General features: G+C 44.1%; 51 protein-coding genes (1 of these 51 running past the window's edge). 33 read left to right on the top strand and 18 right to left on the bottom strand.

The features are described from left to right. Positions 1 to 264: 264 nt before the first annotated feature. Entirely contained in the window at positions 265 to 462 is a 198-nt protein-coding gene (locus F0261_RS07120; RefSeq protein ID WP_014948811.1) for a hypothetical protein, read from the top strand. A gap of 99 nt (positions 463 to 561) precedes the next feature. Here F0261_RS07120 and F0261_RS07125 read toward each other — a convergent pair whose 3' ends face one another. From F0261_RS07125 to F0261_RS07135, 4 genes are all read right to left on the bottom strand, one after another. After that, positions 562 to 726, bottom strand: a complete 165-nt coding sequence (locus tag F0261_RS07125) for a hypothetical protein (RefSeq protein WP_014948812.1) — start codon at positions 724 to 726, stop codon at positions 562 to 564. A 303-nt stretch (positions 727 to 1,029) separates the two neighbouring features. After that, positions 1,030 to 4,065: an EAL domain-containing protein gene (locus F0261_RS07130; RefSeq protein ID WP_253819256.1), complete on the bottom strand. Its 3,036-nt coding sequence runs from the start codon at positions 4,063 to 4,065 to the stop codon at positions 1,030 to 1,032. Continuing rightward, the gene (locus tag F0261_RS19900; RefSeq protein WP_253819259.1) at positions 4,005 to 5,582 is read right to left on the bottom strand and encodes a two-component regulator propeller domain-containing protein; all 1,578 of its coding nucleotides are present in this window, start codon (positions 5,580 to 5,582) and stop codon (positions 4,005 to 4,007) included. Before F0261_RS19900 ends, F0261_RS07130 begins: the two co-directional genes overlap by 61 nt. A 225-nt stretch (positions 5,583 to 5,807) precedes the next feature. Beyond that, positions 5,808 to 8,555 carry an insulinase family protein gene (locus tag F0261_RS07135; RefSeq protein ID WP_171337570.1) on the bottom strand — a complete coding sequence of 916 codons (2,748 nt, stop codon included), beginning with the start codon at positions 8,553 to 8,555 and terminating at the stop codon, positions 5,808 to 5,810. A 171-nt stretch (positions 8,556 to 8,726) separates the two neighbouring features. Here F0261_RS07135 and sixA point away from each other — a divergent pair, with 171 nt between their 5' ends. Together sixA and F0261_RS07145 are read left to right on the top strand one after the other, a co-directional pair. Continuing rightward, positions 8,727 to 9,242, top strand: a complete 516-nt coding sequence (gene sixA, locus F0261_RS07140) for a phosphohistidine phosphatase SixA (RefSeq protein WP_253819262.1) — start codon at positions 8,727 to 8,729, stop codon at positions 9,240 to 9,242. Positions 9,243 to 9,363: 121 nt separating this feature from the next. Continuing rightward, entirely contained in the window at positions 9,364 to 9,558 is a 195-nt protein-coding gene (locus F0261_RS07145; RefSeq protein WP_014978722.1) for a hypothetical protein, read from the top strand. 37 nt (positions 9,559 to 9,595) lie between these two features. On the opposite strand, the gene F0261_RS07150 is transcribed toward F0261_RS07145, so the two are convergent. Continuing rightward, positions 9,596 to 10,891, bottom strand: a complete 1,296-nt coding sequence (locus F0261_RS07150) for an HlyC/CorC family transporter (RefSeq protein WP_171337572.1) — start codon at positions 10,889 to 10,891, stop codon at positions 9,596 to 9,598. Between the two features lie 176 nt (positions 10,892 to 11,067). After that, a complete protein-coding gene (locus tag F0261_RS07155) occupies positions 11,068 to 11,859 on the bottom strand; it encodes an inner membrane protein YpjD (protein ID WP_171337573.1) in 792 nt (263 codons plus the stop codon). Between the two features lie 298 nt (positions 11,860 to 12,157). Here F0261_RS07155 and ffh point away from each other — a divergent pair, with 298 nt between their 5' ends. The 7 genes from ffh (at position 12,158) to F0261_RS07190 (ending at position 23,922) form a co-directional block, all read left to right on the top strand. Next, complete coding sequence (ffh, locus tag F0261_RS07160) at positions 12,158 to 13,597, top strand: signal recognition particle protein (protein ID WP_171337574.1); 1,440 nt, start codon at positions 12,158 to 12,160, stop codon at positions 13,595 to 13,597. A gap of 187 nt (positions 13,598 to 13,784) precedes the next feature. Continuing rightward, a complete protein-coding gene (locus tag F0261_RS07165) occupies positions 13,785 to 15,851 on the top strand; it encodes a YncE family protein (RefSeq protein WP_171337575.1) in 2,067 nt (688 codons plus the stop codon). Between the two features lie 351 nt (positions 15,852 to 16,202). Then, a complete protein-coding gene (locus tag F0261_RS07170) occupies positions 16,203 to 19,925 on the top strand; it encodes an ATP-binding protein (RefSeq protein ID WP_171337576.1) in 3,723 nt (1,240 codons plus the stop codon). Then, a complete protein-coding gene (locus F0261_RS07175; RefSeq protein WP_014978725.1) occupies positions 19,922 to 20,557 on the top strand; it encodes a hypothetical protein in 636 nt (211 codons plus the stop codon). The genes F0261_RS07170 and F0261_RS07175 overlap by 4 nt, the downstream gene beginning before the upstream one ends. Continuing rightward, positions 20,554 to 21,771, top strand: a complete 1,218-nt coding sequence (locus F0261_RS07180) for a phosphoenolpyruvate carboxylase (RefSeq protein WP_075176223.1) — start codon at positions 20,554 to 20,556, stop codon at positions 21,769 to 21,771. The genes F0261_RS07175 and F0261_RS07180 overlap by 4 nt, the downstream gene beginning before the upstream one ends. Before the next feature lie 467 nt (positions 21,772 to 22,238). After that, positions 22,239 to 22,631 carry a TerB family tellurite resistance protein gene (locus F0261_RS07185; protein ID WP_014976016.1) on the top strand — a complete coding sequence of 131 codons (393 nt, stop codon included), beginning with the start codon at positions 22,239 to 22,241 and terminating at the stop codon, positions 22,629 to 22,631. 34 nt (positions 22,632 to 22,665) lie between these two features. Then, positions 22,666 to 23,922 (top strand): carboxylesterase, encoded by a 1,257-nt coding sequence (locus F0261_RS07190; protein WP_171337577.1) that lies wholly within the window; start codon positions 22,666 to 22,668, stop codon positions 23,920 to 23,922. Positions 23,923 to 24,127: 205 nt separating this feature from the next. On the opposite strand, the gene F0261_RS07195 is transcribed toward F0261_RS07190, so the two are convergent. The 3 genes from F0261_RS07195 to F0261_RS07205 form a co-directional block, all read right to left on the bottom strand. Then, positions 24,128 to 27,244 (bottom strand): efflux RND transporter permease subunit, encoded by a 3,117-nt coding sequence (locus F0261_RS07195; protein WP_014978728.1) that lies wholly within the window; start codon positions 27,242 to 27,244, stop codon positions 24,128 to 24,130. Continuing rightward, complete coding sequence (locus tag F0261_RS07200) at positions 27,237 to 28,295, bottom strand: efflux RND transporter periplasmic adaptor subunit (protein WP_171337578.1); 1,059 nt, start codon at positions 28,293 to 28,295, stop codon at positions 27,237 to 27,239. Before F0261_RS07200 ends, F0261_RS07195 begins: the two co-directional genes overlap by 8 nt. A 131-nt stretch (positions 28,296 to 28,426) precedes the next feature. Next, positions 28,427 to 30,241 carry an ABC transporter transmembrane domain-containing protein gene (locus F0261_RS07205; RefSeq protein ID WP_171337579.1) on the bottom strand — a complete coding sequence of 605 codons (1,815 nt, stop codon included), beginning with the start codon at positions 30,239 to 30,241 and terminating at the stop codon, positions 28,427 to 28,429. 191 nt (positions 30,242 to 30,432) lie between these two features. On the opposite strand from F0261_RS07205, the gene F0261_RS07210 reads away from it, so the two are divergent. Further along, positions 30,433 to 31,107, top strand: coding sequence for a DsbA family protein (locus F0261_RS07210; RefSeq protein ID WP_061485214.1), 675 nt, complete (start codon positions 30,433 to 30,435; stop codon positions 31,105 to 31,107). 25 nt (positions 31,108 to 31,132) lie between these two features. Here the strand turns inward: F0261_RS07210 and F0261_RS07215 are convergent, their stop codons facing one another. Beyond that, on the bottom strand, positions 31,133 to 31,627 hold the full coding sequence (locus tag F0261_RS07215) for a hypothetical protein (protein ID WP_061485216.1): 495 nt from the start codon (positions 31,625 to 31,627) through the stop codon (positions 31,133 to 31,135). A gap of 388 nt (positions 31,628 to 32,015) precedes the next feature. Between F0261_RS07215 and rpsP the strand changes: the two genes are divergently transcribed. Genes rpsP through rplS form a run of 4 tightly spaced genes read left to right on the top strand, consistent with a single transcriptional unit; the run spans position 32,016 to position 33,952 of the window. After that, on the top strand, positions 32,016 to 32,267 hold the full coding sequence (gene rpsP / locus F0261_RS07220) for a 30S ribosomal protein S16 (RefSeq protein WP_014948832.1): 252 nt from the start codon (positions 32,016 to 32,018) through the stop codon (positions 32,265 to 32,267). 23 nt (positions 32,268 to 32,290) lie between these two features. After that, entirely contained in the window at positions 32,291 to 32,812 is a 522-nt protein-coding gene (gene rimM, locus F0261_RS07225) for a ribosome maturation factor RimM (protein WP_014948833.1), read from the top strand. Beyond that, positions 32,813 to 33,574, top strand: a complete 762-nt coding sequence (gene trmD, locus F0261_RS07230; RefSeq protein WP_014948834.1) for a tRNA (guanosine(37)-N1)-methyltransferase TrmD — start codon at positions 32,813 to 32,815, stop codon at positions 33,572 to 33,574. Positions 33,575 to 33,592: 18 nt separating this feature from the next. Further along, positions 33,593 to 33,952: a 50S ribosomal protein L19 gene (gene rplS, locus F0261_RS07235; RefSeq protein WP_024015986.1), complete on the top strand. Its 360-nt coding sequence runs from the start codon at positions 33,593 to 33,595 to the stop codon at positions 33,950 to 33,952. Between the two features lie 72 nt (positions 33,953 to 34,024). Here the strand turns inward: rplS and F0261_RS07240 are convergent, their stop codons facing one another. After that, the gene (locus tag F0261_RS07240; protein WP_171337580.1) at positions 34,025 to 34,264 is read right to left on the bottom strand and encodes a hypothetical protein; all 240 of its coding nucleotides are present in this window, start codon (positions 34,262 to 34,264) and stop codon (positions 34,025 to 34,027) included. Between the two features lie 96 nt (positions 34,265 to 34,360). Next, the gene (locus F0261_RS07245) at positions 34,361 to 34,912 is read right to left on the bottom strand and encodes a hypothetical protein (RefSeq protein ID WP_171337581.1); all 552 of its coding nucleotides are present in this window, start codon (positions 34,910 to 34,912) and stop codon (positions 34,361 to 34,363) included. 155 nt (positions 34,913 to 35,067) lie between these two features. Here F0261_RS07245 and F0261_RS07250 point away from each other — a divergent pair, with 155 nt between their 5' ends. After that, positions 35,068 to 35,697 (top strand): trimeric intracellular cation channel family protein, encoded by a 630-nt coding sequence (locus F0261_RS07250; protein WP_014978734.1) that lies wholly within the window; start codon positions 35,068 to 35,070, stop codon positions 35,695 to 35,697. An 80-nt stretch (positions 35,698 to 35,777) separates the two neighbouring features. On the opposite strand, the gene F0261_RS07255 is transcribed toward F0261_RS07250, so the two are convergent. Beyond that, a complete protein-coding gene (locus tag F0261_RS07255) occupies positions 35,778 to 36,494 on the bottom strand; it encodes an enoyl-CoA hydratase/isomerase family protein (RefSeq protein ID WP_014978735.1) in 717 nt (238 codons plus the stop codon). 218 nt (positions 36,495 to 36,712) lie between these two features. Between F0261_RS07255 and F0261_RS07260 the strand changes: the two genes are divergently transcribed. The 9 genes from F0261_RS07260 to F0261_RS20205 all read left to right on the top strand — a co-directional run bounded on the left by F0261_RS07260 (position 36,713) and on the right by F0261_RS20205 (position 44,636). Beyond that, entirely contained in the window at positions 36,713 to 37,012 is a 300-nt protein-coding gene (locus F0261_RS07260; RefSeq protein WP_014978736.1) for a hypothetical protein, read from the top strand. A gap of 99 nt (positions 37,013 to 37,111) precedes the next feature. Then, positions 37,112 to 37,255 (top strand): hypothetical protein, encoded by a 144-nt coding sequence (locus tag F0261_RS07265; RefSeq protein ID WP_253819264.1) that lies wholly within the window; start codon positions 37,112 to 37,114, stop codon positions 37,253 to 37,255. 259 nt (positions 37,256 to 37,514) lie between these two features. Then, complete coding sequence (locus tag F0261_RS07270; RefSeq protein ID WP_014948838.1) at positions 37,515 to 38,603, top strand: 3-deoxy-7-phosphoheptulonate synthase; 1,089 nt, start codon at positions 37,515 to 37,517, stop codon at positions 38,601 to 38,603. Between the two features lie 76 nt (positions 38,604 to 38,679). Further along, positions 38,680 to 39,834 (top strand): bifunctional chorismate mutase/prephenate dehydrogenase, encoded by a 1,155-nt coding sequence (gene tyrA / locus F0261_RS07275; protein ID WP_171337582.1) that lies wholly within the window; start codon positions 38,680 to 38,682, stop codon positions 39,832 to 39,834. Positions 39,835 to 39,879: 45 nt separating this feature from the next. Further along, the gene (locus tag F0261_RS07280; protein ID WP_171337583.1) at positions 39,880 to 41,172 is read left to right on the top strand and encodes a pepsin-like aspartyl protease; all 1,293 of its coding nucleotides are present in this window, start codon (positions 39,880 to 39,882) and stop codon (positions 41,170 to 41,172) included. 28 nt (positions 41,173 to 41,200) lie between these two features. Then, a complete protein-coding gene (locus tag F0261_RS07285; RefSeq protein WP_014978740.1) occupies positions 41,201 to 41,971 on the top strand; it encodes an SAM-dependent methyltransferase in 771 nt (256 codons plus the stop codon). Then, positions 41,971 to 42,474 (top strand): GNAT family N-acetyltransferase, encoded by a 504-nt coding sequence (locus tag F0261_RS07290; RefSeq protein ID WP_171337584.1) that lies wholly within the window; start codon positions 41,971 to 41,973, stop codon positions 42,472 to 42,474. Before F0261_RS07285 ends, F0261_RS07290 begins: the two co-directional genes overlap by 1 nt. 171 nt (positions 42,475 to 42,645) lie before the next feature. Next, the gene (locus tag F0261_RS07295; protein WP_014978742.1) at positions 42,646 to 42,858 is read left to right on the top strand and encodes a hypothetical protein; all 213 of its coding nucleotides are present in this window, start codon (positions 42,646 to 42,648) and stop codon (positions 42,856 to 42,858) included. 17 nt (positions 42,859 to 42,875) lie between these two features. Next, positions 42,876 to 44,636 (top strand): GGDEF domain-containing protein, encoded by a 1,761-nt coding sequence (locus F0261_RS20205; protein ID WP_014978743.1) that lies wholly within the window; start codon positions 42,876 to 42,878, stop codon positions 44,634 to 44,636. A gap of 42 nt (positions 44,637 to 44,678) precedes the next feature. Here F0261_RS20205 and pheA read toward each other — a convergent pair whose 3' ends face one another. From pheA to yciH, 3 genes are all read right to left on the bottom strand, one after another. Further along, entirely contained in the window at positions 44,679 to 45,860 is a 1,182-nt protein-coding gene (gene pheA / locus F0261_RS07305; RefSeq protein WP_253819266.1) for a prephenate dehydratase, read from the bottom strand. Positions 45,861 to 46,214: 354 nt separating this feature from the next. Continuing rightward, positions 46,215 to 47,015 carry a response regulator gene (locus F0261_RS07310; RefSeq protein WP_014948846.1) on the bottom strand — a complete coding sequence of 267 codons (801 nt, stop codon included), beginning with the start codon at positions 47,013 to 47,015 and terminating at the stop codon, positions 46,215 to 46,217. 63 nt (positions 47,016 to 47,078) lie between these two features. Continuing rightward, positions 47,079 to 47,411: a stress response translation initiation inhibitor YciH gene (gene yciH / locus F0261_RS07315; protein WP_014948847.1), complete on the bottom strand. Its 333-nt coding sequence runs from the start codon at positions 47,409 to 47,411 to the stop codon at positions 47,079 to 47,081. Positions 47,412 to 47,582: 171 nt separating this feature from the next. On the opposite strand from yciH, the gene F0261_RS07320 reads away from it, so the two are divergent. From F0261_RS07320 to F0261_RS07355, 8 genes are all read left to right on the top strand, one after another. After that, positions 47,583 to 47,888 (top strand): STAS domain-containing protein, encoded by a 306-nt coding sequence (locus F0261_RS07320; RefSeq protein ID WP_014978745.1) that lies wholly within the window; start codon positions 47,583 to 47,585, stop codon positions 47,886 to 47,888. A 43-nt stretch (positions 47,889 to 47,931) separates the two neighbouring features. Next, positions 47,932 to 49,608 (top strand): SpoIIE family protein phosphatase, encoded by a 1,677-nt coding sequence (locus F0261_RS07325; RefSeq protein ID WP_171337586.1) that lies wholly within the window; start codon positions 47,932 to 47,934, stop codon positions 49,606 to 49,608. Positions 49,609 to 49,859: 251 nt separating this feature from the next. After that, positions 49,860 to 50,300 (top strand): TerB family tellurite resistance protein, encoded by a 441-nt coding sequence (locus F0261_RS07330; RefSeq protein WP_014948851.1) that lies wholly within the window; start codon positions 49,860 to 49,862, stop codon positions 50,298 to 50,300. A gap of 182 nt (positions 50,301 to 50,482) precedes the next feature. Beyond that, positions 50,483 to 52,555: a bifunctional diguanylate cyclase/phosphodiesterase gene (locus F0261_RS07335; RefSeq protein ID WP_014978747.1), complete on the top strand. Its 2,073-nt coding sequence runs from the start codon at positions 50,483 to 50,485 to the stop codon at positions 52,553 to 52,555. Positions 52,556 to 52,853: 298 nt separating this feature from the next. Further along, complete coding sequence (locus F0261_RS07340; protein WP_223866688.1) at positions 52,854 to 53,135, top strand: calcium-binding protein; 282 nt, start codon at positions 52,854 to 52,856, stop codon at positions 53,133 to 53,135. Between the two features lie 60 nt (positions 53,136 to 53,195). Beyond that, the gene (locus F0261_RS07345; protein ID WP_014978748.1) at positions 53,196 to 54,593 is read left to right on the top strand and encodes a sensor histidine kinase KdpD; all 1,398 of its coding nucleotides are present in this window, start codon (positions 53,196 to 53,198) and stop codon (positions 54,591 to 54,593) included. A 1-nt stretch (position 54,594) separates the two neighbouring features. After that, positions 54,595 to 55,179, top strand: coding sequence for a hypothetical protein (locus F0261_RS07350; protein ID WP_014978749.1), 585 nt, complete (start codon positions 54,595 to 54,597; stop codon positions 55,177 to 55,179). Then, on the top strand, positions 55,176 to 56,516 hold the full coding sequence (locus F0261_RS07355) for a sigma 54-interacting transcriptional regulator (protein WP_014948857.1): 1,341 nt from the start codon (positions 55,176 to 55,178) through the stop codon (positions 56,514 to 56,516). The genes F0261_RS07350 and F0261_RS07355 overlap by 4 nt, the downstream gene beginning before the upstream one ends. Before the next feature lie 86 nt (positions 56,517 to 56,602). On the opposite strand, the gene F0261_RS07360 is transcribed toward F0261_RS07355, so the two are convergent. After that, complete coding sequence (locus F0261_RS07360) at positions 56,603 to 57,088, bottom strand: GAF domain-containing protein (RefSeq protein WP_014978750.1); 486 nt, start codon at positions 57,086 to 57,088, stop codon at positions 56,603 to 56,605. 124 nt (positions 57,089 to 57,212) lie between these two features. Next, positions 57,213 to 57,671, bottom strand: partial view of a DUF72 domain-containing protein gene (locus tag F0261_RS07365; RefSeq protein ID WP_171337587.1) — the 3' portion only. It continues 393 nt past the right edge of the window; only the last 459 of its 852 coding nucleotides appear in the window; its start codon lies beyond the right edge, outside the window; its stop codon occupies positions 57,213 to 57,215.

Genomic DNA, 57,671 nt, shown 5'->3' on the forward strand with positions numbered 1-57,671 from the left:
TTGCGAAAGCACCTAATCAGACTCCGAATACATTAGCGCATAACCAACCCCGTTATCGACATTTATTGTTGCAATAACGAGGCGGACCATACATTTTTATGTCTAATGGGTATTTTTGCTGGTTTATTGTTCTATTTTGGGTAGAATTCCTGCGGTTAAAAAATGAACGTGTCAAATTGTTGGCGTAAATTATCAGTAAGTTAAATTGAATAATTGATGGGGATAAGTAAACCCACGTAACTAGGTCAAACAGGCGGAGGCAGTGTGATTTCACTCGTAGTATTAAGCGTTATATTTTCTCTGTATTTTTATGTAGAAGCGTTTAAATGGGGAATGAGCGCGAAGAAGTGGGCGATAGCGGGTTTTGTGTTAGGTCCAATCTTACTGCCCATGTTCTCAATCTCTCGCCATATACATTGGCGCAATGCAGTAGGGTTTAACAACCTTTATATTTCTGCGTAGTCTTTCCTAGCGGTCTGCTGAAATAAGTAAGTGGGGCGTAAAATACAGGTATAAAAAAAGAGAGCGTTGCTCTCTTTTTTTGAAATACTGTGCTTCAGATTAGAAGCCAACGCCGTAGCCACCACCAGATTGTGGCTTAACATACTCTGGTTGAGAGATGGTTTCTTTTTGCGACTCAGGAGCTTGTTTAGCGCCTTCTTGCTTGTCGGCAGCAACTGGGGTAGCGGTAGAAAGTACTAGTGCAACTGCGTACTCTTTTAACATGTTAATTTCCTCTGATTATTTTGAACGAACAAACAAAACCGATTTTTTATATTTGTCATCGGTACTTAATACTTAGCTAAATGCGTGCCAGAAATAATATTTTTTAAGATTTCCTTTATATTCAATGGGTTATAGTTTGTTTTTGGTGCGGGGATTTATCGACGTTCATAAGCGCCATTTTAATGGCACTAGAGTTTAATAAACTAAGGTTGAATAGAGGCATGACTTTGCCTAAAGCTGCAATGAGTGGCGTCAAGGAGGGGAAAGTAAACGCCCTATACGCGAAGTAAAAGGTAAGGGCGGTTAAAAATTGGAGTGGCCGAGCAGCGTATGAAGCTTTTGATTCTCGGTGAGAAGCTTCTCGAAGCGCTCTGCATTTAATGGTCGGCTGTACAAGAAGCCTTGCAACATCTCACAATCGTAGCGACGTAAAATATCTAGCTGTGCTTCTTCTTCAACGCCCTCCGCTACAACTTTTAAGCCTAAATTGTGGGCAATATTTATAATGGCAGCTGCCATATGACGGTCCACATTACTTTTTGCAATATCGTCAATAAATGCTTTGTCAATTTTTAGTGTGTTTAGTGGGAAACGCTTTAAGTAGGCTAGCGACGAGTAACCTGTACCGAAATCGTCTAGCGCTAGGTGAATACCTCTTTCGCGAAGGCGAGTCATCATTTGAAGGCCGTTTTCAGGGCTTTCCATTAGCGTACCTTCAGTTATTTCGCACTCTAAATGTAGTGGCGACAAACCAATATCGCTTAAGATCTTGTTTATTCTATCGTCTAAGTCAGGTAGCTCGAACTGCTTTGCAGAAATATTAACGGCTACACGACCACTAAACAAACCTTGGCTTACCCAGCGTTTGGTATCTGCACAAGCCTTTCTTAGCACTTGTTCACCAATTTCTATAATTTGACCCGTTTGTTCTGCCAGAGGGATAAATTGCCCAGGGCTTACTATGCCCTTTTGGGGGTGCTCAAAGCGCACTAAAGCTTCCATGCTGACTAGCTTACCTGAGGCTATATCAACTTTCGGCTGGTAGTAAACCGTAAACAAGTCATCTTTAATACCTTGTCTTATAAGGTTTTCAATTTGCAGTTGCCTAACGGCGTTTTGATTCATCTCTCCGCTAAAGAACTGATAGCTGTTACCGCCATTGTTTTTAGCGAAATACATGGCTGTGTCGGCGTTTTTCAGCATTTCTTGGGGAGAAGTGCCGTCGTCAGGGAAGAACGCGATGCCAATACTGGCACCCAATACAAACTCTTGCTTATTAATGATAAAGGGGCGAGATAAAGTGTCTAATAGGTTCTGTGCGTAATGCGTTACCGTGTGGATATCGGCATTGTCTTCCATTAACACGCTAAATTCATCACCACCTAAACGATAGCAAGTCGCACTCTTACCCGTAATTCTCTGTAAGCGCTTTGCTATTTGTTTAATTAATATATCGCCCGTTTGGTGACCTAAGGAATCGTTTATTTTCTTAAAGTTATCCATATCCAAACAGAGCAGAGTATGTTGTGCTCCTTTCCGCACCAAGTTCTGGTGGCTAGCTTGGAAGAACGAACGATTCGGAAGCTCTGTGAGCGGGTCAGTATTAGCTAGTTTCAATAGCTCTTTTTCAGTACTTTTTCTTGACGTGATATCACTAAATACGCCTACAAAATGGCTTATTTTTCCGTCATCGTCATGGACGGCGTCTATATTTAATTCCATTTCATAGCGCTCGCCGTTCACTCGCACACTTTCTACTTCACCTGACCAGTTACCTTTCGCTTTTAGCGTTTTCTTAATTTCTTCGGTAAACGCGTCTGGATATAGATGGAAATGCATATAGCTTGCTAATGCTTGATCACGGGTTTCGCCGGTGTAACCGCAATATGCATTGTTTACACTTATGAATTTAAATTGGGTATTAGTTATAAATACACCTTCAGAAATATTCTCAATTGAACGTTTAAATAGATTCAGCTGCTCTTCAGCTTCTTTTAAGTGATGAATATTCTTAAGTGTACCAGTCATTCTTACCGGCTGAGAATTGTGGTCTCTTTCAACCACTTTTCCGCGGTCAAGTATCCAAATCCACTGATTCTTAAATGTCTTTGCGCGGTATGCGAGCTCGTAGAAGTCGCTATTACCTTCAAGATGGTCTCTTAGAGCAGTTTTAACACGGCTTACGTCGTTAGGGTGTATGTTTGCATCGTAAGCGCCTGTGGTGCGTATATCATCTTGAGGGAAGTCGAGTGTGCCCCACGTATTTGCACGGTAAACTTGGCCTCTGTATACGTCCCAGTCCCACAACTCATCACCTGAACTCCATAGCGTCAGTTTAAGGCGTTCTTCCGACTCTTTGATGGCAAGCTGATTGGCTTTTCTTATTTGATATTGGCGAACGATGAACGCAAATATCGCGAAAGCTATTAAACAATAAAATACCAAAGCGACGGTATGGAGCCATGGAGGACGTTCAATAATTATCTGCAAGTTTTTACTTTCAGACCATGATTTCCCGGGCTCTTTTGCTTGAACTGAAAAAGTGTAGCTTCCAAAGGATATATTGTTGAATTGTGCAGACCTTTCATCGTCAACATATATCCAATCATTTTCAAAATTAGAGAGCTTATAACGGTAAGTAACTTGATTAGGGTAAACAGGGTTTACTGAGCCGAATGAAATACTGAACCTGGTTTCATCGTGCTTAAGCGTTAACTGACTTACGTAGGTTATTATTTCCTTGGAAGAGAACGAATGAGTTGAATCATCTCCTTCCATTGAGTTTCTTTTGGATTTAGCGACTGAACCAAAGATGTTGATCTGATATAACTGAGGAGCTAGGGTTTGTAGGATGCCTTCAGCATCAGAGTTTGCGTTTTTGGATATTCTTATAAAGCCTTTGTTGCCACCAAAGTAAATAATGTTGTTTCTAGTAGCAATTACAGCGCCTTCACCCAGTGAGTTAAAGTCTAGTTGCTGATTTGGTATACTCTCAGCTTCTCTGAGTGAAGGAAGAAGCACTTTGTGGACACCCTTAGCGTCAGAGTACCAAATATTGTTGTTTATAGATGTTGTAGACGTGATAAATCCACTTTGGTTATCTCGCTTTTGTTTTTTGACCAAAACAAGGCTTTCTTCGTCTAGTTGGATGACACCGTCGGAACGAGTAGTTAGCCAAAGCCCATCACTTGTTTGGTGAATTCCATATACAAGAGAGTTAATGCCATTGGTTGAATCCAATACCTTTGTGATTTGCTGCTTTTCAACTGAATAAACAATTAGTTTTTCTCCAGCTCTAAACCAAACCCTCTTTTTGTCATCGGCATAGATAGCAAACATTTTTCCGTATTCTTGAGAAAGGTTTTTTTGAGGAGTTGCCGGTCACTCTCATTAGGCACATCATCAAAATCTATTGAATGAACATCTTCATTAGGAAGTTGGAACCATATTGCAGATTCACTTTTAAAGATGTGATCAATGAATGAACCTTCGAAGTATTTTCGTAGTGTTACTAGTCCATTATCTGTTTCTGCAAGTACAATCAATCCTACCGACGAAGCAAGCCAAATATTGTTGTTGTTATCTATCTCAATGTCCCAGAATGAGCTATTGACATCTATATCTTGAGGCAAATTGAAAAACGATACATTACCGGTTTCTTTCGAAATTTTCCCCACGCCTTTTTGCTGAGAAACAAGAAACAGTTCGTTTGAGCTGTTTTCTGCGAAGCCCCAAATAGTTGAATAATTGTCTTCAGTATGCCGTTCCGAATTAAACACGGGTTGGAAGTGAACACTGGCAAAATCGGGGTGATATTTAAAAGCTCCCCGATGAAAGGTTGCAGCCCAAACAACACCCGTTCTATCTTCTATAACCTTAATTATGATTTCTGGTGGGATTCCTGTTGTGTTGTACGTTTCGGCGTTTAAATGTATAACTTCAGGGTTATAAGCTTCAGTTACTGGAACTGCTGCGCCGTCAGAAAGCAAAAACAACCCTATAAAAGTACCAATCCAAATATCGTCATCAACAACCGATATTGAAAATGAATTTACCTCTTCTTCAACACCTAAATCTTTACTTTCAATTTTCTTTAGAATTTTCCCATTTGACGCAATTACTATAAGTCCATTATTAGTCGCCAACCAATAGTTGCCGTTAATCACTGATATGTCATGGAGCGCTCGAATATCAAGTGAAACACCCCAAGGATTCACTTTTTTTACGTCATGAACCTCTAAGGTCTCTGTATCTATAAGTTTTGCGCCAAACTTATTTGAGCCCACCCAGATACGATTGGCTTCTTCGAAGATAACTTTAATGAAGCTTTCTTCATTGAAAACCTGAGTCAGAACACTTATTTGCGATCGTTGTTTGGAGTATCTATACAAGAATTTGCGATCCGCGAAGAGAATATCGCCATTTTTGGACTCTGTAATTGCTGTTATTAAATCAGTTTTTATTACCGAGTTTTCTTTATTGAAAACTTTGAAACTGTCGGTTTCAGGCTGATAAAGCGCTAGTCCCGAGTGTGTGCCTACCCATAATTGCCCCTCCGAATCCACAAACAAGGATTGAATGTACCCTGAAGGTAACGAATTCGGGTCTACATCTGAGGGATGGTATTGTTTTACATCATAACCAGAGTATCGGTTAAGGCCGTTTGACGTTGCAAGCCAAATGAAACCCATGTCATCTTCCACAATGTCTAATACTGCGGTATCCGATAGACCATGCTGCTTATTTAGCTCTGTAAAATGAAGATCAGAAACCTCTATCGCCTTTGCAGAAGAAAAAAGAATTCCTGACAAAGCCAACAAAAGAAGAGAAATTGAATAAATTAGGGTTGAGCGCACCTACACACCTTTGGCATACGCCATTTATTATTTTTTTATTTTACTGGCGGCATCCCTAACAGCCAGAATAATAAATATGCCGAATTAACTAAGCCTCTACAAGGACTTTTTAGTAATAACAAGAATGATGGTTTACTTATTAACCAACCTTGTCTGCGAATACCACTGGGTATCGGCAGATTGGTTAAAATCTTAACGACCGTGGCACGTGCCTACAATGCAGCTTTAGTAGTAAGGAATTTCTTTTTTGAATTCAGAAATACTGTTAATCGTTCGTTTTTCTTGCGTGGGAATACTCTCAAATTTTCCTCGAGAGAAAAGCACCAATTCCCCGCAGCGCTCTCGTTTAGCGAGTTGATGCGCGAAGTCTTGAATCTCTTCGAAACTCAAGCCTTTGATTCTTTCAGCAAGCTTTGCATTTCTATTAAACTCTAAATCTTGCGTACCCAAACTTACCCATAAACGCTGTGACTTCATCGAAAGTGTAAGGTCTCTCTCTTCTAACTGCTTAATAAGGTTTTGTTGGATAGTCGGCCAATAAAAACGATAGAACTCTATTTCATTGAGTTGCTGGAATAAAAAGGCGGTCATTGCATCTAGCAACTGCTTTGGACTGCATTGCGGGCTTTGTATGTAAAATGCCATTCCGGGGTGTTGATTATGTGGTACATAGCCTGTACCGACTATGTATCCCAATTGCTGTTCTGTTCTTAACGAATTGAAGAACGGTGCTGCCAGCATCTGTTCAAGAACCATACACAATGCGGTGTCGGTGAGGCTCGGAGAAGGCGCTTGTAAATAAAGTACGACCGCTGAGTCATCGTGATTACACAACACTTCGTGATAAAGAGTTCCGCCCACAGGCAGCTTAGATACGGCACGAGAAAGGGGAGCTCCCCCTGCATTTTTACAATGGCTATGAAGCGATGTCGAAAACGCCTTTGCTTCTTCGCTTGCCCAGTTGCCATGCATAAATGCCTCTACAAAATAATGCTCAAAGGCTGCACTGCGACAGCTTAGCATCTCGTTATAAGAGATGTTTTCTATCACGTCTAACAATTCAACTGGCGCTTGCGTGTTGCGTTGAATAAGAACACTTAAGCGAGAGAATAAACGGTTAGTCGGCTTATTTAACAGTGAATTATGAAGGCTTTGAATTTGAAGTGCTTTGTGATGTTCAAAGGCTCTTTCGTCAGGAATAAAACTGAGAACGGCGTCAAGAAGTTGACTTGCTAACAATGTCTGCTGATTCGTGAAACCACGGGTGTGTAGGGTAAATCCAGCTTGATGCCCATAAATCCGATAGTGAAGTCCCGCTATTTCAGCTCGGTAGTATCTAGCTTGGAGATGATCGTTGAGTGCGCCGAGCCAAATTCGCTTGGCCGCAACAGAGGTCAAAGAGTCTGAAAACTGAGCGGCGTCGAAAGAGATGTAAATATCGCCTTTGGGACTATGGAATTGCTGGTCCTGAGCGAACCAAAATCGATAGCCACCATTATCTACCAACCTGTTTGGAACGTTAAATCCCGTTTCAGGGAGGATAAGCGTGTATTCACTCGCCAAATAAGGATTGGGTGGTGGAAGGCGCAATTCTGGAATTTTCTTTGCGCTTTCAAGTGAATGTATTAGTGCATCGTCGATGTCTTCAACGCTATATTCAGCCTCATAAAATGCGCAAACCTGAGTGGTCTTAACATCTTTTGATATAACCTTTAAACGAAGGTTCTTGGGCGTGAAAAAGGACAGAGCATGCTCAATTATGCTTCTGTCATAACTACCAATAGTAGAGCGAAGTCTATTTAATTCGTCAGGTTCGAATATAAATTGATGCTGTGCATACTCAGTTATGATCCCAAGCGGCTTCACATTTTCTTCGTACTCTAAGGCCAGCGCGTTTAGCTGCGACTTTTCGTGAAAGCGCCACTCTTCAGTCGATGCTTCTCTAATTAATTCGATGTAGCTAAATAGTGCCTCTAACACCTGCGCTTTGTGTTTAAGGCCTTCTTGGGTAAGCTGAAAGCTCACGTTAAAATCTTTAAATTTATCGCCTTCTATGCCAGAGCCCGCTATCAGGTTTAACGCCCAATCTTTTTCTTTTAAATAGGCAAGTAGGCTTCCTTCACCTTCGTCACCAATCAAATGGCTGATGTAGTTCAGCGGTTTGGTTTTGTAGTCGTTCTGTAAGGCGGGGAGGGCAAATGTCACTATCATACGTCTAGCAGATTGCAGCGGATGAATGTTGATTTGAATGCCCAGTTCATTTTCTGTGTAAAGCGAAGGCCAGTCGTCAGAGGCTAGCTGTCCACTTGGCAATGTCCCAAAACACTGATTCACTAACGCCTCGAGTTGACGTATTGGCATAGGACTGGCTATGCACAAGCGCATATTAAGCGCACAGTAATACGATTGGTGCAGTGACTTCAGGCGACGTTTAAGCTCTGTACATTCGTGTTGAGAAAAGGTATCGCAATTGCCTACAGAAAATTTTGCAAAAGGATGCTCTGGGTTACATGTCTCTTTATGAATTTGATAAAGGCGGCGAAGGTCATCTTTTTTCTTAAACTCAAATTCAGCATGAATGTTCTTTATTTCGTTGGTTAGCGCGTCTTCTTCAAATAAGGGTTGCCTAAGCATATCTGCAAATGCAGGCAATGTTTGCGCAATAGCATCACCGCTGCAATTGAAATGGTAATTTGTGTACTCGGTACCTGTCCACGCATTGATTGTGCCGCCGTGTTGCTCAATGAATCCATTTATAGCATTGGGTTTGGGCAAATGACGGCTACCCATAAAAAGCATGTGTTCAAGAAGGTGGGCTAACCCTTGGCAATCGTTTGGGTCATAAAAGTGTCCGGCTCTTACCGCCATTGAAACAAAAGATTCACTCGCTTCTGGCGTGTGACATAACATGGCACGCAACCCATTAGGTAAAGTAACGTGATGTGCGTTTTCTAAATTTATGGTGTTGTTCACATTGTCTCGTTTTTGGTCAAGAGCACCTTACTGCTGGAGCGTCTATAAAGAGAAACTTCACAAAACGTTAAATAATGTACGAAAATTCTCACTATTCGCGGTTTAGCGCTAGGCGTAGTATCAGCTCTCTGATATCGTTAGCATACTTTCATTAATACTATGCGCAATGTTATGTCAGGTCAAAGTAGCAACGACGACATTTATCTTTTCATTATGCGTCACGGTGAAGCAGAAGCGCCCAGACTCGATGATAAAAGCAGGCAACTTACACCATTAGGTAGAGAGCAAGCCAAAACAGCAGCTTTATGGTTAAAAGACCAATATTGCCAGAAAGGCATTGTGGACTTAGCGCTTGTGAGCCCTTATCGTCGAGCCAAACAGACCCATGATATGGTATCGCTTGATATCATTGTGAACAAAGTTGAAAATAATGAAGATATTGTTCCGGAAGGCTCGCCAAGACTGGTGAGTGATTATATTGATGGACTTCTTCACGCCGCGGTCAATTCCAAAAAACCAATCAAAAAACTTCTTGTTGTTAGTCACATGCCGCTAGTTAGCTATCTCGTTGATGAACTGTGCCAGTCTTACACCACAAGTTTGTTTTCTACGGCCTCAATTGCTGTTATCAAGTATTCTTTAAAAGAGCACAAAGGCACGCTGGTAACGCATTATCAAGGACTGTAAACGCCTTGCTCCTTCTTAGCGATTAATTTCGGATATTGAACAATTAATCGTTAAGTAAATTCCCACATGGTCGATAGACTCTTTGAGAGTGTCAAAGTTTATTCTATTGAAGGGTTGGGAAATGGACAGCAAATCTATTCCTGAGCTCCTTAAACGTTCATTGCAATCGCATATGGCGGAGGCTGATTTACGTGAAGATAAGGAGACGCAGGATATTATTGCCAAATTATCTGAATTGTCAGATAAGGTCGCTGCTGCGAAAGCTAGAGCGCTGGCAAATAGAGCACAGCGTCTAGCTGACGAATCAAAAGGTTAGCTGATAAGGCCGAAAGGCAGGTTAACCACCAAAACGCTTAGTGGTCATTATTCGACTCTTTAGGTGCAACATAGTATTCCGGCATGATTCTGACGGTTTTTATCATGCTTTCTGAAATGTCTACAATTTCTAACGGATAACCCGCCAAACGCACGCTTACTTTGTTCTCAGGAATATCTTCAAGATACTCAAGTAATAAACCATTAAGGGTTTTAGGGCCTTCCGTAGGCAGGTTCCAATCCATTTCTCTGTTCAATTCCCGGACGTTGGCACTACCATCAACCAATACTGAACCATCCTGTTGTACGTGTGCTTCCTTACTGTGGTCTGGAACCATACTGGTGGTAAAGTCACCGATAATCTCTTCAAGAATATCTTCAAGAGTGACTAGACCCATAATGTCGCCATACTCATCAACAACCAGAGCAATGCGCTCTTTTTCGGCTTGAAACTTATACATCAGCGTGTGCAGCGGGGTAGATTCAGGCGTGTAGTAAATCTCACGAACTGCGCGAAGCAAGCTTGATTTAGTGAACTGGTCTTTTGATAGAAGGCGCAGGGCGTCACGCACATGCACAAAGCCTACCGCATCGTCGACACTGTCTCGGTATAATAAAACACGGGTATGTTGAGCATGGGTTAACGCTTTTTGAATTTTCTTCCAATCGTCGTTAATGTCGATAGCAAAAATTTCAGCACGTGGCACCATGATATCTTCGGCCGTTACACTTTCTAAGTCCAAAATACTCACCAACATATCTTGGTGTCGCTTAGGGATCATGGCACCAGCTTCAAAAACCACGGTTCTTAACTCTTCTCGACTTAACGAGTCATCACTTCCACTTGAAGGACTAATTCTTAGTAAGGCCAGAATACCGTTTGTGATACCGTTAATGGCTGCTACAAAAGGGTACAGCAAAGTAAGCAGCGGAAGCAGGATAATAGAGCTCGGGAATGCCACTTTTTCTGGATACAGTGCAGCCAAGGTTTTAGGCGTTACTTCTGCAAAAATAAGTAAGACCAGCGTCAAGCCAAATGTCGCAGCAAAAAGCCCCCAATAATCACCGAATAAACGAATACAGAGTATTGTTGCGAGCGAGGATGCCGCAATGTTTACTAAGTTGTTACCGATGAGAATAAGGCCTATAAGGCGATCAGGTCGATCTAGAAGTTTAGCAACGCGTATAGCTGAGCGGTTGCCTTCTCCTTGCAAGTGCTTGAGTCGATAACGGTTTATCGACATCATGCCAGTTTCTGAACTTGAAAAATACGCAGATAGTAATATGAGTACGCCGAGCGCGATAAACAGCGTACTCGTTGATATGTCGTCCAATTAATGGGTTCCTGTCTTAACTTAGGCTTCAAATGTATTGATTTGAGGTCCGAGTTTCAAGGGGAAATTGTCGATATGCCCCTAATTAACTAGATAACACCGAAAAGTGACAAGCGCCGCCGGGCCGCGTATAAAGCAACCCCCGGCAGCGAGCTCAGCAATAAATACAGGGAGTCTTAAAGAAGAAACTCGCGAACTAGCTTGCTACCAAAATACGCAAGGGACAATAAAGTCACGCCCAACACTGTCATGACAATGACCTGTCGTCCGCGCCACCCTCGAAGCTTTTGGCCTATAAGAAGGATAAGAAATACCACAAGCGCTGCAGCGGAAAGTACTGTTTTGTGCGCATAGGTTTTATTAAACATATCTTCTAAGAAAACAAACCCGCTAATTAGTGAGACGGTTAGTAAACAAGTTCCCGCAAGCAACAGCTTGAACAAAATGTTTTCTACAAGCATTAAAGGCGGTAGTGATGAATGTAGTAGCGCAGCACCTTTTTGCTTTAACCGGTAGGTAATGTAGGACATTTGCAGTGCGTATAAGAATGCAATGACCAAAGTGCAGTAAGCAAACAATGACAAACTAATATGGATAACTAAGCCCGGCTGCAGCTCTATGTGCATGATGTACGACACGGGAATAAACTGTGAGGCGAGTACCGTAAGACTTGCAAAGCCGAAAACAACAGGAAGTAAAATAAGATTAGGAATGGCGCGGGCAAATATAAGCATGGATACTGTGATTATCCACGACACTAATGAAAGTACGTTGGTTACACTCATGTCTTGCCCAGGCGCGACAATAATAACGTTGGTGAGAAAAGCGATATGTGCAATTGCCCCAACACTAGCGATGGCTAGCCCCAATCGCTTATTCGGGCCGTCTTGGTGTACGAATTTGCCAATAAGTACTGCCGCAGCTAATGCGTAGAGTAAAGCAGCAGAAATGGCGAAAAGGGTGTTCATGATGCGTCCTGTAATAGGTAGGTGACGTCTTCACCGACTGAGTCGGTATTGATACTGCAACTTGCAAGTAAATTCAACCATCTCCTTGATTTTGTTTGTTTCACACCCACTTTTAGTGTGGGTATAGGATCATGGAAGGACAATTTTTACTCCATATCGACTTCGAAATTCGTACATCAAATTTCGACAACCCTTGACGCAAAAGTTTAAAAATTTAACCGCAATTGTGGGTACGTTACCGTTCGCTTTTACGTTACAATGCGGGCATTACGTCTGAAATAAAAAGAAGTTTCATACTATGTTTGAGAATTTATCAGAACGCTTAGGCCAGACATTACGAAATGTCAGTGGTAAAGGGCGTCTTACTGAAGACAATATTAAAGAAACGCTACGCGAAGTGCGTATGGCGCTACTTGAAGCCGACGTTGCGCTACCCGTAGTAAAAGCGTTTGTTGCACAGGTAAAAGAGCGTGCAGTTGGTACCGAAGTAACCAAAAGCCTCAAGCCTGGCCAAGTATTTATTAAAATCGTTCAGTCTGAACTAGAGTCGGTGATGGGGGAAGCGAACGAAAAGCTTAACCTCGCAACTCAACCTCCGGCTGTTGTGCTTATGGCGGGCTTACAAGGTGCGGGTAAAACTACGTCTGTAGGTAAACTTGCGAAATACCTAACTGAGCGCGAGAAAAAGAAAGTGATGGTAGTGAGTGCCGACGTTTATCGTCCGGCCGCTATCAAGCAGCTTGAAACCCTTGCCGGTGAAGTGAATGTAGCTTTTCACCCGTCAACGATTTTACAAAAGCCCATTGATATCGTTAACGATGCCATTGTTGAAGCGAAGAAGAATTTCTTCGATGTACTACTAGTGGATACAGCAGGTCGTTTGCATGTCGACAGTGACATGATGGACGAAATTAAAGAGCTTCACGCTGCTGTTAAGCCAATTGAAACTCTGTTCGTGGTTGATGCCATGACCGGTCAGGATGCTGCGAATACGGCAAAGGCGTTTAACGACGCGCTACCGCTAACCGGTGTAATACTGACCAAAGCAGATGGTGATGCACGAGGTGGTGCTGCACTGTCGGTTCGTCACATCACGGGTAAACCTATCAAGTTTATCGGTATGGGCGAAAAGGTTGATGCACTTGAGCCTTTCCACCCTGAGCGTATTGCGTCTCGTATCTTGGGCATGGGCGACGTACTTAGCCTTATCGAAGAGGTTGAGCGTAAAGTCGATAAGTCGAAAGCGGAAAAGCTGGCCAAGAAGGTACAGAAAGGAAAAGGCTTCGACCTGCAAGACTTTAAAGATCAGCTTGAGCAAATGAAGAACATGGGCGGCATGATGGGAATGCTTGATAAGCTTCCTGGCATGGGCGGTATGTCTGACAAAATTAAAGATCAGGCAAACGACAAGCAGTTCAACCAAATGGAAGCCATCATTAATTCAATGACCCCGGCTGAACGTGCACGTCCAGATATGATTAAAGGGTCGCGTAAGCGCCGTATTGCGGCAGGCTCAGGTACGCAAATTCAAGACGTAAACCGTTTGCTTAAACAGTTTACGCAAATGCAGAAAATGATGAAGAAAATGTCTGGCGGCGGCATGAAGAAGATGATGCGTCAGATGAAAGGCATGATGCCTCCGGGTGGCGGTTTTGGAGGCCCTGGTGGCCCAGGCGGCCCGGGTGGATTCGGCGGTCCTGGCGGGTTTGGCGGAGGCGGTGGCTTCCCACCTCGTTAAAAGGCTGTCGCATTACTTAACAATGCTTAAAAACCTCAATCGCAGCAATGCATTGAGGTTTTTTTATTTTTTTTTGCATCCAGTTTCACTCATCAATCGTTTGGCTTGTTGAACAGGACGTGAGCAGTACTTATCGCATCGCGTTTAAGTGACGTCTCTTCACGAATCAACAAGTACGGAGATGAAGATGGAATTTAATAAAACATCACAGCAAAAATTAAAACTGTCACTGTTGGCGACGGCAATGGTTCTCGCGCTAAGTGCCTGCGACGGTGACGACGGAACAAATGGTGTCGATGGGACTGATGGCGCGCCTGGCCAAGATGGTGCACCCGGTCAGGATGGAACCCCAGGCTTTGCGTCAGCGACTTTCTTGGTCGCAAACAATGGCGATGACAACCGCAATACTGTTACCTCGATTGACCAAAACGCGAACGTCTTATCCACGGTAACCACAGGAGCCAATGAGGGGATTGTATTCACGCAAAGCGGAAGCTTGGTACAAGCTGGCGACAGTGATTTACCGTTATTAAGAACGCTTTGTAATTTTGAAGCTCAAGCCGACTACATGATGAGTACTGGGCATGAGATAACGGGCGCAACTACGGGCCTTGTTAATCCGAAAGGTATTGCCTTTGCTGAAAATGCAGGTTTAGTTATGGTGGCTGACTTTAACGGTCAAAAGGTTAGCGTATTCGGTGGCCAAGCAGCAGGCAATGTTGCACCGATTGCAGAAATAATGACCTCAGCAAAACCATGGGATGTGGCCTATGACGAACAAAGCGATAGATTGTTTGTTGCACTGACCGATGGGACACTCGCGGTTTACGATAATGTCGCTGGTTCTGATTTTGCGCCCACAGTTATGCGTTCAGTGGTGCCTTCAGATGCAGACGGAAATCAAATATCGATTAATCTGCACGGTATCGCTTACGAGCCTATGTCTAATCGTATGGTATTGTCAGACGTTGGCGATGCTGCAATTGCTGATGATGGTCAAATTTTTGTTTTAGAAAATGCCTCTACGGCTGATGGGGCTGCTGTACCAAGCAGAGTGATTGGCGGCGCATCTACCCAGCTTGGTAATCCAGTAGACATTGTTTTAACCGGTTCTGATCTTCGCGTGGCGGAAAAATCCAATGACGCCATTTTGGTGTTCTCAAACATATTCAACGGTGCTAGTGGCGACGTTGCACCAACGCTATCAACGCCTTCAGTAAAACCAGAGTCGTTGGCCGAGTTAACTCAGCTGAACGAGATGAAAGACGCATCGGACGATGGCATAACTACCATGCCTATTATGGGCCTTTCGGTATCAAGTAACCCTGCAAGCGAAGGTGCAACCACGGGGCAAGTAGCGCAATACAGCGCTGTACTTTCCAGTGAGCTAAGCACTTTTGACGCTGGTATGAGCATTGAGAGTGCCGCTTTCACGGCTAGCGGTGATGGCGTCATTACCTTCGATGATGTTGAAACCTCAACGGGTGGTTTACTCGTGATTAATCGCCTCAAAACCATGCGAGACGGTATGATGTATAGCGATAGTTTCGACCACATGATTGCGGGTAGCGATACAGGCTTGATTGCACCTAAAGGGTTAGACATTGCCTCAGAAGCAGGTGTGGTATTTGTGGCAGATGTTAACGAAGCTACTCCTGCCGTTCGCGTATTTTCGCCTTGTGCATCAGGCAATGTTGCGCCTCTATTAACACTTGAAGCTGCCAACGGGGCGCGCCCTTGGGATGTGGATTACGACCCATCGACTGATAGCGCGTATCTGGCGTTAACTAACGGTTCGGTTGCCGTGTTTGAAGAGGTGATGCGCAAAATGGAAAGCGGTGAAACCGTAATTACGGGTGAAGACAGGCTGATTGTCCCTGCAAGTGGTGGGACAGCATTTGCCGCGCCAACCAACATCCATGGCATAGACTATGATAGCCAAAGCGATAGTTTGGTCATTTCTGATGTAGGCAGCGCAGCGGATGCTACTGACGGTAAATTGTACGTGATTCCTGGCGCAGGCAGTGCCGATGGTATAACGGATGTATCCGTCAATATTGCAGGACCGAACTCAATGTTGGGTAATCCGGTAGACTTGATGCTCAGCAATGGTCATGTATATGTTGCTGAAAAATCAAATGGCATGATCCTGCGCTTTGACAATATTCTAAATGCAGCCTCGGGTGATATTACGCCCAGCTTTAGCATCATGTATCCCGCACCAGAGTCGGTAAATGTATTGTCAGTGAAGTAAAACAACTGATGAACAGCCTTGTAGAAACAGTGCATTTCATCGCTGTTCTATGAAAGCTCAATGCTTTCGCTAAAGCGGCACGTACCTAATCAGTACGTGCCGCTTTATATTTATTTGGCGTTATTGGGATATTCAAAAGCTTTGCCACTTAACTTTTAAACAATAGCATGCTTTATAACCAACAAATCACCGCGCATCTGTGCAAATTCGTGAATTCATAATACACTGACGGGCTACATCGTGCGCATGTGCTCGCTTTCTTTCAGGTATGCAACTTTTACCCTATCAAAGCAGGTACAGTTTTGTGCTGTGTGAGCGTTCACGCGGCAGAGTTATTGATACAGGAACACTATGGCAGGCTTAAAACGTATTATTCTTATCGACACGCATTTACCAGGCGTGGTCGAGCTAAAGCTTGATGGACACACCAATATTTGTGGTACCAATGCGTCGGGTAAAACCACGCTTCAACGACTTATTCCCGTGTTTTACGGCGAGTACCCAAGTCGCGTGGTACCGGCAACCCGTGACAGCTTTGAACGCTGGTATTTGCCTCGTTTATCTAGCTTTATTATTTATGAATACACGCGTGCTGAAGGTGACCTGTGCCAAGCAGTGTTAAGCTCTAATGGTACGGGCGTCAATTATCGTTTAATTGGCAAACCATTTGAAATCAGTGACTACTTAATAGAGCAAAAGAACGGCAAACACGCCAGTGTAAGCAGCGCCGAGCTTGCACGTGCCATGAAGCGTAACAACATTCTGGTAACCAGTCTGTTAAATACCAAAGACTTCCGCGCCATCATTCAAAACGACCACGGGGTGCTTAACCAGAGTAACAATGCCCGTGAGCTATTAGGCTACGCTAAAATCTTTAGCCTTTGCGAACCGTCGAAACACATGCGCCACATTGAGAAGTTGGCTAAAGCGGTTCACTCTAAAGAAGGCAAGATGGAAACTATCAAGGCCATGATTGCCGCCATTTTAGAAGAGGATGGCGTTACGCCACCTACTTCAGGCCTAAGCCGCCACCGCGTCGATGACTGGATTAAAGAATGTCACTTAATTAAACAATTCGACAAAATTCGCCCTGAGTTTTCTAAACTCGAACAAGCTGACATGGCGCTAACCACAACAGAGCAAGTGCTTGCTAACCTTAAGCATAGCTTCGAGCTTGATAAGACCTACTTGGCTGCGCGCGTTGAAACAACAAAGAATGAACTGGATGAGAATAGCTTCCAGCGCAAACAAACTGACAGCGAGTGGGGTGATACCCGCGATCACCTAAATCAGGTTATTTCATCTGCTCGTGCCGATGTTGAGAAGTTCACCAGTGAGCTTGATACGGTAGAGCGTGAATTCGATAAGTGGCAAGACCAAAATATTGAGCAGCTTAAAGAAGACGTCGCAAATTTGTCGCAGTGGCAAAATGAAAAGGCCATGGCCGATAGTCGCTATGTACTGCTTACTGAAAAACACCAAGATATTGAGTCGGCCTACAACAAGCGCTTGGCTGAGCTAGGTGAAAAGCTGTCAATTACTCTAGAAGAAATGTCAGCCGCACGCCAAGAAGCCGCAGAGAATAAAGCTGAGCAGCAGCAGAGCGAGCGTGAAGCATTAAGTCGCATTCAGAGCGACTACAATAGCCAGCTAAGCGCGCTTCAGAACGATTACCAAAATAGTTTGAATGAGCTAAAAGTTGCTGAAGCTGAACTAAAAGCTTCACTAAGTAACGCAGGCTACAACGAGTTTGAACAATCTCAGCTAGATATTCTTGATGCGGCCATTAAAGAAGCATCGATTAATGAAGATGCAGCGCGCGGTGAGCTGCGACAAGCGCAGCAGGCGCACAGTAAATCAGTTGAGTTTCGCAAAGAATGTTCAAATGCGTTAGATAAAGCGCGCAACGCCTTTCAACAAGAAGAAAAAGCGGTTAACAAAATTAATGCACTTCTTTACCCCGGAGAAGGCTCGCTACTTGAGTTCTTGCGCGCCAATGTCGATGACTGGGAGTTATCCTTAGGTAAAGTTGTGCGCCCTGAGCTACTAGAGCGCACTGATTTAGCGCCTGCTATGGCAAAGGATGCACAAGGCGACAGCCATACCTTTATGGGCGTTAAGTTAGCACTTACTGAACTTGATACCCCAGACTATGCCTTTACCGAGCAAGCGCTTAAGCAGCAACTGCAAGAAGCTGAAATTCGTCAAGCCGCTGCCCTTGCTGCGCAAAACGAATGCGAACAGCGCTTGGCGAAAGCGAACGAAGATGTGCGCAACGCCGAGCTTGTGGTTACCCAAAAAGACAACGCCGTTAAAAGTGCCGAAGCCAGCCGTAAACGTGCACAGCAAGACCGCGATACGGTACTTAGCGAATATCAGCAGGCGCTTTCTGCACGTAAGCAAAAAGCCAAAACTAAGCTTGAAGCGAATCAGCAGTCGCAAAAGCAAGCGAAGGCGCAGTTTGAGCTTAGTCGTGATGAAATCAAAGATCAGCAGCGCGAAGCGGAAACCGAACACAAATTCCATTGGCAGCAGCTTATCGCTGACAGTGAAGCACGTATATCTCAGCTTGATAGCGACATGCGTAAGGCGAAAGACAATGCTGCCCAAGACCGCAAAGATATGCAGGATTGGCTAGAAAGCGAATTGAGCAATCGCGGCGTGGATGTTGATGAAATAGGTCAGCTTAAAAAGCAAATCAATAAGCTTAAAGAAGACATTACTCGCACTGAAACCCATCGTCATAAAGTGGCCGACTACGAACGTTGGTACACTAACGTGTTTACTAAGCAAAAAGTGGTATGGCAGGAAGGCTTGTCTAAGTCGCGTAAGTTATTGGGCGAATCTGAGCGTAATTTAGCCAGTAAACAAGCAACCTATAAAGCTAACCGCGAACAGCTTCAAGAGCAGCACGGTCAGCTTGAAACAACGCTTAAAACTGCCAGTGAGCACCTGGAACAGGTTAAAACCTTAAGTAAATCTCTCGCCAAGCTTACGCTTCAAGCAGGGGATGAAACGGCTGAAATTAAGCATGACGATGTAAGTATTGGTCAGCGTATCTCAGAAGTGCAAAGCCAGCTTCAAGAGCGCGAAAACTTACTAAGCGATATTCGCGCCTATGTAGAAAGATTCGATCAGCTTATTGCCGCGCAAGCGGGCACAGGTTTGTCGGATACGTGGGAGCGCGCCCGTGAAGAGTGCGCGACGTTGAACGCTCACGGCGTGAAGAGCTTTGATCACCGCCGTATGGTGTCGCATTTGGCACAGCTTCTGAACGTGATTGTTCCGCAGAAGCTACAGGGCTTGCGTGAGCAAGGCCGTATCTTTGGTGCCGATCTTTCGCAATACTACTTTGTACTTGCCGATATCGACAAACGAATTGTGTCGCAAAGCCGCCGTATTACCCAAGAGGTCGACGGCGACCTTTCTCTTGATGGTGTATCAGACTCGGCTGTTAAAATTCGCTCACGTATTAGTGAACTTGAATTCTGGCCCGAACTTGAGCAATTCAGAAAGCTCTATGAGCACTGGATGGAAGAGGGGGCTAACGAGTTACCAGAGGAAGAGTACGGTCAAAGTATGCGCCGGGTTCTTGATATTCTTGGCCGTGCAGCGCTCACGGGCGGCATTAGCAAGCTACTTGATATCGAGCTACACCTTCGTGAGGGTAAAAGTGACCTTGTCATTCGTACTGACCGCCAGCTTAACGAGTCATCAAGCCACGGTATGGCCTACCTTATTCTGTGTAAATTCTTACTCGCTTTCACCCGTCTGCTGCGCGGCGATGCCGACGCCACAGTGCATTGGCCTATCGATGAACTCGGTACACTTCACCAAAACAACGTGAAGAAAATCTTTGAAGCGTGTCAAAACAACAACATTAGTGTAGTCGGCGCATTCCCTAACCCAGAGTCGGAAGTACTGACATTGTTTGAAAACCGCTACTTGATAGATAAGGTAACCCGTCAACTGCAGGTGGTTCAGCCCAAAGCAAGTTCTATAGGTGCTCGCATTAAACAGAAAAAAGAAGCAGAAAAGAACGGTGAAGTAGCAGGTGAGGAGGCATCAGCATGATGACAGAACAAGGCCGTGTACTGAGTGCACTTTTACAAGGCGCGTTTATTTGTCAGGTGACCGATGAAGAGGCATGGCGTTTTCTTAAATCAAGAGACAACGCTGCCCAGTTAGAACCTCATTTAGCGTTATTAAATCGTACATTATCGACCACCGCTGAGGGTGACGTATTCTTTGCCAGTTTCCTCACCATTGGTGAGAACGAGCGCAAAGTGCTTACACAGCAGTTCCAAGATACTGCATCTAACCTAGTGCCTCTGGTAGAGTGGTTGCTGCTGGTTCAGCAAGCTAATGAATCTGACATGCCCATTACCATGGGTAGCGCTATTCGACTAAACGAGCTGCAAACTACTATTGAAGACACCCCCGCCTATGCTGAGCAGTTAGAGAAAATATCGCGCTATCGCATGTTTGGTTCTACCAGTGTGAATTTGGATGGTCAGCTAAAGCAGGTGTTTAAACGCTTAACTGAAATGGGTTATCTGATTAAGCCAAACCCAGATAAACAGATTTATTTGGGCACTGGCAAAATTGAGCACCTTTACGAAATGCTACGTTTCATTGATGAAACCGAAGCGCTGAGTTTATCTGAGCAGGCGGAGGCCGCTATTTCGCAAGGTAGCTTGATATGAGTCAGGTGTTAATTCAGGCAGGAACTAAACTATTAAACGCATTGGGTCGTCACAGCGACCTTATCATGCAGGCGTACATTAATGGTTCAGTAAAAGAGCGCGATCACAGCCCTAAGGTATTAGACCAGCTTGTTCAACTAGGCGTATTGTGGCGCCCGGAAGCGCAAAGCGAACTGCGTTTGAAAAGCGCGGTGAGAACGCTTTTAGAGGGGAGCTTACAAGACGAGCGCAACCGGACTATCAACGCCAATATTGGTGCGTCGCTGGCAAGTCTTAAAACCCTAACTGAGCACTATAAAGAAGCCCTTCACTACAACAAGTATAATGAAGCGGCAGCCCACATGGGCGATTTGACCGAGCATGTCTATCAGCTTTCAGAATCATTGAGTAATAGCGTGCGTGTCATGTTTGGCCGTATTAACAATGAGTTTGGCTACGTGTCTTCGGTTGAAGCTAAAATTCGCGAAAATGAGTTAGCGCAAGGACAGGTAACCGACTTACTTGCCCAGCTTGAGTGTTTCCGCTTCGATGAGTTAAGTGAACTGGCAGGTTCTAACCGTGAACTTCGTCACTTGCTGGTGGTGTCGCTACAACAGCGCTTTGCTAAAGCTGCACAGGAGCTGTCAGTAGTACAAGCACGCTTATTAGACTTGTTAGGCCGGTTTAGAGAGTTCCAAGGTCGAACACGCTTGCTTAAAGGCTTCTTGCTACACATGGAGCAGCAGCCTGATTTTGCGCCAGGCAACTACGCTAACCTGACTAACGTACCTGTGTTGTTTAACCAATCGGACGCGATTATTGCTAACGCCGCCCCAGACGTGAACAACGTTGAGCATGAAGCCGATTACCAAAATATAGTGGCGTCGTTAACCCACGTACACAAACGCCAGACTAAACACGAAGACACAAAACCGGTCGACATTGATGTGACTGAGCAATCGACCTTGTCACTTGAAAAAGATCCATTGCAGCAAGCGGTAGAAGCGTATTTCTGTGAAGTCATCGACTCTGGTCAGCCTAAAACGGCGCTGGATTACTTTGAAGAACAGGCGTTAGACTTTGACCCTGAAGTGTGGATTTATCAGGTGATCGGGGGGTATCAAGCCCTAAACGATGAAGATAAGCAGTTTTTTGCATTAGAATCCCATGGTAATAACGATAAAGTCTATACGGGCAATTTCTATATTAACGATATCACGTTGGGCTTGCGTTAACGTAATTTCCTAATCTTACCCATTGTCTGTAAAGGTAAGTCTGGCCCACGTTTATTAAGGGGGGCCAGATTTTCTTATAACGTCAACGGTTCAAATTTAAACGTAAGTTAACAATGTTGATTAACTTTGTTCTTGTCTTTTTTACGCAAATTTTTGCGATGTGTGACACTTGGAACCTGTCAAAAAACACCTATAATGCAATAGGTGTTTACACTTATTTAACATTGTGAACTAAAAGCTTCATCGCTGCGTAACACTACCGTCAATTCAGCGGTCTACATTATTAGCCCAGTTAAACCTTGGAACCAAGTTAAAGGTTTATAGGTCCTATCGTAGTTCAACAACGACGCGTTATTGATGCTTTGGGTGTTAAATAGCTCGGTGTAGACACAAAAAAATTATCGCTACTGCTAGGACGCAGAGCATGTTGTGGTACTGCCGCGTACAGTACGAAGAGGAAGAGTGTTATGCAATTATCAGAACAACAAAGTTTTAACCAAGCCCTTATCAAGCTTTCAGTATTACTTTATCAAGTCGACGGAATGGTCACATTGTCGGAACAAGACTACCTGAATGCAATGGTTGAGTCTTTAGACTGGCAAAGCCCAATCTGTCGCGAAGCATTTCTAAACGACACGATATACCAAACGCGAAAGGCCATTGACACCGGCGATGCCATGACGTTTTTACGCAGTTTGAAGCACGACCTATCGTTTGATGCCGAGAAAACGTTAGAGGTTGCAATGGCGATCACTGGCGTTGATGGCGAGCGAAGCGAGGAAGAAACCGAACTTCTATCATTACTTACCCATAAATTACTCGCCAAAGCATTAGTTTCGGGTAAAGATACACTGCAATAATCGCTTTTTATTGCCATAAACCTAAACGTTAACAATGCCAAATTTTACCGTTAAAGCAGCACACGCATGTGCTGCTTCTCTCGCGATGTTCTTATTGAGCGGCTGCCATTCGTCGCACAGTTCTCAGTTCAGCGCCAGTGCACAGGCCTTCCCGGTTGGTGTGCAGCCTTTCGATAATTACCTAAATGAAGTTGAACGTTACTTGCTTGAACATAGGGCGTTTATTTCTGACGAAAAAGCACAAGAAATGTCCATGAATATGCCATTTGAATGCGGCACACAATACCGCAATATTGGCGTTTTGTTAGTTCATGGATTAGGTGATTCACCTTACTTTTTTCGTGATGTTGCCAACGCTATGTGTAGTGAGGGCATTCACGTTAGAACCATCTTGTTGCCGGGACACGGCTCAAAACCCGGAGACATGCTAAATGTTAGCTATCAGCAGTGGCAGACAGAAACTAATCATCACATACGACTATTTTCCGAAGAAGTAGACAACCTCTACATTGGTGGCTTTTCGACGGGCGCTAATTTGACCACAATAGCGAGTTTTTCGATGGCTGAAGAGCTTGATATAAAAGGGCTAATGCATTTTTCACCAGCCTTTAAATCACGCTTCTTTGTGTCCCGTTTAGCGCCTTATATTGACTCATTATTTCCCTGGCCTAATGTTGAAGAAGAAGATAACCCAAGCCGCTATAATTCCACTGCAATGCCAGGGTTCGCTGCCTATCAAGAAAGCGTAAATGTGCTTCAAGATTTATTCTCTAAATCGGAAAAAGAAAAGCGTGCGTTGAATTTACCTGTGCTTATGGTGGTGGCAGAAAAAGACAGTGTGGTTGACACAAAAAAGGTAGCTGAACAGTTTAGAGATAATTTTACTCATCCACACAAGTGTTTATTGTGGCAGGGTGAGGACGAACCCGATGTTCCTGAAAATACACTCATCATGCAAACCATGAAGGTCCCGGAGCAGCGTATTAGCGCAGCCTCTCATATGAGTACACTTTTTTCAGATAAGAACCCGCTATATGGTACTACGAGTGACTTTCGCATATGTGATAACGGTCAAGGTAGTGACGCTGAAGCGCGCTGCAAAGCCGGCGAAGAAGTGTGGTATGGGCCGTGGGGATTTGAGCCCGATAACGCTGGTGAAGAGTTAGCAACTAATAAGAAAGACAAGGTGTATGCAAGGCTAACCTACAACCCTTACTTTGATAGGATGGTCGATCAACTACTCGCCTTTACTGGTAAAGCCAAGGTCAAAGCGTTTTGTAGAACCTACTAAAGCAGTAGGTTCTTAGTCCATTTTAAAGCTCTAACATCAGCTGTATTCTAATAAAAAACGCCCAAGCCTTAACGCGGGTAGTAACACTTGTTGTGACAACACACGTAGCTTGGGCGTCTCTCTTATTTCTCAAAGTAAACCTAGCGCACAGTCGCCGTTTAGATGCCGCTTAAATAGGCATAGCGCCCACTTAAGCGGGAAAATCCTAGGAATGCTGTGCGTTGGCTTCTTCCATTTCCTTCTCAAGCTTAGCGCTTTCGTCTGCACGTGGCTTGGTAAATCGGGCAAGTGCAAGATACAAAACCGGTGTCAGGTAAAGGGTAAATACTACGGCAATACCCAATCCACCAAATACGACCCAGCCAATAGCATTACGAGCTTCTGCGCCAGCGCCTGTGGACAGAATGAGCGGCAGGCCACCTAGGATTGTTGAAACCAGCGTCATCATAATAGGGCGTAAACGCACTCTACCAGCCTCGACAATAGCATCGTAAATATCATAACCCTTATCGCGAAGCTGGTCGGCAAATTCAATCAAAAGAATCGCGTTTTTGGCGAGAAGACCTATCAACATTACCAAGCCAATTTGCGAGTAAATATTAATGCTGGTGCCGGTTAAAAACAGGGCATAGACCGCGGCTGCAATACCAAAAGGAACGGTAAGCATAACCACAACCGCACTGTTCACACTTTCAAATTGTGCAGCCAATACAAGCAGTACAATAACAAAAGCCAACACATAGGTAAGCGCTACTTGCTTAGACGTTTCTTCATAAGTTTGTGCTTCGCCAAGAAACACAAGTCCGATACCGTTCGGTAATGATTCTGCTGCTAGATTGCGAATATTTTCCACTACATTACTAAGCGCTACGTCTTCGGGCAATTCCATTTCCAGTTTAATTGCGCGGCGCTGTGCCTGACGCTCTAATTCAGCGGCAACACCTTCTTCACTAATGAAAGCTACGCTAGAAAGAGGCACCAAGTTTCCGTCGGTACTTTTCACATACAAGCTAGTAAGCTCAGATGGATCTAATGTACTGCGATTATTAGTTTGCAGCATGATAGGGATAGATTGGTCGCCCACATTCAAGTCTGCGATATCATCGCCGTTCACTGCGGCGCGCAGGGTACTTGCTATATCGGTAAGCGGCACGCCCAGTTCTTCAGCACGGCGTCTGTCAATATTTACTCTCATCTGAGGTTGGGTAGGGTCGTAGCTTATTCTCGGTCTACCTAGTTCAGGTAGTGCATCTTCAATCTGACGAGAGAATGCTTGTGAAGCTTCGAAAATGTTTTCATAAGTGTCGCCAGTTAAAGCTATTTCAAGCCCGCCGCTTTGACCGCGAAGGTTCAAACTATTGCCGCCGAAGGCACTACCTGGCGCACCAGGAATTTGCTGAAGCTTAGGGCGTATTTCATTTACTACTTCTTGCAGAGATTTGTCTCGGTCATCCCAATGCTTCAAAGGCGCTGTGATAAAGACGATGTTGGGATCCCACGAACCGACTACCGTGTAAATGGAGTCTATGGTGCCGTTATCCACATAAGGAAGCAGCAGTTCTTCCATCTTTTCAGCTTGTCTGTCCATAAAGTTCAGGCCAGCACCGTCTGGACCTCGTGCAAAAATACGAATTGTGCCTCTGTCTTCGCTTGGCAGTAATTCATTATCGATATTTTGCGATAGAATATAAGCGCCACCGCCTGCTGCTAAGCTTAACACACCAACTACCCAGCCATATTTGAGCGCTTTTAATAATGACGCCTGATACAGGCGCAAACAAGCGTTGCCAAAACGGCCAAAGGTCTTGCTAAACAAACCGCTTTCTTTCGCTTCTTTCACCTTAAGTCGGGCGGTAAGTGCGGGAACCAAGGAAAGGGCGACGAAAGATGAGATTATAACAGCGCCAGCTAATACGCCTCCAAACTCCCTGAATAAAAGCCCTGCAGTAGAAGGAAGGAATGCGATGGGAATAAATACTGAGGCGAGTACAGCGGTTGTTGCTACTACTGCAAAGAATACTTCTCGTGTGCCCACCACGGCAGCCGCACGGGCACCTAGACCCATACTTCTACGACGCTGTATATTTTCAGAAACCACAATAGCGTCGTCTACTATCATTCCCGTGGCCAATACAAGAGCGAGGAGGGTAAGAATATTAATGGAAAAGCCCATGCCCCAAATAATAGCCAGTGCACCCGCTAGCGAAACGGGTATCGAAAGGGCTGGGACGATGGTGGCACGCCATGAACCGATAAATACTAACAATGTAACAACAACCAGCGCTACGGTAAGGCTGAGAGAAACGACCACTTCTTTTACTGAGTCGCGGATAAACTCTGCGTCATCTGCGGTGACTACGATGTGCATATCAGTAAAGCGCTTGTCGAGGTCTGCAACCATGGCCAGCACTTCGTCTGAAATTTCTATAGTATTGGAGCTAGCCTGACGGATAACACCAACACCTATTACCGGTGTTCCATCTAAGCGAACTACGCTGGTGGTGTCGGCTGGGCCAAAGTACACGCTTGCGACATCATTAATGCGAATGTCGCCACTAACAACAATGTTGCCCACATCTTCTGCAGATACCGAAGTTGCATCAGCACGTACTATGAGCGCTTGCTCGGCCGACTGAATACTGCCAGCGGGTACATCAAAAGGCGCAAGCGATAGTGCATTCGCAATATCACTCATTGAAAGACCGAAACTGGTTAGTCGCAGAGGGTCTACCGAAACACGTAGCACACGCTCTCTGTCTCCATCTAACGTAACATCGGCAACGCCTGGGATACTTAAGAACAAAGGTGCAACGTCGGTATCGACGCGCTCGGTGAGGGTTTCCATGTCCAAGGTATCGCTTGAAATAGCAAGGCTGACAACAGCCTGAGCGTCGCTGTCGGCTCGGATAATAGAGACTTGTTCGACATCTTCTGGAAGTTGTCGCTGAATTCGACTGACCGACTCTCGCACTTCATTAGCCGCGTCTTCCAGGTTAACGCCGGGACGAAACTCAACGCGAACACGGGCTGAGTTCTCTTCACTTTGCGCGTATATATCTTTTACGCCACTCACGCGTGCAACAGCACCTTCAAGGCGGCCAGTAACTTCCGCATCTACCGTTTCAGGAGACGCGCCTGGAAATTCCGCAGTCACTGTAACGCGAGGAGTGTCTACATCAGGTAATTCACGAACTTCAAGACCACTTAATGCAGCTAAACCGGCTATCGCAATAAGTAGGTTTAATACAACAATCAGTACAGGGCGTCGAATAGATAGAGACGGTAAGTCGCTAACTGACGAAGATAGGTTAGGATCACTCACCTTGAGGCCCTCCGGCCAGTTCGGTAGTAATTTCTTGTCCGGTACGTAAGCGTTGTACACCTTCGGAAATTAGTGTGTCACCCTCTTTAATGTCACCCGAAACAAGAATAGTTCCTCTAAGACGCTGATGAACACTCACGTCAACGCGTTTAGCCTTACCGTCTTCGGCAAGCCATATGTAAGCGCCAGTAGCTCCCCACAAAAGTGCGGCTTCTGGAATGGCAGCAAAGCGATCGCCTTCAATGCTTAAATTAACCCGAAAGCTCATGCCAGGGCGAAATTGATCAGAAGAGTTGTCGAGTAATGCTCTAGCGCGAAGCGTTCTATCTGCCTCATTGATACGAGAATCAACCTGAGCTATCTCGGCTCTTACTAGTTTCTCTCTGTCACTCCATGGCTCAAGCGTTACGTTTGGCGCATTCAGTAAAACGGGCAATGCTGCTTCAGGCGCTCTGAAGTTAATAAAGAGTTTGCTTCTGTTATCCAGTGTAGTGATCACAGTCTGCTCGTTAATGCGATCGCCTACTTCAACGTCAGTTATGCCCACAACCCCGTCGAAAGGCGCAACGATGTGTCTGTCTTGTAAATCGGCTTGAGCTTCTTCCAATGCAACTTCTGCAAGGTCACGTTGAGTGCGTGCTAAGTCCAATTCACTGACCGGCACAGCGCCTTGCTTATAGCTTGATGCTAATCGTTCTACGGTGCGCTGTGCGTCTTCCAAAGTGAGTTTGGCGCGTTTTAATGCCGTTTGCTGACGTCTGTCATCAAGACGAACAAGCACCTTTCCTTTTTCTACTGTTTGCCCAGGGACAAAGTTAATTTCTGTTACTTCATCAGAGACGGCAGGATACAGCACAATTGAACGAACGGCTTCAGCACTACCTACTGCTTCCACTTTTCGCGTTTCGTTCATAAATTCAATGGGCTTAGTTACTACAAGCTTTGCTTGCCTGTCACCCATAAACTGCGCATTTGCAGTTGGCACCATCATTAAAAAAAGAGCGCAAAGACCTGTCCATGTCTTCATTGCACCATAGAATGAATTTTTCATTTTAAACCCGTAGCGTTATTGGAACCTGTGCAGAAAAAGCTGCTGGCCCTTTATTTTTGTATTACCAAAACGTATGTTTTGTAGTCGATTGGTCGACCTCGTTGTTTGTACCGTATGGCACCACAGGCGGTTCAGCTAAGCAATTGCAGTTCGGCGTATTCCCTGTACAGGGTATCGCTTTTCATTAACGATGCATGGTCGCCGCTTCCTACGACCTGACCTTTATCCATAACTAATATGCGATCGGCGTGCTGCACTGTCGCAAGTCGGTGAGCAATCACAATGCTGGTTTTGCCTACCATTAATCTATCTATCGCTTGTTGAACCATACGCTCACTCATCGCATCAAGCGCACTCGTCGCTTCATCGAGGAGTAAAATTGGGCGGTCGGCCAAAATAGCGCGAGCAATAGCAATACGTTGTTTTTGGCCGCCAGAAAGTTTTACGCCTCGTTCGCCTAACTGTGTGTTGTAGCGCTCATCTAGGTTATCGATAAATTCGTGGGCAAATGCCTGTTTCGCTGCATTTATCACGGCGTCGTCACTTGCATATGGGCTGCCGTAGCGAATGTTTTCCAACACGGTATCAGCAAAGACCACGGGCTCTTGGGTAACTATCGCAATATGTTGGCGCAGAACGTCTACAGGCATTTTGTTGATTGGCGCACCATTGAACAGTATTTGCCCGCTACTTGGGTCGTAAAAACGCATTAGCAATTGAAAGAGGGTGGTTTTACCTGCACCACTTGCACCAACTAAAGCAAGACGTTCACCTGCTTGTATATCAATATTCAATTTATCAAACAAAGGTTTACTATCTGGATATGCAAAGCTGACCTTGTCCAACTGAATTCTAGGGACAGCCTTTGAAATTGAAACCTTATTTTCAGCCTCTTTAAGGTTAGATTCTTCTGCGTGCTCAGGCTCGGTAATTTTCTTCGCCTCATCTGATAAAGGTTTGATAGCTGACTCAGTGGTAAATAGTTCGTATAAACGTTCGCTTGCCCCCACACCGCGCTGTACTTCTCCAATGACTTCACTAATCGTGGCGACACTGCCGCCAGCCATTACGGCATAGAAAAGGAAAGCGGAGAGTTCACCTACGGTCATAGTGCCGTCTAATACTTGCCTTGCCCCTACCCAAGCAATAAAGATGATGGCCGTCATACTGATACACATGATGCAGCCAATAAGTAGTGAGCGATAGTGAATACGCTTTTTAGCTACGTCCATGGCAAGCTCTACCTTTTTAGAGAAATGCAGTCGTTCGGCATTTTCAGCGGTATAGGCCTGTACGGTCATAATTTCATGGAGACTTTCATCAATGCGTGCACCCAAGTCTGCCACTTTGTCCTGGCTTTCTTTGGCATAACGGCGCACTTGAGGCGCCAGTACTTTGATAGGAACCAGCACAGCGGGTACTGCAACAATTACACAGAAGGTAAGAAGGGGACTAGAAAACGTCATAAGTGCCAGTGCACCAACGAAAGTCACGACCGAGCGAAGGGTCATCGACAAACTCATTCCCACTACAGTCTGGATAATTGTAGTGTCGCTGGTAAATCGAGAAATGACCTCGCCAGTTCTAAGTTCTGCAAAAAATGAAGGCGGAAGAGACAGCAAGTGCGCATATACCTGGTTTCTGATATCAGCACTAACCCGCTCGCCAAGCCAAGTCATTAAGTAAAAGCGCGCATATGTTGCTAAACAGGCCACGATAGTAATGGCTAGCACTAATACTGTGGCTTTGTTTAACGTATCCGCTGCGTTTTCTATGAAGCCGCTGTCGATAGCGTACTTAATGCCTTGCCCAAGTAAAAGCCATGCAACTGCGGCCGTGAAAAGTGCTATAACTGCACCTACAACGCGCGCTTTGTAGCGAAGTAAATGTGAGCCAATCCACTGTAAGACTTGTTTGGTTGATACACTAGCGAGTGGTGTTGTCAAAATTACCTCTTCATGCGCATAACTAATTCATAGCGTTGATTTCGCTACGCTTATTAAAATTCATTATTTGGATTATACGGCAAAGCATGTACATTGGACGTAGGCAATGCGATTACAGCGGCAGTATTTACGCTGGGATGAAAGTTAACGTCGCAGAAGCAAAGCAAAATAGTTAAAACGGGAAAATAACGATGAGTGAAACACGTACTTTGTATTATGTTCATGATCCAATGTGCAGTTGGTGTTGGGCATTCGTTCCTACTTGGGAGCAAATACAGCGTGAGTTACCCAACGACATTGAGGTTGTCTACTTGCTTGGCGGGCTCGCACCGGATAGTGATTTACCTATGCCGGAACAAATGAAACTTACTATTGCAGGCTATTGGCAAACTATTCAAGATCGTGTGCCTGGAACACAATTCAACTATGATTTTTGGACAAAGTGTCAGCCTCGTCGTTCGACCTATCCTTCGTGTCGAGCAGTTCTTGCAGCAAAAGCGCAGGCTAGAGATAGCGATGAAGCAAAAGCATTAGAGAAGGCAATGATCAAGGCAATTCAAGAAGGGTATTACCTGAATGCGAAAAACCCGTCGGATTTTGATACCTTGATAGCATTTGCTGAAGAAATAGGGCTTGATGTCGAGCGCTTTGAAATAGCACTCAATAGTGAAAGTACAATTGAAAAATTAAACGAAGAAATGCATATGGCGCGTAGTATAGGCGCCCAAGGCTTTCCCAGCTTAATACTCAAGTCAAACAAATTTGCCGGGGCAGAAGAGACAAAATCACAAGCGCTTAAAAAGCCACAGTGGCAAAACGTTCCCTACGACTATAACGACGCAAGTGTAACGCTGCGTCATCTATAATCGTTATTGAAAAAAGCGAGTACTTTTAAACTGTGCCTTCCTTGCATTGTTCAAGGCGTAAATCTCCCACCGACTTTGGGTATTCAACACGGGTTGTAACGATTTCAGAAACAGGGACGCCAGAATCCGTTTCTTGGAGCCATACTTTCATATCGTGATGGTCACGAGATTGGTTGAGCGAGTAACGCTTGCCGCCTTCTAAGTTTACATCTAGCCTAACTATCGCCTCGCGAGTGGTACCATCAGGCAGGTCAGTGTTTACGACACTGGCTTGAACAAATAGAAAATGCTCTCCCGGCTCAACATCCCGAAGAACTAACGCACCGTTAGGGCGTTGGTTAAAACACATCAACTTTACGTACTCTCGCTTATTGTCAAAGGCTTCTCCGCGGTTAGCGAAAAAGTCTATACGAGCTTCATTGGGTTGGACTTCTGCTTGTTGTGTGACCATATCTGTAGCGGATGAACACGCGAAAAGTGGAGCAATTAATGTAGCGAGTATGAGTGATGATAATTTCATTCGAATAATCCTTCTTCGTGATCCATTTACTGAAGCCTTTGATTAACAAATGCGCCAGAGAAAAACTAAAATCCAGTTAACTGCCATCCTTTAAACTGCATATGGGTTAAGTTTTTTATCCACACTAAATCCTAGTGCTACGTTAACAATACACCACCAGATGATATTTTAAAGAAATTTGCGAAAGATCATGCATGTGTATTTGCGTTCTTAGGCTATCACCTACTTACGGGAGCGATATTGAACTAAACAAAGGATAAATCAGGTTTTCACTTGCATTGAGTGGTGATATCCGTATAATTCGGCGGCCTTCTAATTGGTGTCTGATTTTTAGACGTTGGTTGAAGGCTTAAGTTAACGGTAACGCTACAACGAGTTTGAGGCATTTATGGTTACTATTCGTTTACAGCGTGGTGGCGCGAAAAAGCGTCCATTTTATCAACTAGTGGTGGCTGATAGCCGTCGTGCAAGAAACGGTCGTTTCATTGAAAACATCGGTTTCTTCAACCCAACTGCACAAGGTCAAGCGGAACGTCTTCGCGTAGATCTAGAGCGTGTTGAATACTGGGTTGGCGTAGGCGCGAGCTTATCAGATCGCGTTTCTAGCTTGGTAAAAGAAGCGAAAAAATCTGCAGCGTAAGCTGTTATTAACTGGTGGTATAGATGAGTCTAGCGTCTGACAAAGTGATTGTTGGCAAAATTGGCGCACCGTACGGTGTTAAAGGTTGGGTCAAAATCAACAGCTATACAGAAACGCCAGAAGGTATTTTTGATTACGCGCCATGGTTTCTTGGCGATGAAAAGGAATACCAAATTGACCAGTGGCGACCGCACGGTAAAAGCCTCGTTGCAAAAATTGTGGGCGTTGATAGTCGAGATGATGCTGAGCGCATCAAAAACTTGGATATCAACATAAATGCTTCACAGCTGCCTGATTTAGGCGACGAAGGGGTTTATTGGCGTGAGCTCACCGGCATGAAAGTAGTAACAACGCAAGGTTACGACTTGGGTGTGGTGAAAGAAGTGTTTAATACAGGTGCTAACGACGTGATTCACGTTAAAGCGAATGTAGGCGATGCTTTTGGTCAAAAAGAAAGACTATTACCTTTTGTGTTCGACGAAGTCGTACAAGAGGTGGATAAGGAAGCGAAGGTCATTAAAGTTGACTGGGACCCGGGGTTTTAAGTGACACCGGAAAAGTGGTTCGGCGTTGTTAGCCTGTTTCCAGATATGTTTGCCCCTTTTACCCAACAGGGTGTTATAGGTCGAGCAGTTAAGTCTGGAACGTTATCGGTTGACACCTTCAACCCCCGTGACTTTACACATGATCGCCATCGTACAGTAGACGATCGCCCCTACGGAGGCGGACCCGGTATGCTGATGATGGTAAAACCGCTAACCGACGCAATACAAGCTGCCAAGAAAGTTGGTGGCGAAAAAAGTAAGGTGATCTACTTATCACCACAAGGGAAACCCCTTGACCAAGCAGGCGTACAGCGCCTTGCTAACATTGACCGCACAATTTTAATTTGCGGTCGATATGAAGGCATCGACGAGCGAGTAATCGAAAGCCATGTAGATGAAGAAGTCTCTATTGGTGATTACGTGCTAAGCGGCGGTGAACTGCCAGCAATGGTCCTTATGGACGCGGTTGCTCGATTAGTTCCTGGCGTGTTGGGGCATAAAGCCTCAGCAGTTGAAGATTCTTTCACTGACGGTCTTTTGGATTGTCCGCACTATACGCGGCCCGAAATACTCGATGGTCAAAAGGTACCTGATGTGTTGTTAAGTGGGGACCATGAAAAAATTAGGCAGTGGCGATTGATGCAATCATTAGGTAGAACCTGGCAGCGTCGCCCTGAATTGTTAAATCACCTAGCTCTGACTGAGGAGCAGCAGCGTTTGCTTGAATTATTCCAAGCGCAACTGCAGCAAGATGACAGTTAACTAGGACGAGAGGATATGATGAGCAAAGTCAGTCAAGATATCATCAAAAAAATCGAAGAAGCACAGCTAAAGACTGATGTTCCTGCGTTTGGTCCAGGTGACACAGTAGTTGTTAAAGTTCGCGTTACCGAAGGTGACAAAGAGCGTCTTCAGGCTTATGAAGGTGTTGTTATCGCTAAACGTAACCGTGGTCTGCACTCGTCTTTTACCGTGCGTAAAATTTCTAGCGGCGAAGGCGTTGAGCGTGTGTTCCAAACACACAGCCCGGCAGTTTCTTCAATTGAAGTGAAACGTCGCGGTGCGGTTCGTCGTGCTAAGCTTTACTATCTACGTGAGCGTTCAGGTAAGTCTGCACGTATCAAAGAGAAGCTTAACTAAGATTACTAATCCTTGCGTTATTGTTAACTTCGAAAAAGCCCGCTTCAAGCGGGCTTTTTTGTGTTTGGAAAACTAATAAAGTTCAATTATATATTTTGTCATATCGTTCATTGGTGTTGGCATGGCTAACGGGATGTAGTCCCCTAAGTCAGGAAGTTTAGCAACTCGCTTGATAAGCTTCTCAGCTGTTCGACAATGTGCTAACAACTCTTCTGAAATTGTCACGGTTTGTCTAGTAATACCACTTTGGGGATGCGTAAACGACCAACTAATTTCTTCACCCTCTTTAAAAAGTTCACTTTTTAAAATCATTGGTACTGTTGGAAAAGCTGGATACAGCCTTTGTGTGAGACCTTGCATTCCCGTAGAGTCATCAAAAATAATATATTTGAGGCCGAAGCGTTGAGATTATTGAATAATTCTACTGGCTGAGTCAATGTGATCATCAAAGTAGGCTAGAGAGTTACTTGGAAGATTATTGAAGTTTAACTCGGAAAAATCTTTGTCATCAATCAATGTAAACTTTTCATCCTTTGCGAGTGGGAGTTTTAGTTTTGACAAGTCCGGGTCTATCGCTACTACTTTTTTAAGAGATTCATTACCTATAAAAGCATGCAATGAGCTACCTATGAATACACCTGATTCTAGATAAAAATCAGGGTTTAGTACTTTACTTAGGCACCAAAAATTTAAATGGTCCTTTTCTCGAACTCCCCCTTTTTCAAAGAGCTTAAGTTGTATTGCTTCAGAGTAGTAGTAATTATAGGCTTCACATAACTCATGTACATTCAGTGCGCTTTTGTCCACATGAAAAAAATTGGAAAAAAAGCCAATGGCCTCGTTGATTGCTTCATCACGCAATCTTTTAAGCAGAGTTTTACTTAGTTGAGTTTCACCAAATCGACTATCACTTACCTTTGAGATCCAAGGGTTTTTTTCCATCAGAAACTGTTCTTTCATTATTTTTTTTCGCTTTGTAATTTATATTTAGTCTATCGGCAAGTCAGTATTTTCGCTTAACAATTAGTTTGAATTGAGGCTATCTCAAGTTGATCGACATCTTGAACTTCACTGTTACTACTATATTGAATTTAAATTTTCGCATTGAGTAGACTATGAGTTCTGACTACTTTTTATTTTTAAACATCGTTGGCGTCGCATTTTTTGCTGTATCGGGCGCATTGCTGGGGCATGATAAAAGTATCAATGGGTTTGGCATTGTCGTTGTCGGCGTAATGACAGCCCTTGGCGGAGGTACTTTAAGAGACCTCCTATTAGGAAAACCAATTTTCTGGGTAGAAACCTCAGAATATCTACTAGCAACCTATTCAGCTATATTCGCGACAGTCTTATTCATTCGCTATATGCCTTCACCTTCCAATTTTTACTTTATACTTATCGACACCATAGGGCTTGCAATTTTTAATGTCGTAGGCATCGAGAAAGCACTCATTAGTGGAACCGGAATGATTGTCGCTTTAACGATGGGTATGACAACCGGTATCTTCGGGGGCTTGATGCGCGATGTGGTTTGCAGAGAAGTACCTTACGTTATGCGCGGAGATGTTTATGCGAGTGCATGTTTTGCAGGTGGTCTCACTTACGCCGCCTTGTTTGCCCTAGACATCCCTTACATTTGGTGCATTTTAGGCTCTATCTCTGTAACAGTTTTAATGAGAATTGCATCGTTGCATTGGGGGGTTAAAGTCGATCTTTTTAGGAAGAGAACACCAAGGCCTAACTAACAGTGTAGAGTCCAGCATCGATATGCCCATGCAAATATCGGTGAAGCGTCGTAAGTGACGCTTCACCACGCCTATTATTGTTATGCCATGAGTGATAGCGATTCTATTAACGATTTGTTCTCGTTATCGATAGTGTGGATGATATGTTTGTGTAGACGCTTTTTGTGTTCGCCAAAAATGCCACGCTTTTTATCAAAGGTCTTAGCGTAGTTCAGCGCACCTTCCATCAAGCTCTCTTGTGTATCGTACGCCTTTTCTACCACGTGATCTTGCTCTAATTCTTTACCAGATACACGCCTTCCGGAAAGCTTCATTTCATTAAATCTGTAATACGGCATCGCTTTTTTAACAAACTCGATCATACCGGGCAGAAAGGGGATTGATAAATCTACTTCAGGGAAACAGAAGAAGCCTTTGTCTGCGCGCATAAATCTGAAGTCACAAGCGCACGCCAAAATTGCTCCGTTTCCGAAGGCGTGTCCGTTGATTGCAGCAATAACGGGAAGAGGGAACAGAAGCAGCGCTTTAAACACGTCATCCATACCGTACATAAATTGCTTTATTTCCTCAGTGCGAGCTGCTTTCATCGCTGGCATTAGCCAGTCTGTGTCTATACCTAGACTAAAGCATTTCTCATCATTTGATGTGATCACTAGTGCTTTACAGCTTTCATTACTTTTAATGGTATTTAACGCTGAAAGCATCTCCTTTGCGAAGAGAGGATTGTGGCGGTTCTCTCCATTTTGCATGGTTAGAATGGCGACGTCGCCAGTGTAGGTTAGGGCTAAATTTTGCATTGTGTTCTCATTATTATTCCACTCCCGCAATGATACAAAATCCTGACAATAAATGAAAAATTTAGCTTATTTATGTTGGTCAATTATTTAAGCAAGATAGGCATGTAGATCTGGCATATTGTTCAGTTACCGCTTCCCAACAACTTTAGTAATTTATAAGCGTGCTAGAGCACAATGTAAGAAGTTGGAATGTAAATTAAACAGTAAAGGAGGTTGTAATGCATATTGTGGAATTAACTCATGATGAATTGGAAGAAGTAAATGGGGCATTTTTACATGGAGCAGCGTTAGGTGCTGGTGCCTATTTATTAGGTTCTGCTTTTAATGGGGGCTTTTCTTGGGGAGGCTTGGCAGGAGCTACCGTAGCAGGCGCATTCACCGGTGGAATGACGGCGTTAGCGGGAGGGGCTGCGGCGGTTGGTAGTATCGGGAGAGCTGTTTTGGCCGGAAATGGAGCCGCGCTCGGTGGTGCTACTCAACAGATAGTGGACGCTTCGATTGAAACAAAAGAAGAGTAGACAATTCAACAAGGAGGCTTGCCTTCCTTTTTCGAGGCCAAAAAGATGCAAAAAATATATATAAAGTTTATAGCCACTCAATTGGGATTAACGGTGCTAATGTTTGTGGTCTGGAGCTTATTTGGCGGGATTGAGAACGCCAGAGAAATGTTGTTTGTAATCACAATATTATCAAGTGCGATGGCCGGCAATACGCTTATGAATGACGCTTTTAGTTTGGGGGAGTCAGGTAAAGTAGATTAAACCTCACTGTCGATTAAAAATTGTGCTATCTCTATGCACTATTGCCATTCAGTCATGCTCATTCGCTTCGAATCTACCCTAGATTAAAGTATTATTCGTTATTACTTGCGCTATTACGCTTGAGTTGCTAAAAAGTCAATGACGTTAAAGAAATATAGAAAAAGCTGGTTGTACAATAAAGTTTACATGCAGATTGCACACTCTTTTGGCGTTTAATTTTCCGTTTTTCATTTGTAGTTAAGAGAGTAAGAGAGCTCCCATGATCAAGGACACCGTAAATAATGTTCACGTAAGTACCGAAGATGTACTTATAACCCCTGAAGCGCTTAGTGCTGAATTGCCTGTGTCAGACAAAGCGTTAGCGGCTATCTCTGAGTCTAGAAAGATTGTTTCAGATATCATTCATCGTCGCGACCATAGATTGCTTGTAGTGTGTGGACCATGTTCTATACACGACGTTGAAGCCGCGAAAGAGTACGCACTTAAGCTTAAAGAGCTTCATGAATCATGCAAAGACACGCTATTTATCGTTATGCGTGTGTACTTCGAAAAGCCGCGTACCACAACAGGTTGGAAAGGTTTAATTAACGATCCGCATATCGACGGTACATTTGATATTGAAACCGGTCTTCGTAAGGCAAGAGAGTTGCTAATTTGGCTTGCAGAACTAGAGCTGCCTGTTGCAACAGAAGCACTGGATCCAATTAGTCCACAATATCTTGCTGAGCTATTTAGCTGGGCTGCTATCGGTGCGCGTACCTCTGAATCGCAAACTCACCGTGAAATGGCCAGCGGCCTGTCTATGCCTGTAGGATTCAAAAATGGCACAGATGGAAGCCTAGATATTGCCATAAACGCCCTTAAATCGGCGGCATCGGGTCACCGCTTTATGGGAATCAATAAGCAAGGCCAGGTAAGTATTATCGGGACCAGCGGTAATCCAGATGGCCACATTATTTTGCGCGGTGGAAAGCAGCCGAACTACGACTCGGTTTGCGTATCAGAGTGCGAGATTGAGCTGCAGGATGCTGGTTTAACAGCGGGCTTAGTAGTAGATTGCAGCCATGCGAACTCTTCAAAAGATTATCGCCGTCAGCCATTGGTTGCACAGAACGTGGTCAATCAAATTCTAGAAGGCAATCAGTCAATCATTGGCGTTATGTTGGAAAGTCACTTGAAACCGGGTAATCAAAAAGCTGAAGGTAAAAAGCCAGAAGAACTTGAGTATGGTGTTTCAATCACAGACGGATGTATTGATTGGGAAACCACAGAGAACTTAATATCTCAAACCAGAGATAAGTTAATAACTGTGTTACCCTTACGCCAAAATAAGCGCACGGTGGCATAAATCCAAGCAACGCCTAATGTGGCAAGTAAAAATTTGCCAATAAGCCCCGTGCCATTTGACTCAAGGATAAGACAGAATGGCCGATTTATCGCAGCACTTAAAAAAGTTAGATACGCTGCGTGAAGGTATCGACGAGCTGGATACCCAGCTTGTCGAATTACTCGCAAAACGCAATCAAATTACAACCCTGGTCGGTCAAATTAAGGCTGAAGCTGGTATGCCCGTTTATGTACCAGAGCGTGAAAAAGCGTTGATAGCCTCCCGCCGTGCTCAGGCAGAAGCACTTGGGGTGTCGCCCGATCTCACCGAAGACTTATTACGTCGAGTAATGCGAGAGTCTTATCACACGCAAAACAACAAATATCGCTGTGTGAAACCTGATGCTGACAACGTTGTTGTAATTGGTGGAGCAGGGGCACTTGGCCGTGTGTTTGTGAGCTTGTTCGAACGAAGTAATTACAACGTTTCAGTTGTGGAAAAAGACGACTGGGAAAGTGGTAGAGCAACATCGTTATTAAGCTGTGCTTCACTGGTTGTTGTTGCAGTGCCTATTAATCTAACCGAAGCCGTGATTAGCAAGCTTACTATGCTGCCAGAGGATTGCGTGCTTGCAGATATAACCAGTATTAAAGCTAAGCCACTTGAGGCGATGCTTGCCGCACACAATGGTCCGGTTGTTGGACTTCACCCCATGTTTGGTCCTGACGCGCCTGGCATGATTAAACAGGTAGTGGTAGTGTGCGACGGACGTGGCAGTGATAAATACAGTTGGCTCATTGAGCAAATGCGAATTTGGGGTGCTACCATTCATGACTCCAGCGCACAAGAACATGACCAAGCCATGGCTTATATTCAGGTAATGCGTCACTTCAACACGTTTGTGTACGGGCAACACTTAAAAGGTGAAGATCCTAATCTGGAATCACTCACCATGTTTAGCTCACCTATTTATCGTTTAGAACTCGCAATGGTAGGCAGGTTATTCGCTCAGTCACCACAGCTTTATGCTGATATTATTTTCAATAACCCTGATAACTTTGCACTTCTACGTCGCTTTTACGAGCGTTTTGGGATTGCATTGTCATTACTTGAGAATGGCGACAAAAAAGGCTTTGTAGAACAGTTCATGAAGGTCGGCGCGTGGTTCGGAGATTATGCGAAGAAGTGTTTAGTAGACAGCAAACAGATGTTGTTAAAAGCGGATGATGGTCAGCTTTTAAGAGACAAGTAGTTTTGACCGACTGTTTACAGCGATAGCTAATTTAAGGTAGCCAACGTGGCTCGTTCTCTTCGTTTGCCAATTACCAATACTTTCGCTGATGGCGGCTATTGTGTGAGAGCACATATAGGCGCGCATCAGCAGACCGTTCATCTTATTTTAGATACGGGAAGCTCAACCTTAGTACTAGGCGATATTCATTATCATGTTGAACGTGATGGTGATGTGAGGTTCACCTACTACTCTCAATCAATTAAATATGCTGCAGGAAGTTGGCTGGGCCCTGTTGTTAAAACCACGGTGCGCCTGGGCATTTTCGGTCACAGCATTTCATTGCCGCAAACTTATGTAGCAATAGTGAAAGAATCGCAAGAGACAAAAGAATCTTGTTTTAAAAAAGCTGACGGAATTATGGGGTTAGCTTATCAACCACTAAATCACGCCTATCGTTGCACTGACAAAATGACGTGTGAGATGAGCGAACAAACGTTTTTTGAAAAAGCGTTGGCTGAGCCTAACGAGTCAGCAATTATTAATCTAAAGACAGCTGATTACGTTGCGACCACACTCCCTAGCTACTTTTCTGAGTTAGAGCAGCGTCAAATTAACGCCGATAAATTCGCTTTTTGGTTACATCGCTCAAGCGTCTATAACGTAGATGGAAATTGTGTTCGCGCAGCGCTTGCACATAGAAAAAATCATGGCCTTTTTCTAATAGGTGAGCCTATTTTTCATCGAGACCTATACGCTCCTCCTATTAGGTCTGTGAAGGTACTCCACGATAAGTATTATAACGTCACGTTAAAAGCCGTAAAATCTGGAGAAAACGAAGGCATTAAAGCGCCGGCTTTGGATAAATCGGACGAAGCACGCTGGTGTTCAAATGCGATAGTAGATTCAGGAGCAACGGTGATTGGTTTGCCAGAATCTTTGTATAACGAAGTGATCGAGCAGATTTTTTGCTGTGTTGATAACGCGAAAACATTGCTTGAGCCCTTCGCTGCTTTCTCTTTAGAGGAGCAAGGAATAGACTTGGAAAAGCTAGATTTGGCACAATGGCCTGAACTAACGTTTGTTCTTGAAGGCGATGAGGGTGAAGATGTCTTACTTTCGCTGCCGCCAGAAGCCTACTGGCAGGAGCACGCCCCTACATTTAACCAAGCTTCCTTTAAAATATTTCCATTAAAACACTGGCCGAATCAAAGCATCCTCGGTCTTCCGCTGATCTCTCAATATTATACAATTTTTGACAGAGGACAGGGCACTAATGGTGTTGTATCGTTTGCACGAAAAGTGACATTAAGTGATACGGTTGACGCGATTAAACATGTTTTTGATAAAAACAGCTAAAACCCAATAATAAGAAAGGAACAGTTACATGCAACAAGGTAGCCTAGTATGTGTAGGAACCGGGATGATGGTTGGTGCGCATTTATCGCCTATTTGTCAAAGTCATATTGAGCAAGCCGACGTCGTTTTCGTATGTGTAGCTGAGCACTACATGGAGGCATGGATCACCTCTATGAATAAAAACACAGTAAACCTACAAACTTTCTATGGTGAAGGCAAAGATCGCCACGATACCTATGCTCAAATGACTAGCGCAATGCTAGAGCGTGTGGAGAAAGGTAAAAAAGTAGTTGGCGCTTTTTATGGACACCCTGGGGTTTTTGCAAAGGTGCCTCATGACGCTATCGCAATCGCTAAAAGCCGAGGGTTTGATGCTTACATGTTGCCGGGGATCTCTGCTGAATCGTGCCTATACGCCGACTTGGGCATAGACCCAGGTGCTCTAGGTTGCCAACACTACGAGGCAAACCAGTTTCTAGTATATAAACGAGAAGTAGATACGGCTGCGTATTTAGTCTTATGGCAGGTTGGGGTTGCAGGAGATTTCTCAAGTGCCGTTTTTACCTCCAGCTCTCTTCAACGAAAAAAGCTTACTGATAAACTGTTATCTATTTACCAAGCGAATGACAGCGCTATTTTATATGAAGCTGCAACCTTGCCCATCGATGAGTTCAGAGCTACGACGATTGCTATTGGTGAACTGCATAATCACGAAATTAACCAGCACTCTACACTTGTCATACCACCAGTTAGTAAACCAGTGGTAGATGATGTCGATTATTCCAAAGGTACTAACTAGTGCAGTTCGCTACGCCTCGTTTTACCAGCGCTTTACTTTGCCAGCAGTGGAAAGAGGAAACAGCAAGCTTGTACCAAAATAGAAAAGTTATGCGATTAATAGGTGAGCCCCTTTCTGAGAAGAAGAGTGAGGTAGTCGCTAGTACTTTCATTGAAACAAACAAAAGGCCTTGGCCAGCACAGAAGGTCTGGTCGATAACGTGTAATCAAACGCAGGCATTTTGTGGAATTCAGATGCTTTGTAAAAGCGTTTTACAAGACACTGCAGAGATTGGAATTATATTAGCGCCTTCAATGAACGGAAAAGGCGCGGCACGAGAAGCGATGGGCGCGCTAGTCGAATTTGGCTTGGAATATCTCAATTTACACCAAATTATTGCCCAATTCGAAAAGCGTCACCTCGCTACAAAGCGTTTAGTCACCCAACTGAACTTCAAACAGGCAGATGACAACTGTTTTCAGCCAAGTAAAACCAACTTGGTCACATATACCTTTAATCGCTAAACTATTTGGTTACTTCATACCTAATGAACCAGTAAGTATTTCTGTTTTCAAAGGTAATTGATGCAAATAGTAACTGGTATAATATGTCTAAAATGCTATATATTTGATTAACAACTCATCAAATAGTTGCTAACCTATTAAACATTAATAACTATAAAGTAGAACAAACTAATGAAAGCGCTAAAAGAACTTCTCGCTATTGCACAAGATGCATCTAAGCAACGTGACACTGATGTAATTGCACAATTTAAAGCTGACCACGCAGACGAACTTTCTCAAGAGAAAGAAAAGATGTGGTGTCTTTTGATGCCAGAAGATGAAGAGCAAGACGCGCCTGGTGATGCACAAGAGAGTGAAGAAAAGAACCAAGTGTCACTTCACTAACCTTGATAGTTTAAATTGTGGTTAGGTTTTTAATAGGGGCGTTACTTTGCCCCTTTTTCATATTTCCGCTTTCTGCTGACGAAATTGATCAGCAGTTAGTGCGCGCTGATGCACTTCGCAGTCAAGACGTGGAGGCGTTTCGTACGTCATTGTCTGCTCTCAGTAATAAATCAGCCTCCTTCTCACCGGCCCAAGTCCAATACTTTAACTATCTCAATGCTTATAGTTTATCGTATTCAGGAAAACTCATAGAGGCGGTTCCGCTTTATGAAAGTGTTTTTCAAAGTGCTTCAGATAAATCGTTACAACTACGAGCCAAAAATTCAATTCTCAACAACTACGCGTTAGTTCGGGATTTTCCCAAAGCACTTCAGCAAATTCCTGATATTGTTCCTCTACTTTCGTTAGCGAAAGATAAAGATAAGCACCTTTCAATTTTGACGATTGCGCTTTTTTATAATCAGTTGGAGGAGTTTGAGCAGAGTTTGCAGTACAGTGCTCGCGTAATTGGACAAGAGCTTTCTTCCCGCAATGCGTGTCTGGCTCAAAATCTGCGTAGTGAGTCGCTGCATAATTTAGGACGACTTGACCGAGAAACGCTGAATACAACCATTGAGGTATGTAATGCGAGTAAAGAGCCAATCGCTCTGAATCTAGCAAAATTATGGCTTGCTCAACTGATGTTAGCATCGCCAGACAGTATCGCAGGGGCGTTAGACGCCTTACTTGCTATCCAAGCAGATGTTGAAAGTACTAACTATCCACGATTAACGTCAGAGTACTATACAGCGCTAGCACAAGCCTATTTTGCCAATAAGCTCTTTCACAACGCACAGGAGAGTGCGCTTAAGGGCGCGGAGCTTGCAAAAGGCATGGGATATTCAAAACCCAGAAAAACGGCTTATTATATACTGTACCAGTCGGCAATAGAGAAAGGGGATAATGCACAAGCATTAGATGCATTCATTCAATACGCTGAGGCTGATAAAGCGTACCTTGATGAGTACAACGTTAAGCAAATGGCGATTCAACAGGCTAAGTTCGATAACCTCGAGAAGAATATCGAAATTCAGTTACTGGACAAAGAGAATAGCCTACTGAAAGCGCAAGCAGCACTTTCCCGAGAAGAAAAGCAAAATCACAGGCTGTTGATAACATTGCTTGCTTCCACCACGATACTTGTCCTTATGTGGGCAATAATAAATCGTAAGTTACATGCAGCACTTAGGGAAAAGGCGCAAACTGACTCGTTAACAAAAGTGGCGAACCGTCACTATTTTACTGAGTTGGCATCGAAAGCGCTTGATCGAATGTCAGAGCAGCAGGACGTATTATCTTTTGTAATTTTTGACCTTGATCACTTTAAGTCAGTCAACGATAGCTACGGTCATCCAACAGGCGATTGGGTATTAAAGGCAGTCGTTAACGCGGTGAGGAAACACTGCAGAAAAGAAGATGTTTTCGGGCGCTTAGGTGGTGAGGAGTTCGGCCTACTATTACCAGGGTGTAATGAGAAAAAAGCAAAAGAAATAGCGGAAAGTATGCGCAATAGTATCCGTCAAATTGATACAGCAGAAAGCGGTTTTACCTTCGATATTTCAGCAAGCTTTGGTATCTCCAGCACTGCGTCATCAAAGTATCAATTCGAGGCGCTGTATGCCAATGCCGATGAAGCTTTGTATGGCAGTAAAAAGCATGGCCGCAACAGAGTTTCTGTCTTCCAGGTTAATGGTGAAAGTGACGTTGGTAATGTTGGGCAAGCCTTTCAGCCTGCCTAAACATTACAACGAAAGAAAGTAAACAATGGGGCGTGTGCTGGCTTAATCAGCCAGCGCACTCGCCGCGGCCACTTTGGTCGGGCTAATTTCTTCGCTTGGATAGCAGCCCAATACTTTGATATAGCGCGTAATACCACGCAATGCATCAAGTGCATTTTGTACAGGGCCATCTTCTACGTTGCCCTCTACATCAATGTAGAACATCTCTTCCCATGGATTACCTGGAATAGGACGCGATTCAAGCTTCGTCATATTGATGCTGTTCTCTCGAAGCACCAATAAGGCCTCTACAAGTGCACCTGGCTTTTGGATGGTAGACATTACAAGTGTTGTTTTAGCAGGAACTTGAAGTGGAACCACTACTGGGTTACGCGCAACAACGATAAAACGGCTATGGTTTTCTTTTTGGTTTGCTAAGTTACTCTTTATTGCCATTAGGCCGTACAAGTTACCACCCGCTTCGCTGCCTATTGCGGCTACGTCATCGCGTTTAAGCTCACTAACTGTCAACATGGCAGACGAAGTGCTGTCCATGGTTTTCACTTCTACGTTCCCTAGTTCTGCTAAGAAATGGCTACACTGAGTGAACACTTGAGGGTGAGCGTAAAGCGTTTTGATTTTATCGATACTGGTGTTGGTTCCCACTAACAATGTATGGCGGATAGGGTGGGTGAGTTCACCAATAATACTAAGTTGGGTATGCTGTAGTTGGTCATACACTTCATTGATACTGCCAGACGTCGTGTTCTCAATAGGCAATACCGCGTAATCGGCTTCTGTACTTTCAACTTTGTGAATAATTTCAGCAAAGCTCTGACAGCCAATTTCCAGCAATTCGCCTGGGCGACGAGAGAAGTACTTTTGAGTTGCTAGATAAGAGTAAGAGCCCTTGTCGCCCAAGAATGCCACTCGGTTTAAGGGCAATGTACTGCCAGGGTTAGCGCGTTCAGCAAGCATAGCCTGCTGGTTTAAAACAGAGTCTTCAATAATAACGTGGAAAATTTGTGTCACATAATGAGGGTCTAAGCCGATGTTTTGGCCTTCTTTTATTAGGCGCACCAATAGCTGTTCTTCTCGCTTTTGATCTCTCACAGGAATGTGATGCTTTATTTTCGTCTCAGCCACTTCGTTGGCTAACTTTCTGCGTTCTGAGAGTAAAGTAAGTAATTCACTGTCTAAAGCGGTAATCCGCTCTCTAACAGTATCTAATGCATTGTCTGACATATCATTCCCGTGCGTATCGTATAAGAAAATTCTGCTAAAAAAAAACCTCCCAGTTGGGAGGTTTTCATGCATGTAGCCGCGCCTCCCTAGTTAAAGGATATAAACGCAAAAAAGAAAAGTGCTACGTGCATAGTATTCTGTTTCATAGGTTTGAATGTATGTTGAACGCCTATGTGTGTCAACCGATTTTTACAAATTGAATAGTTGTTTTTAATGTGGAGGACTTGAAAAAGTAATTAAAATGCGCTGTTGGCTTTATAAAAAGCCAAACGGTTAGGGCATGAAGCGCTGGCAGATGCCGTAAATAAGCACCTGCCGGTGGGTAATTTGAGAACGTCGTTTATATTTTAACGCTTAGTTACCTAATAGTGCTGAAAGCATTTGTCTTACTTCGTTGGGCTCAAAAGGCTTATCGCATAGCGCGTTCACACCTGTTTGCTGGATATTAGCCATATGTGCACTGTCAGCCGACTCTGACGTTACCATGATAATCGGTATATGTGTGGTTTCTGGATTAAAGCGGATAAATTCCGATAGTTCCCTGCCATCCATTTCGGGCATATTGTAGTCGGTAACCACGAGGTCAAAAGGTTCATCTTTTATATAAGTTAGCGCCATTGCGCCATTCTCAGCTTCTTTTATGCGTTGAAGCCCCATGCCTTCTAGTACGCGTCGAATATGATTACGCGCTAATTTACTGTCATCAACAAGAAGTACGCGAACGTCGTGTACGTCAAATAGTTCTAATTCTAGTTCATCGTGATTGATTAAATCTAAGCTTGCATTTAACGCACGAGACAAATGAAGGGGTTCAAATGGTTTAGGAAGAATTGCTGCAACACCGGCCTGCTTAAACTCTTCTAGTTTGCTTAAACGATTTTCACTGGAAACTAACATGAAGGGGATTGTTTTAAATGCGTCGTCTTCTTTAATGAATTTAAGTAGTTCTAGTGCGGTTCCATCTTCGTAGTACATCGCGCTTACGATTAGGTCAGCACCGTGCGCTTTTACCGCTGAACGAGCTTCGGAAAGGGTACTGACGGGGTCAATTTCCTTTACGTGTTCTTTTAACAACAATGTGGTGATGATCTTTCTTTGTGTGTCAGAAGGCTCAACTAAAATAATGTGTAGATCAGAAATTGACAGCTTTTCCATTTCAGACTCTTTTTGTTATATGTTTATGAAAAAGTGAGAGCTCGCTAGCTGGCTAGCGTAACTTTAGCCCCCAGCAAGCTTAACTTTATACCCTTTATCGGTAAGTAGTGTGCGGAGCTTTTCCCTGTCATCAGTTTGTACTTCAATGACACCGTCTTTCACTGCGCCGCCGCAACCACATTTTTTCTTTAGCTCAGAGCCTAGTTTTTTCAGCTCATCAGACGCGAGGTCTAATCCCTTAATCAGAGACACCCCTTTTCCTTTGCGACCTTTAGTTTCCCTGTGAATACGGACAACGCCGTCAGAAGACACCGAACGCGCTTGCTCTTTTGGCTCAGGCTTTATTTTGCCGCTTTCAGTACTATAGACCAAAAGGGCGTCTTGCCAGTCTTGCATACATACCTCAATAAATTGCGTCTTTCCATCTAAATGGCGATAAAAAAAGCATTACCATACGAAAGTTTAAGAAGACTTTCATGGCGATGTGTAAAACTTCAACTAGTATAAGAATAGCAAAGTTAAAAGCATGTGATGAAGCATTTCTGCTTACATTTTTAAGGAGCGAATATGGAAATAACGTCAAGCTATCAAAATCAAGGGAAAGTACTAGTGGTAGATGTAGGCACTAAGTTTGACTTTAGTAAGGTAGAAGACTTCAGAAACGCCTATGGCGAACTGGGCGCCGATGTTTCTCACATCGCCGTAGATTTATCGCGTACTGAATACATGGATAGCTCCGCCTTAGGTATGTTGTTAAATATGCAAAAGGCACTCGCTGAAAGAGAATTAACCTACAGTATCGAAAATGCCCGTCCTCAGGTTGCTAAAATCCTGAAAATATCTCGATTCGATAAAAAGTTCGACATTAAGTAAGAAAAGTAAGTCGCTAAATTAACATTTTATCGAAGAGACATACGTGAAGATCCTCATTGTTGACGACGAGGCTATCAACCGTACATTGCTTACTAACATGCTTTATAACGCAGGTTATAAAGAGTGTATCGAAGCGGTGGATGGTGTTGAAGCTATCAAAAAATTTACGCACGAAAAACCCGACTTGGTTTTGCTGGATGTTGTGATGCCTGGGCTCAGTGGTTTTGACGTTGCACCCAAAATACGCAAGCTTGCGAAAGGGCCGTATCTACCTATTCTTTTTATCACCGCTTTAGAAGATAAAGAAAGCTTAGTGAGGTGTCTGGAAGTTGGCGGGAACGACTTTGCCACAAAGCCCTTCGACCGACACATTCTAATTGCCAAAATTCGAGCCCACTTAAAAATACGTGCTTTGAGTGAACACATAGAACAGCAAAATAAAGCACTTCGATTATTCAATCAAAGAGTGGCGAGAGAGCACGCCATTGTGGAACATATTTTTAGCCACGCTATTGTCAATCGACCCGAGGTAATGACGCATTTCGACTGCTTCCTAAAGCCAGCTGAAACCTTTAATGGCGACCTCTTTCTATGCGAATCAAGCCCTAGTGGTGGTATTTATTTTGTGGTGGGAGATTTTACAGGTCATGGTTTGGCGTCAGCAATTGGTGCGTTGCCTGTAACCCGAGCCTTTCAGGAACTCAGCCAGCAAGGGGTATCTATTTCTGAGATTATTTCAGAATTAAATCGAATTTTAATTAAGTTTCTACCAAGTGACATGTTTATGGCCGCAGTGGTGGGCGAAATTAACGCGGGGGGCAATAGAATCAACTTATGGCAGGGTGGAATGCCGGCTGTCATTGTTCCTGCGAAAAATGATTTAGCGCTGCGCTGCATCCCCTCACGTCACATGGCATTAGGGATCCTAGACGAGCATGAACTCAACACCGATTGCGATACCATTCAATTAGGATGCAATGAACAGCTTGTAATTTGTAGCGACGGGCTAATTGAGAGTACTAATCAAGAGGGAGAAATGCTTCTTGAGGAAGGCTTGGTAAGAATAGTAAAAGAGCAAATGCAGACGCATGGGAAAATAGAATCCAATTCACTTTTTCTTAAGGCGAAAGAGCATTGCGCAGCCTCTTCATTTCACGATGATGTCACGCTAGTCGTGTTTACCTCTCAACCCATTAAAACGCCCGTATCACCAAAGATGGATTTTGGATTGCCATCGGTGCATGAAGTTGCGCTTGACGCACAACATTTGAAACAGCCTGACATTCTTCAACGCGTGCTACAGCTTGCGGGGCAATGTGAGGGCATTCAAGCGGTGCGTTCGATAATTTATACTGTGTTGTCGGAACTGTTTAATAATGCGTTAGAGCACGGGATCTTGAAACTCGACTCAAAACTCAAAGCTGATAGTACAGGGTTTCATCAATATTACGAAAACCGCGAGGCTTCACTAAAAGCGCTTAGTCACGGGCGAATTAATATTAGGATAGAGTCTTTACCCCTTAAAGGTAAGGTGTTGATAGCGGTTGAAGATAGTGGTGAAGGCTTTGAGTGGAATAAGGCAAGTATGGTAGGCCGGCGTCATTCCGTTCATGACGAAAGCTTTGGGCGTGGGCTCCCTTTGCTTCACGCGCTGTGCGAACGAGTGTGGTTCGAAAATGGCGGGAGTAAAGTGATTTGCTTACTTGATACTAAAATTTAGGCGCCTTTAGAAAATATCTTTACGAGCAAAATGTTCATATTCATGTTTCTCTGAGGGCTTTTAAACTCTCACTTTACAGCTCTAGTCGCTGAGTACAGTTTACATAGACTTGCTTACTTAGTCATCGCTGTAAATCTGTCCATCTAATCCAGCAATTAATCGAATTTAGCTTTTACCGAGTAAAAGTTTTATCGATACTCAAATTTCATTAACCGCGGGCGTTTCTGCGGTGACACAAGAAGTAGGGCCCCATGCTGAAATCATTTCTTAAACTTTTCGAAGACACGCATAAGCGTACAGAGCCAACGTATACCGTTGAATTGGCGACTGCTGCATTACTTAGTGAAATTGTTAACGCTGATAATGAGGTAACGGATAGCGAGAGAAGTGAATACGAGAAACAGCTCAGAAAGCATGTAAACATAGATGAGGAAGCGATGTCGTTGTTGCTTGAAAGAGGGCAAGAGACGGCTGACGATTCAATTGACTTAGTGCGTTTTACTCAAGTACTAAATAAACACTGCAGCGCTGATGAGAAAAGAGATGTGATAAAGAGCCTCTGGGCTATTGCATACGCGGATGAATCTTTAGCGCCTCTTGAAGAGAGTACTATTCGTCAAATAGCTGATTTATTGTACGTTCCCCATAGCCAATACATTAAAACTAAACTTGAAGTAGTTGAAAGAACATAGCGTTCATCATCACTCAGTTAGTCTTTTTTGTATTAGCTAAAAAAAATGGATTCAAATTTAGCGACCTGTACCTTACTATTGTGAACAAATAATAATAAAAGCTTAGCGGTGACAGTGCTGTTTCAGAGCCTTTGGCATCACTTGCTTACAACAGCTTGCAGTACTGAAGTAAGGGTAGTTGAGTGTTTAGAACGTTGAAAATCCCAATTGGGCTTGTCATTGCATTGACGATGTCGGTGCTGGCGCTCTCTGTGGTAATTGTTAATAAATTAGAACACAACGCTTCTGTGGTGGATGTGGTTAAAGGCAATACAGCGACGTTAAGTAACGCTTTGTCGCTGCAGTTATCGGTTGTCATGGAGCGTAGTCCCGGTGATAACGCATTATTTTCCTCTCTTTTTCAACCGATAAAAGAACACGATAATCTTATTTCCGCCACGCTATATGACAACGACTATCAAGTCATTTCCACCATTCAACCTGATTCCTTAAGCCAGCTTTCCAATCAATCTGTTCCTCTTGATCCTGCAGAAATTCCATTTGGTGTTACGCAATACGACAATGTTATCACTGCCCATCAAATTGTAGGCAGTAGCCTATACCCACTTGGACATGTTGTTCTTTATGTGGACATTGAAGACACCATGGCGGCAAGTTCAGTTCGCCAGCTCATTAAGCAAGTGCCTATCGTTATCGCGATTTGGCTGCTTTGCACTGGCACTTGTGTCTTTATTTTATATCGTTTGATTTCTCCTATTGGGTCGCTGAGGCAGTTTACTCAAGAAGTATTTGAGTCAAAAGACTATGCGCTGCGCAGTTCACTTAATACATCTAATGAAATTGGACAGTTATCGAATAACATTAATAGTTTATTGGATACCATTGAAGTTGAGTTACTTATCAACTTTGAGCAAAAGCAAACATTGGTTGATCAACAAGAAACCATGTCTCGTCTGGCAAACTTCGATAGTTTAACCGGTCTTCCCAATCGACAGTTTGTTCTCGATAACTTAAGACTTGAGCTAGCCAGAGCCAAAAGAAATGATGAAGACTTACTGCTCCTGTTTTTTGATTTAGATGGGTTTAAGGGCATCAATGATTCTTTAGGACATGAAACCGGGGATCTCATTCTCATAGAGGTTGCTGACAGAGTTCAGTGTTTGCTGCGCGACGGCGATTTATTCGCGCGACTGGGAGGGGATGAGTTCTTAGTACTGCCCGATAGAGATGTGACTACTGACCAAGCGCAAAGCTTGGCAACGCGACTTATTACCGCATTTGATGAGCCTTTTGAACTGCGTGGCTTATCACTAACGGTAGGTTTAAGCGTTGGAATCGCTACGGCTTCTGATGCGGGCTACGACCTAAGCGAACTGATGAGCAATGCAGACCTTGCAATGTATCGCTCAAAAGCGCGAGGGCGGGGCAGCTACACACTGTTTACACCTGATATGGTTGAGTCGCATAAGCGTAAACTCCACTTAGCTAACGGTATTGAGCAAGGAATCAGCAACGATGAGTTTGTTGTTTATTACCAGGTTAAAGTTAATAACGAAGGGAACGTAATCGGCGTAGAAGCGCTTATTCGTTGGCAACATCCTGAATTTGGCTTGGTCATGCCGAACGAGTTTATCCCCATTGCTGAGCAGGGCGGTAAGATCACTGCAATTACCCGTTGGGTAATTAAACGCGTTTGTATTGATATGCCAGATTTAAAACAATGGGCCACGTCTCCGTTTAGAGCCTCAATCAATTTATCTGGACATGATTTGCGAAGCTCGCAGCTGTTTGACTACATCTACAATACTTTCAAGCTCTATGACATCAACCCAGAAAACATTGAATTTGAAGTGACAGAAAGTGCGTATCTAGAAAACTTTACTCTTTCAAACAAGTTCTTCAGACGCATCGGAAATATGGGGTGCGCCATAGCGCTAGATGATTTCGGAACGGGTTACTCCTCGTTAAGTTACCTGACGCAAATCAATATCGACACGCTAAAAGTTGACCGACAGTTTGTAATGGAAATTCAAACTTCAGAACGAAGCCGTCTTGTGACTGGGGCAATTATTGATTTGGCGAAAAGACTGTCACTCTCGGTATGTGCTGAGGGCATAGAAAACCTTGAACAGTGGAGTTACCTTAGAGAGCATGGATGTGACAATGTGCAAGGATTTATGTTTAGCAAGCCCATCCCCTTGTCGGAGCTCACTTGTTCTCCCTCCCATTACAGCGATAGTAGTTTCTCTGTATAGCAAGGTATCGATAAAACCACTTTGACATACAGTGTTTCAAAGTGGTGTTTCTTTTTTGCAACATTTAACCTGTATGCTGAGTGCTTAATAGTACATTTGTTTATGTATGTTACTGTTTTTAATATGCTTTTCCTTTTTGGTCTGAAAATAGCATAAGCAGTTTGAATGCAATTATGATAGTGGTTAATTGAAGACTAGTGGTAGTATCCATGAGCTTTAATGGCAGCATAACCTGATAACACAGGGCTGGTATCAAAGCGGATTGAGAAGGATTTTAAAAGCGTTTAGCGGAGGATTCATGATGAAACGTCTCGAAAAAGTTTTCTTAGCACTTTGTGCTGTTGCTGCAGTACAAGCCATTTCAGTAGCGGACGCGTACGCAAGTCCAGCGCGCTCGTTGATGCAGGAATTAGACACAGATAAAGACGGCCTGATATCACTTAAAGAAGCGGTTCGGCACACAGGTCTACTGCGTAATTTTGGGCTGATTGATGACAACGAAGACGGCAAACTTTCCGAAGCCGAATTGGCAAAAAGCAAGTTGACGCCAGGCAATGAAAAGCTCACAGCAAGTGAGTAGATAAAATAATATAGTTAAGAGGGTAAGGTTCTGATAAACAAGGTTTCGTTTGGTGAACGCTTGGTACAACTTGGTTCACTAAGGCAGTTGACGCTAGGTAGTTTTGTACTGGCCCTTATTCCTCTTATAGCCTTACTTTGGCAAAGTCAAAGCGACTTAGCCAAAGTGGGTCAAATGACAACACTTGAAACACGGTTTGTTGTCGATGTTGTTAGCGACATGCAAAGACTCGATAACGCGGTCGTTGACGTAGAGCGCAGCATTCGCCAATTTGCTGTGTTGAGAAATGATAGGGTGGCATCTCTTTCTGATAACGCCATCGATCAATTTGCCGTGGCCGCTGACAATCTATGTCAGGCTCTCTCTGTACCAACTACCTGCACACGACTTTCACAACAGCTAAATCAATTAGCTGAATATCGAGCGATTGAAGATCAGCTTTTACTTAATGCCTACCTTGCGTCAGTGGGCGATAGCGTAGACCAGCTTCGCGACGATGTAGAGGCCGCTATTACTGAACGTGTCAAAGTCCAGCAAGATGACTTAAATGCCATGCAAGCAAAACAAGCTTGGTCTACAGCTATGCTTGTAAGCGTTTCGTTATTGCTAATACTGATGGGGAGTCAGCTTATTGTGAACCCCGTTAACAACTTAAAAAAGATTATAAGGATCATGGCCCACAGCGACGGTCAGCTTCCACCCCTTTCAAGACAAGCGCCAAAAGAACTGATTGATGTAGAGAAAGACTTACATTGGCTTTATGATCGACTACAGCAGTTGGAGCATATTAGAACCGCCTTGCTGCGACACGCTGCTCACGAGCTCAAAACTCCGCTTGCCAGCATTAAAGAAGGCTGCAGCTTGTTGTCTGAAAACGTGGTGGGCGAGTTGAATAACAGTCAACGCGAAGTACTTTCGCTACTTACTGCTAGCACGCAAAGACTCAATACGCTGGTGGAAAAGTTGCTCGACTACAACCTGCTGTTGCAACAAGCTCAGCCGAAAATGGTACAAAGTGACGTTAGCAAGTTAGTTTCTGCTTGTTTAGAAGATTACGCGCTCGCCATTCAGGATAGAGAAGTGGAAGTAAAGATAACCGCGTCCGAGGTGCGTATAGACGAGGAGCTGTTTAGAAGAATACTTGATAACTTGGTGTCCAATGCAGTCGCGCATGGCGCAGTGGGAAGACCGATAAATATTAGCCTTTATAACGAAAACGATAATCTTGTACTGGATGTTGCCAATCGCGGTAAGCGTATTGCTCCAGAGTCAGTACATACTTTATTTGAACCTTTTATCCGAGGAACCGAGCCGAGAAACGACAATGTCATTGGGACGGGTTTAGGGTTATCAATTGTTGCCGATTGCGCTCGACTGATGCATGGTGATGTGCGTGTTGTAGATGTAGACTATGCCGATGTTTGCTTTAGAGTGACCATTGGGCAACAGGAAAAATAAAATGAGAATAAGTGGTTTAATTGTCGCCTTACTGGTGCTGACAGGATGTCAGAGTTTAACCAGGAACAACGACAACGCAGGTGAGCCAGAAAAGGTGACGCCTGTAGCTAAAATAGAACGTGGCCTTTGTTTATTTGTTGAGCCTCCACAGGGGTTCGAGCACAATTGCGATGCAACGTATTGGCTTAACGCGTGGATTGACGCGGCTAACCAACCTTGGTTAGAGCGTAAGCAAGTATTAAAAGCGTTAGGTGATACAGCATCTGACACACTTCACGCCTACGTTTTAACACTACCAACAGATACACCTTATCAAGACAGGTTGCGCGCGCAGCTTGCCTTAAATGATATTGCTGGAACATTTACACCCACTGCGCAAGAAGTGGTGACTGTTATTGCTGCGTCGCACAACAATCAGATTATGCAGCTTGAATCTGCCATGGTGGTGTTGGAGCAAGAAAATACTTCTCGTGGCGAGAAAGTAAAAGCACTTGAAATTGAAGCAGTTAACCTGCGCAAAAAACTAGAAGAATTGTTGCAGATTGAAGCAACACTGATGGATAAAAACAGGAGTACACAACAGTGAGCGAAAAGGCGAGTAGTAACCCTAACTTATTGTTGGTAGATGACGATAAGAGCTTATTGCGCTTATTAACCATTCGTCTGGAAGGCGAAGGTTATGAGGTGACCGCAGTGGAAGACGGTCAATCAGCGTTAAGAAAGCTTCAAAACGACAACTACGATGTAGTATTGAGTGACTTGCGTATGCCGGGCTTAGATGGCCTGAGTTTGTTTGAAGAAATTATGGGAATTAGAAAAGATATTCCTGTAATTCTGATGACGGCTCACGGCACCATCGCTGATGCGGTAGCAGCCACTCAGCGAGGTGTATTTGGGTTTTTACCTAAACCTGTCGATCACGACGAATTACGCGCGCTGCTGCAAAAAGCACTTAGCCAGTCTCAAGCTGCACAGCCTGGGGATTGGGCAAAGGACATCATCACCCGTTCTCCAGAAATGCTAAATGTACTAGACCAGGCGTTCCGCATAGCTCAGCGTGAAGTATCAGTGCTTATTAGCGGTGCGAGCGGTACAGGTAAAGAGCTGCTTGCTAATGCCATTCATAAAGCCAGTAACCGCAGCGACAAACCATTTGTAGCTATTAACTGTGGAGCATTGCCTGAAAACTTGCTTGAGTCGGAGCTATTTGGTCATGCCAAAGGTGCGTTTACCGGTGCTGTAGCTGCTCATCCGGGTCTGTTTAGAGAAGCCGACGGCGGTACCTTGTTCTTGGATGAGATTGGCGATATGCCGATGACGCTGCAGGTAAAACTGCTGCGTGCATTACAAGAGCGTCAAATTCGTCCAGTAGGTAGTAGCAAGCACGTAGATATCGATGTGCGTATCATTTCTGCAACGCACAAAGACTTGCACAAAGAAATGGAAGAAGGCACCTTCCGCGAAGATTTATATTACCGCCTAAACGTGGTGAACCTAAAACTTCCGTCGCTGAAATCGCGAAGTGAAGATATTCCACTTCTGGCTCGCTCGCTGCTTCAACAAAGCGCACAGCGTCATGGCGTGAATGTAAGCCAATTTTCTGATGACGCGATGCAGCAGCTGGTAACCTCATCTTGGCCAGGTAACGTACGTCAGCTTGTGAATGTGGTCGAGCAGTGTGTTGCGTTAACGCAAACGCCTGTTATTCCGCTTCACTTAGTAGAGCAGGCTTTGTCTGCCACTAAACAAAGCTGGCCAACGCTTACAGAAGCGCGCGATGCCTTTGAACAGCAATACTTGCACAAGCTTCTTAAAATGACCGACGGCAACGTAACGCGCGCGGCAGAGCTTGCTGGTAGAAATAGAACTGATATGCACAAGCTTATGAAAAAGCACGAGCTAGACGCAGCTGATTTCAGATAGACGTAGTCGAGCTTAGAGAGTTATTAAACGCATCACTTGTTAGTGATGCGTTTTTGTTTTGCGATACGAAAAGCGCAGGGCTGGGGTTATGCTGGAAAGTGTTCTGAAAAAATAATGGCTTCAACTGTGCGGGCGTGGCTTTTTAAGCTTTCTATCTCAACGTCTAAAAAGTCACGCGGTTCATCAAACAGTAGGCATAACGTGCCCAATTCATAGCCATCTTTGTTGCGTAAGATAGCACCAGCGTAAGCTTTTATGAAAGGGTTGCCAGTGACCAGCGGGTTATTAGCAAATAGCTTATCGGCTTTAGCGTCGGGAACAATTAAGTATTCTTCTTCGGCTATCGCGTAGGTGCAAAACGAGATATTACGCGGTGTTTCGGTAGCATCCATACACTGGCGAGACTTAAACCATTGACGATCTTCTGCAACAAGGCTTACTAAGCAGGTTTTAGCATTAAACTCTTCTTGTACAGCTTTGGTGAGCTCGTCAAGTTGTTCGCTTGGGGAAGTATCTAAAATATCTAACGATTCAAGCGCAGCAATACGCGCTTTCTCATATTCATGGTTCATTGAGGTTATTTCACAGTTAATAATGGTGTAGTACCAAAATAGATAAGAACAATAGTTTACCGCTGAATTAGAAAAACGCTATCTATTAAAAAATATTCATAGGCTCAATGTCAGTTGCTCGTCATCAAAACAGAGAATTCTGCGCTGGCTGAGTTTTAATAGACAGGTTATTTAGCACGAGTGATGGAGTAGTGTTGTTATACAAATCGATAAACTGCTGCGCTAGCCAGGGAGCATCTTTGTTGTCTGGGCGGTGACAAAAAAAGTACACGTTTTTTCCTTCACTTTGCCAAATTTTCACTTTTTTCACCCAAGGCAATAAACAGCGTTGGTTGTCATCATCAACATCATTGCCTACAAAGCGCACAATGGGAGTATGTCCTGTAGCGATAACGTTTACCGGTACACGGGGCTTTTTCTCTCGCACTTCCTCGAGCATCGCACGTCTATTGCTTCCCCCTGCGTCTAAAGAGCCAGTAAACAGCGCTCGGGTGTCCATAATGATCCTATTTGCACCGTGGCGGATCAAAAGTTGGTTAAGCGCCTTTTCCTCGTCACCCTTTGCAAAAAACGCCAAATGGCG

Source organism: Alteromonas sp. 07-89-2, from assembly GCF_013113925.1.
GTDB classification, from domain to species: Bacteria; Pseudomonadota; Gammaproteobacteria; order Enterobacterales; family Alteromonadaceae; genus Alteromonas; species Alteromonas macleodii.

Coding starts and splice junctions, on each gene's coding strand:
- F0261_RS07125 (WP_014948812.1), bottom strand. CDS start 726: ATGTTAAAAGAGTACGCAGTTGCACTAGTACTTTCTACCGCTACCCCA.
- F0261_RS07130 (WP_253819256.1), bottom strand. CDS start 4,065: ATGTTTGCTATCTATGCCGATGACAAAAAGAGGGTTTGGTTTAGAGCT.
- sixA (WP_253819262.1), top strand. CDS start 8,727: ATGTCAGGTCAAAGTAGCAACGACGACATTTATCTTTTCATTATGCGT.
- F0261_RS07145 (WP_014978722.1), top strand. CDS start 9,364: ATGGACAGCAAATCTATTCCTGAGCTCCTTAAACGTTCATTGCAATCG.
- F0261_RS07155 (WP_171337573.1), bottom strand. CDS start 11,859: ATGAACACCCTTTTCGCCATTTCTGCTGCTTTACTCTACGCATTAGCT.
- ffh (WP_171337574.1), top strand. CDS start 12,158: ATGTTTGAGAATTTATCAGAACGCTTAGGCCAGACATTACGAAATGTC.
- F0261_RS07165 (WP_171337575.1), top strand. CDS start 13,785: ATGGAATTTAATAAAACATCACAGCAAAAATTAAAACTGTCACTGTTG.
- F0261_RS07170 (WP_171337576.1), top strand. CDS start 16,203: ATGGCAGGCTTAAAACGTATTATTCTTATCGACACGCATTTACCAGGC.
- F0261_RS07175 (WP_014978725.1), top strand. CDS start 19,922: ATGATGACAGAACAAGGCCGTGTACTGAGTGCACTTTTACAAGGCGCG.
- F0261_RS07180 (WP_075176223.1), top strand. CDS start 20,554: ATGAGTCAGGTGTTAATTCAGGCAGGAACTAAACTATTAAACGCATTG.
- F0261_RS07185 (WP_014976016.1), top strand. CDS start 22,239: ATGCAATTATCAGAACAACAAAGTTTTAACCAAGCCCTTATCAAGCTT.
- F0261_RS07190 (WP_171337577.1), top strand. CDS start 22,666: ATGCCAAATTTTACCGTTAAAGCAGCACACGCATGTGCTGCTTCTCTC.
- F0261_RS07200 (WP_171337578.1), bottom strand. CDS start 28,295: ATGAAAAATTCATTCTATGGTGCAATGAAGACATGGACAGGTCTTTGC.
- F0261_RS07210 (WP_061485214.1), top strand. CDS start 30,433: ATGAGTGAAACACGTACTTTGTATTATGTTCATGATCCAATGTGCAGT.
- F0261_RS07215 (WP_061485216.1), bottom strand. CDS start 31,627: ATGAAATTATCATCACTCATACTCGCTACATTAATTGCTCCACTTTTC.
- rpsP (WP_014948832.1), top strand. CDS start 32,016: ATGGTTACTATTCGTTTACAGCGTGGTGGCGCGAAAAAGCGTCCATTT.
- rimM (WP_014948833.1), top strand. CDS start 32,291: ATGAGTCTAGCGTCTGACAAAGTGATTGTTGGCAAAATTGGCGCACCG.
- rplS (WP_024015986.1), top strand. CDS start 33,593: ATGAGCAAAGTCAGTCAAGATATCATCAAAAAAATCGAAGAAGCACAG.
- F0261_RS07240 (WP_171337580.1), bottom strand. CDS start 34,264: ATGATTTTAAAAAGTGAACTTTTTAAAGAGGGTGAAGAAATTAGTTGG.
- F0261_RS07245 (WP_171337581.1), bottom strand. CDS start 34,912: ATGAAAGAACAGTTTCTGATGGAAAAAAACCCTTGGATCTCAAAGGTA.
- F0261_RS07250 (WP_014978734.1), top strand. CDS start 35,068: ATGAGTTCTGACTACTTTTTATTTTTAAACATCGTTGGCGTCGCATTT.
- F0261_RS07255 (WP_014978735.1), bottom strand. CDS start 36,494: ATGCAAAATTTAGCCCTAACCTACACTGGCGACGTCGCCATTCTAACC.
- F0261_RS07260 (WP_014978736.1), top strand. CDS start 36,713: ATGCATATTGTGGAATTAACTCATGATGAATTGGAAGAAGTAAATGGG.
- F0261_RS07265 (WP_253819264.1), top strand. CDS start 37,112: ATGTTTGTGGTCTGGAGCTTATTTGGCGGGATTGAGAACGCCAGAGAA.
- F0261_RS07270 (WP_014948838.1), top strand. CDS start 37,515: ATGATCAAGGACACCGTAAATAATGTTCACGTAAGTACCGAAGATGTA.
- tyrA (WP_171337582.1), top strand. CDS start 38,680: ATGGCCGATTTATCGCAGCACTTAAAAAAGTTAGATACGCTGCGTGAA.
- F0261_RS07285 (WP_014978740.1), top strand. CDS start 41,201: ATGCAACAAGGTAGCCTAGTATGTGTAGGAACCGGGATGATGGTTGGT.
- F0261_RS07295 (WP_014978742.1), top strand. CDS start 42,646: ATGAAAGCGCTAAAAGAACTTCTCGCTATTGCACAAGATGCATCTAAG.
- pheA (WP_253819266.1), bottom strand. CDS start 45,860: ATGTCAGACAATGCATTAGATACTGTTAGAGAGCGGATTACCGCTTTA.
- F0261_RS07310 (WP_014948846.1), bottom strand. CDS start 47,015: ATGGAAAAGCTGTCAATTTCTGATCTACACATTATTTTAGTTGAGCCT.
- yciH (WP_014948847.1), bottom strand. CDS start 47,411: ATGCAAGACTGGCAAGACGCCCTTTTGGTCTATAGTACTGAAAGCGGC.
- F0261_RS07320 (WP_014978745.1), top strand. CDS start 47,583: ATGGAAATAACGTCAAGCTATCAAAATCAAGGGAAAGTACTAGTGGTA.
- F0261_RS07330 (WP_014948851.1), top strand. CDS start 49,860: ATGCTGAAATCATTTCTTAAACTTTTCGAAGACACGCATAAGCGTACA.
- F0261_RS07340 (WP_223866688.1), top strand. CDS start 52,854: ATGATGAAACGTCTCGAAAAAGTTTTCTTAGCACTTTGTGCTGTTGCT.
- F0261_RS07350 (WP_014978749.1), top strand. CDS start 54,595: ATGAGAATAAGTGGTTTAATTGTCGCCTTACTGGTGCTGACAGGATGT.
- F0261_RS07360 (WP_014978750.1), bottom strand. CDS start 57,088: ATGAACCATGAATATGAGAAAGCGCGTATTGCTGCGCTTGAATCGTTA.